The organism is Nostoc foliaceum FACHB-393 (genome assembly GCF_014698505.1).
Taxonomy (GTDB): Bacteria; Cyanobacteriota; Cyanobacteriia; order Cyanobacteriales; family Nostocaceae; genus Nostoc; species Nostoc foliaceum_A.
Map to the genome: position 1 here is coordinate 57672 of NZ_JACJTD010000024.1, position 57671 is coordinate 115342.

The 57671-nt window shown below is 40.5% G+C and carries 42 protein-coding genes (2 of these 42 cut by a window edge); 11 read left to right on the forward strand and 31 right to left on the reverse strand.

The genetic code is table 11. The annotated features are described in order from the left end of the window. The 19 genes from H6G92_RS20220 to ilvN all read right to left on the reverse strand — a co-directional run. Nucleotides 1-2036, reverse strand: partial view of a GumC family protein gene (locus tag H6G92_RS20220; protein WP_190895389.1) — the 5' portion only. The gene continues 145 nt to the left of window position 1, outside the view; 2036 of the gene's 2181 nt are visible here — the first part of the coding sequence; its start codon is at nucleotides 2034-2036; its stop codon lies off the left edge, out of view. A gap of 124 nt (nucleotides 2037-2160) precedes the next feature. Further along, a complete protein-coding gene (locus H6G92_RS20225; RefSeq protein WP_190895390.1) occupies nucleotides 2161-3234 on the reverse strand; it encodes a GNAT family N-acetyltransferase in 1074 nt (357 codons plus the stop codon). Between the two features lie 29 nt (nucleotides 3235-3263). Then, nucleotides 3264-4124: a hypothetical protein gene (locus tag H6G92_RS20230; protein WP_242059242.1), complete on the reverse strand. Its 861-nt coding sequence runs from the start codon at nucleotides 4122-4124 to the stop codon at nucleotides 3264-3266. A 40-nt stretch (nucleotides 4125-4164) separates the two neighbouring features. After that, nucleotides 4165-4821: a sugar transferase gene (locus H6G92_RS20235; protein ID WP_199344891.1), complete on the reverse strand. Its 657-nt coding sequence runs from the start codon at nucleotides 4819-4821 to the stop codon at nucleotides 4165-4167. Between the two features lie 80 nt (nucleotides 4822-4901). Further along, nucleotides 4902-6077 carry a glycosyltransferase family 4 protein gene (locus tag H6G92_RS20240; protein ID WP_190895391.1) on the reverse strand — a complete coding sequence of 392 codons (1176 nt, stop codon included), beginning with the start codon at nucleotides 6075-6077 and terminating at the stop codon, nucleotides 4902-4904. Then, entirely contained in the window at nucleotides 6077-7138 is a 1062-nt protein-coding gene (locus tag H6G92_RS20245; RefSeq protein ID WP_199344892.1) for an NAD-dependent epimerase, read from the reverse strand. Before H6G92_RS20245 ends, H6G92_RS20240 begins: the two co-directional genes overlap by 1 nt. A gap of 10 nt (nucleotides 7139-7148) precedes the next feature. Further along, nucleotides 7149-8429, reverse strand: a complete 1281-nt coding sequence (locus tag H6G92_RS20250; protein WP_190895392.1) for a nucleotide sugar dehydrogenase — start codon at nucleotides 8427-8429, stop codon at nucleotides 7149-7151. A 438-nt stretch (nucleotides 8430-8867) separates the two neighbouring features. Next, entirely contained in the window at nucleotides 8868-9095 is a 228-nt protein-coding gene (locus H6G92_RS20255; RefSeq protein WP_190895393.1) for a hypothetical protein, read from the reverse strand. Between the two features lie 291 nt (nucleotides 9096-9386). Then, entirely contained in the window at nucleotides 9387-10997 is a 1611-nt protein-coding gene (locus H6G92_RS20260; RefSeq protein ID WP_242059243.1) for a DUF4091 domain-containing protein, read from the reverse strand. Between the two features lie 296 nt (nucleotides 10998-11293). Then, nucleotides 11294-13243, reverse strand: coding sequence for an asparagine synthase (glutamine-hydrolyzing) (asnB, locus tag H6G92_RS20265; RefSeq protein ID WP_190895395.1), 1950 nt, complete (start codon nucleotides 13241-13243; stop codon nucleotides 11294-11296). A gap of 14 nt (nucleotides 13244-13257) precedes the next feature. Beyond that, nucleotides 13258-14397 (reverse strand): glycosyltransferase family 4 protein, encoded by a 1140-nt coding sequence (locus tag H6G92_RS20270; RefSeq protein WP_190895396.1) that lies wholly within the window; start codon nucleotides 14395-14397, stop codon nucleotides 13258-13260. Then, nucleotides 14394-15614 (reverse strand): O-antigen ligase family protein, encoded by a 1221-nt coding sequence (locus H6G92_RS20275; protein WP_190895397.1) that lies wholly within the window; start codon nucleotides 15612-15614, stop codon nucleotides 14394-14396. The genes H6G92_RS20270 and H6G92_RS20275 overlap by 4 nt, the downstream gene beginning before the upstream one ends. Continuing rightward, nucleotides 15595-16743, reverse strand: a complete 1149-nt coding sequence (locus tag H6G92_RS20280; RefSeq protein WP_190895398.1) for a glycosyltransferase — start codon at nucleotides 16741-16743, stop codon at nucleotides 15595-15597. The genes H6G92_RS20275 and H6G92_RS20280 overlap by 20 nt, the downstream gene beginning before the upstream one ends. Before the next feature lie 139 nt (nucleotides 16744-16882). Next, nucleotides 16883-18025, reverse strand: a complete 1143-nt coding sequence (locus tag H6G92_RS20285; protein WP_190895399.1) for a glycosyltransferase family 4 protein — start codon at nucleotides 18023-18025, stop codon at nucleotides 16883-16885. Between the two features lie 36 nt (nucleotides 18026-18061). Continuing rightward, nucleotides 18062-19423, reverse strand: coding sequence for a murein biosynthesis integral membrane protein MurJ (gene murJ, locus H6G92_RS20290; RefSeq protein ID WP_242059245.1), 1362 nt, complete (start codon nucleotides 19421-19423; stop codon nucleotides 18062-18064). 38 nt (nucleotides 19424-19461) lie between these two features. Continuing rightward, a complete protein-coding gene (locus H6G92_RS20295) occupies nucleotides 19462-20256 on the reverse strand; it encodes a hypothetical protein (RefSeq protein WP_190895401.1) in 795 nt (264 codons plus the stop codon). Between the two features lie 46 nt (nucleotides 20257-20302). Further along, nucleotides 20303-21337 carry a glucosamine inositolphosphorylceramide transferase family protein gene (locus H6G92_RS20300; RefSeq protein WP_190895402.1) on the reverse strand — a complete coding sequence of 345 codons (1035 nt, stop codon included), beginning with the start codon at nucleotides 21335-21337 and terminating at the stop codon, nucleotides 20303-20305. A gap of 65 nt (nucleotides 21338-21402) precedes the next feature. Beyond that, complete coding sequence (locus H6G92_RS20305; protein ID WP_190895403.1) at nucleotides 21403-23421, reverse strand: polysaccharide biosynthesis protein; 2019 nt, start codon at nucleotides 23419-23421, stop codon at nucleotides 21403-21405. A gap of 959 nt (nucleotides 23422-24380) precedes the next feature. After that, nucleotides 24381-24899 (reverse strand): acetolactate synthase small subunit, encoded by a 519-nt coding sequence (gene ilvN / locus H6G92_RS20310; protein ID WP_190895404.1) that lies wholly within the window; start codon nucleotides 24897-24899, stop codon nucleotides 24381-24383. Between the two features lie 343 nt (nucleotides 24900-25242). Between ilvN and H6G92_RS20315 the strand changes: the two genes are divergently transcribed. Further along, nucleotides 25243-25611 carry a BON domain-containing protein gene (locus H6G92_RS20315; RefSeq protein ID WP_190895405.1) on the forward strand — a complete coding sequence of 123 codons (369 nt, stop codon included), beginning with the start codon at nucleotides 25243-25245 and terminating at the stop codon, nucleotides 25609-25611. Between the two features lie 69 nt (nucleotides 25612-25680). Here H6G92_RS20315 and H6G92_RS20320 read toward each other — a convergent pair whose 3' ends face one another. Both H6G92_RS20320 and H6G92_RS39610 read right to left on the reverse strand, forming a co-directional pair. Beyond that, complete coding sequence (locus tag H6G92_RS20320; RefSeq protein WP_190895406.1) at nucleotides 25681-26634, reverse strand: alpha/beta fold hydrolase; 954 nt, start codon at nucleotides 26632-26634, stop codon at nucleotides 25681-25683. Nucleotides 26635-26805: 171 nt separating this feature from the next. Continuing rightward, nucleotides 26806-31485, reverse strand: coding sequence for a CHASE2 domain-containing protein (locus H6G92_RS39610; protein ID WP_242059246.1), 4680 nt, complete (start codon nucleotides 31483-31485; stop codon nucleotides 26806-26808). Nucleotides 31486-32043: 558 nt separating this feature from the next. Between H6G92_RS39610 and infC the strand changes: the two genes are divergently transcribed. The 4 genes from infC to H6G92_RS20350 all read left to right on the forward strand — a co-directional run bounded on the left by infC (nucleotide 32044) and on the right by H6G92_RS20350 (nucleotide 37421). After that, entirely contained in the window at nucleotides 32044-32577 is a 534-nt protein-coding gene (infC, locus tag H6G92_RS20335) for a translation initiation factor IF-3 (RefSeq protein WP_012412604.1), read from the forward strand. Nucleotides 32578-32927: 350 nt separating this feature from the next. Next, on the forward strand, nucleotides 32928-35933 hold the full coding sequence (locus tag H6G92_RS20340) for an MFS transporter (RefSeq protein WP_190895407.1): 3006 nt from the start codon (nucleotides 32928-32930) through the stop codon (nucleotides 35931-35933). Nucleotides 35934-36122: 189 nt separating this feature from the next. Continuing rightward, complete coding sequence (locus H6G92_RS20345; RefSeq protein WP_190895408.1) at nucleotides 36123-36800, forward strand: potassium channel family protein; 678 nt, start codon at nucleotides 36123-36125, stop codon at nucleotides 36798-36800. 75 nt (nucleotides 36801-36875) lie between these two features. Next, complete coding sequence (locus tag H6G92_RS20350; RefSeq protein WP_190895409.1) at nucleotides 36876-37421, forward strand: DUF3124 domain-containing protein; 546 nt, start codon at nucleotides 36876-36878, stop codon at nucleotides 37419-37421. Between the two features lie 33 nt (nucleotides 37422-37454). Here H6G92_RS20350 and H6G92_RS20355 read toward each other — a convergent pair whose 3' ends face one another. Beyond that, nucleotides 37455-39008: a cation:proton antiporter gene (locus H6G92_RS20355; protein ID WP_190895410.1), complete on the reverse strand. Its 1554-nt coding sequence runs from the start codon at nucleotides 39006-39008 to the stop codon at nucleotides 37455-37457. A 51-nt stretch (nucleotides 39009-39059) separates the two neighbouring features. Then, nucleotides 39060-40061, reverse strand: a complete 1002-nt coding sequence (locus H6G92_RS20360; RefSeq protein WP_190895411.1) for a DUF389 domain-containing protein — start codon at nucleotides 40059-40061, stop codon at nucleotides 39060-39062. Nucleotides 40062-40192: 131 nt separating this feature from the next. On the opposite strand from H6G92_RS20360, the gene H6G92_RS20365 reads away from it, so the two are divergent. After that, nucleotides 40193-41758, forward strand: a complete 1566-nt coding sequence (locus tag H6G92_RS20365; protein ID WP_190895412.1) for a cation:proton antiporter — start codon at nucleotides 40193-40195, stop codon at nucleotides 41756-41758. A gap of 534 nt (nucleotides 41759-42292) precedes the next feature. On the opposite strand, the gene H6G92_RS20370 is transcribed toward H6G92_RS20365, so the two are convergent. From H6G92_RS20370 to H6G92_RS20400, 7 genes are all read right to left on the reverse strand, one after another. Further along, nucleotides 42293-43342, reverse strand: coding sequence for a saccharopine dehydrogenase family protein (locus tag H6G92_RS20370; RefSeq protein ID WP_190895413.1), 1050 nt, complete (start codon nucleotides 43340-43342; stop codon nucleotides 42293-42295). A gap of 12 nt (nucleotides 43343-43354) precedes the next feature. After that, nucleotides 43355-43663 carry a putative quinol monooxygenase gene (locus H6G92_RS20375; RefSeq protein WP_190895414.1) on the reverse strand — a complete coding sequence of 103 codons (309 nt, stop codon included), beginning with the start codon at nucleotides 43661-43663 and terminating at the stop codon, nucleotides 43355-43357. A 47-nt stretch (nucleotides 43664-43710) separates the two neighbouring features. Continuing rightward, complete coding sequence (locus tag H6G92_RS20380) at nucleotides 43711-45351, reverse strand: lipoxygenase family protein (protein WP_190895415.1); 1641 nt, start codon at nucleotides 45349-45351, stop codon at nucleotides 43711-43713. Nucleotides 45352-45446: 95 nt separating this feature from the next. Next, nucleotides 45447-46880: a c-type cytochrome gene (locus tag H6G92_RS20385; protein ID WP_190895416.1), complete on the reverse strand. Its 1434-nt coding sequence runs from the start codon at nucleotides 46878-46880 to the stop codon at nucleotides 45447-45449. A gap of 75 nt (nucleotides 46881-46955) precedes the next feature. Further along, complete coding sequence (locus H6G92_RS20390) at nucleotides 46956-47381, reverse strand: hypothetical protein (RefSeq protein ID WP_190895417.1); 426 nt, start codon at nucleotides 47379-47381, stop codon at nucleotides 46956-46958. 10 nt (nucleotides 47382-47391) lie between these two features. Then, entirely contained in the window at nucleotides 47392-48867 is a 1476-nt protein-coding gene (locus H6G92_RS20395; protein WP_190895418.1) for a c-type cytochrome, read from the reverse strand. A gap of 66 nt (nucleotides 48868-48933) precedes the next feature. Beyond that, nucleotides 48934-50328 carry an NADH:flavin oxidoreductase gene (locus H6G92_RS20400; protein WP_190895419.1) on the reverse strand — a complete coding sequence of 465 codons (1395 nt, stop codon included), beginning with the start codon at nucleotides 50326-50328 and terminating at the stop codon, nucleotides 48934-48936. 661 nt (nucleotides 50329-50989) lie between these two features. Here H6G92_RS20400 and H6G92_RS20405 point away from each other — a divergent pair. From H6G92_RS20405 to H6G92_RS20415, 3 genes are all read left to right on the forward strand, one after another. Further along, nucleotides 50990-52999, forward strand: coding sequence for a hypothetical protein (locus H6G92_RS20405; RefSeq protein WP_190895420.1), 2010 nt, complete (start codon nucleotides 50990-50992; stop codon nucleotides 52997-52999). Nucleotides 53000-53094: 95 nt separating this feature from the next. Then, nucleotides 53095-54567: a PGAP1-like alpha/beta domain-containing protein gene (locus H6G92_RS20410; protein ID WP_190895421.1), complete on the forward strand. Its 1473-nt coding sequence runs from the start codon at nucleotides 53095-53097 to the stop codon at nucleotides 54565-54567. A 91-nt stretch (nucleotides 54568-54658) separates the two neighbouring features. Beyond that, nucleotides 54659-55450 carry an SDR family NAD(P)-dependent oxidoreductase gene (locus H6G92_RS20415; RefSeq protein ID WP_190895422.1) on the forward strand — a complete coding sequence of 264 codons (792 nt, stop codon included), beginning with the start codon at nucleotides 54659-54661 and terminating at the stop codon, nucleotides 55448-55450. Between the two features lie 101 nt (nucleotides 55451-55551). Here the strand turns inward: H6G92_RS20415 and radC are convergent, their stop codons facing one another. Next, complete coding sequence (gene radC, locus H6G92_RS20420; protein WP_190895423.1) at nucleotides 55552-56283, reverse strand: RadC family protein; 732 nt, start codon at nucleotides 56281-56283, stop codon at nucleotides 55552-55554. A gap of 477 nt (nucleotides 56284-56760) precedes the next feature. Between radC and H6G92_RS20425 the strand changes: the two genes are divergently transcribed. Both H6G92_RS20425 and H6G92_RS20430 read left to right on the forward strand, forming a co-directional pair. After that, nucleotides 56761-57138 carry a hypothetical protein gene (locus H6G92_RS20425; RefSeq protein ID WP_190895424.1) on the forward strand — a complete coding sequence of 126 codons (378 nt, stop codon included), beginning with the start codon at nucleotides 56761-56763 and terminating at the stop codon, nucleotides 57136-57138. Between the two features lie 12 nt (nucleotides 57139-57150). After that, nucleotides 57151-57671, forward strand: partial view of a caspase family protein gene (locus H6G92_RS20430; protein WP_190895425.1) — the beginning only. The gene runs 1120 nt beyond the window's last position; the window shows 521 of its 1641 coding nt (coding positions 1-521); its start codon is at nucleotides 57151-57153; its stop codon lies beyond the right edge, outside the window.

Consider the following 57671-nt stretch of genomic DNA (forward strand, 5'->3'; position numbering starts at 1 on the left):
GCAATACTGGCGCTAACAGAATCAACAACCCCTGGACGAACTACAAACAAAACACCATCAGCCATTTGACCTAGAGTAGCAGCATCAGCAGCAACGTTTAATGATGGAGCATCAATAATTACGAAGTCATAGTAGACAGATAAAGTTTGGATTAATACAGCCATTTTTTTCGAGTCCAGAAGAGAACCTGGATTAGGAGGTGTAACTCCAGAAGTCAGGACATACAAATTATCCATTACTTGTTTGATAGCTGTCCTAATTTCAGCTTGGCCAACAATCAAATTGCTTAAACCTTGATCATTAACCAGTTCCCAGATTTTATGCTGAACAGGACGACGCATATCTGCATCTATCAGTAAGACTTTTCGCTCCATTTGAGCCATTATTAGAGCTAAATTAGCTGCTACCGTTGATTTGCCTTCTTTGGGTACAGAACTAGTGACAACTATAACTTTTACCTCCTTATCAGCACTCAGAAACTTCAGATTTGCCCGTAACATTCGGTAAGCTTCATTAATGGGCGATCGCGGCATATCTCGAACTACAAGTCTTTTGCCATACAACTCTATATCTTCATTTCCATGAATCATTTTTTTTGAGTTATTAAATTCAGGAATAGTCCCTAATAAAGTAAATTTCAATAACTCCTTCGCTTGCTCAACATTCTTAACTGATTTATCTATTGTTTCCAAAATATACATAGTTGCCAAAGCTGCTAAACTTGCCAATATTCCTGTACTCAAGTACAAAAACATTGGGGAAGAAATTGACTCTTCCGGTACTTCGGCTTCGGATATCATGCTTGCATTACCTAAATTTTGATTTTCAGCTATTCGGCTTTCTTGCAGCTTTTGTAATAACAATGAATAGGTAGATTGCGCAGCTTGTACTTTACGTTCAAACTGGCGCTGTTGTTGTTCTAATCTCGGTAGATTATTCAAACGTTGTTTATAAGCAGCTTGTAAACCAGATAAAGTAGTAATTTGGCTTGCTAAACCCAGACGGTTTGACTCTAATTCTACAAGCCTTGCAGAAAGCTGCTGTTGTAACTCTCCCAGTTGAAAGTTTTGATTTAATTGTGCCTGAGTTGTTCCTACAACGTTTTTTATCCGTTCTTGTAGTAGCTCATTTAAAGACTGCAATTTGTATCCCAAATCGATTATTTGGGGATGATTGTCTTGTAAAACAGTGCGCCTAGCTGCCAGTTGTGATTCTAGCTGTTGAATTTCTTTCAGAATATCTTGTACCCCTGAAGTTTGGCTAAGAGAAGTCATAGCTACTGCTTGCTGGGAGTTCATACCTAATTGTTTACGAATTCCTTTAGTTTGTGCTTCAGCATCAGCAAATCTAGATTGAGCTTCACTAATTTGCTGTTGTAATGCTGTAATGATCTCCAGTGACTTCGTTGCTTCTTCTTGCAGAGAAACAATTTTGTACTTTTCTTTAAACCCTGCTAGTTCTGCTTCTGCTTGTCGAACAACTAATTCCGCATTTGGTAATTGTTTTTCTATAAACTTCCGAGCGGTGGTTGCTTGACTTCTATGAGCATGTATATTGTATTCTAAATAGACATCTATTAAAGTATTAACAACTTGTGCGGCTATTTTTGGATCTTTATCCTTATAAGAAATACTTAGAATGTCCGCCCCATTAATTTCTTTTACTGTGAGCATTTCCAAAAACTGGTTAATTTTTAAATTAACCTTTTTGTCGTCCTTCAGGTTCAGTTTTTTTATAGTACTTCTAACAACTGGGACAGAGCGGATAACTTCTGCTTCTGTATTAAGAGGATTATTTTTGTTGTCAACTAATGGTTCTAATTTACCCATCTCTGTTCCTAGTCCTGTTAGAGAAGAAACAGTATTTACTCTTTGGAACCTTAATTTCCCTTCTGCTAAGAAATAAGGCTTTTTGAAAAATGTAGCTACCTGCAAAGTTATGAATACACAAGCAAAAACACCTAAGCCAGGAATCCAACGGCGCTTCAGAATTTGTGCATATTTATCAAAGGTTCCAGAAGATTCTTTTATTGACATAATTGATTATTCTAAGATAATGGCTGTGTTTGAAGTGAAAATTAAGTTGCTAAGTAGAATTTTTTAGAAACCATGAGCACAGAACTCAAGATCAAAATTTTGCCTAAGTCTTAGTATTTTTCATTCACTTAAGAGAACGATAAGCAGGGAAAAAGTTTGACTTTAGTAGAGTTTCTGGTTCAGTCTTTAAAGATTTTGCTCGTAATTCAACTAAATAAACATATTTTTCTTCATCTGTAATTAAACGCGATGTAAAGAAGGAATATCTTTGTTTAGAAAAACCTGCTTTAAAATTGTAGAGACTATCTTTAGCTGCGCCAACACCACCGCCCAAATGCAAAAATTTATTTCCACGTTCTTTAGCCCAAAACCGAACGTAATCAAACATTAATTTGCTGGGGGCATGTTTTAGAAATTCGTTTTTTGTTCCTCCAAGGTGGTATTGAATTATTTCACCGCATTCAGTAAATATTCCAGCACAAGCAACTTGATTATTTAACTCTAAAATACACAAGTGGATATTTTCATTTAGATTGGCTAAAGAAGCAAAATATTTATAATCAAAATAAAAATATTTATTAGCTCCTACACGCTTCATTGTTTCAGTATATATATCAATAAAATTATCTATATAATCCAGATAATTAACCATTTTTGGAGTAAATCCATACCGCTTACATCTATTGATACAAGTCCGGTGTTCTGGTCGCGTTTGCTGCCATATTTCTGCTGTTGAAAGCCTTAAATCGATAGATATAGTTTCTCCTGATACTTGACAAAGTTGAGAAGCTAAAACTTCATTAGAATTTTGATTTAATATTGGATGCAGGCGTAAGAACGCTGAACACACCCTCTTGGACAAGAATACAGATTTTAGCTTTTCAAGTGCCAAATTTAAAAAATGAGGTGTGTTAGCTGCCGCTTCACTTAACAGAAATCCAGGGTAACCATAAGGCGAGACAACATCAAATACTTCTGGAATCGTTAGATTGCCATCAAATAAATCATCACAGCGGCGCAGTAAATAAGGTAAAAAAAATATTTTTTCACCATCGACTATCAAAATAGCCTCTGGTATTGATTGGGTTCTTTGCGACTCTAGATATACATATTCAGGCAAATGATAAACATCATAATTAAGCTTTTTCAGTGTTTGTAACCATGAAGGGTTAGCTAAATCAATTATTTGAATATCCATCTTTAAAATTAATTACGAATTACAAATTATTAGTCATGCCCAACAAGACGATAATATTTATGTGGATATCGCCAGTGGATAAATTGCTCAATAATGGGGTTTATTTGCACCTTTGCAGGGATATGCTTTACCTGAAAACCCATTCCTTCTTTGAAAATACAGAGTTTTTCATCTTCACGAGAATGCAAACCGTTGACAAGCTCACGAATTAACCCAGATCGGCGACAGACCTGTGCAAATTCAAATAGCAATCCCGTACCAATGTAAGTAGACAATGCCTCAGTGGCGATAATTACTTCATCGATGTAAGCAATACCGTTGACGGCGTATCCTGTAAGATAACCGCAAAGCTGTGTACCGTTAAGACCCGCAAGAATCAACCGCCGTTCGGAAGTGACATAATCAGCCAGTCCCGTCAAATAGTCGTTTTTTGAAGGTATTTGACGATAAGATGTTCGCTTTAATGCCGACGAAAAGACTTCATAACCCTGCTCCTGCAACAGCGTGAGTTCGTTTAACTGCACAATATTTACTCGTTTGTAACACCTTCGTAGATGATTTCGGCGATTTGCTGTCACACTTTGGAGATCATAGTTTTCTAGGTTTGGTAAGTAGTGAATTGGCATTGAGGCGTTAGCAATGCTAGCATCAACCTCACATAATGTTGTTTGGAATCCCCAAGATAAGGGCGTTGGACAAGTTGCTTCTTCAGAACTCAAGCGTGCTAACCAATGAAGCGGCTGATAGAAACCCCGAACTGTCTCTTTCCAGTAGCGATCGCAATGACGAATAACATGTGTTCCCTGTTTGCGATGCCAATCGGCGCATTCTTCTTCTGTCATTGAGTTTAACACCGCTGTGGATACATCTCGTATCTGTTGAAAACTCATGTTTCTTTACTTCTCGCACTTCTATTACTTGTAAAAATGCCTACAGTTCTTTAAGTTGACCTTTGAATTCTTCCGATGTAACATGACCTTCCTGGGTGATGCTCTTTCGTTGCATTACTTGCCATATAGTCATGAACAAAATTTTCAGGTCAAGCCACAAACTCCAATGATCGATATACCAAATATCCAACTCAAATTTTTTATTCCAAAATTGATCTAATGTGCGGCGACCATTAACTTGTGCCCAGCCAGTAATACCCGGTTTCACTTCATGGCGACGCGCTTGTTGAGGGGTATAGCGGTCAAGATACTTTACTAATAATGGGCGGGGCCCAACAAAACTCATATCTCCTTTCAAGACATTCCAAAGTTGAGGTAATTCATCAAGACTAGTTTCGCGTAGGAATTGACCAAAGGCTGTGAGGCGTTTTTCATCAGCAAGAAGATTGCCCTCATGATCACGTTCATTGGTCATGGTGCGGAATTTGTAAAATTTAAAAATCCGAGCATTTTGACCGGGGCGAAATTGGGTAAAAATCACTGGGCTACCCAGACGAGAATGAATAGCGATCGCTACACTCATCAGTAAAGGAAAAAGAAAAATTAAAGCGATCGCTGCCACAACTCTATCTAATAAAGATTTGATTACTCTGCGGTATATTTTTAAATTAATGCCCTGAAAATTATTACCATTCATAAACACACCCCTCAATCTTAAAGTATTTTTTCTCTCTTTTGCCTCTTGTTTGCGTCTCTAAGTGAGATTATTTTTCCACATTACTGTTCAAGACATAGTGAATAAACGCCTAAATCTTGATAGTAATTATTAAGTCGTTTAAAAACTAACTCTTCATCATATTGAACTTCGATCCGCTCACGGCTAGCCTTACCATAAGCTTGTCTCAATTCATAGTTAGATAATAGTATTTTCAAAGCCTCAGCTAACTTTCCACTATTTTTAGGTGGCACAATTAAACCAGTTTTTCCATGTACTACTGCTTCTCGACATCCTCGAATATCTGTAGTAACAACTGGTAAACCCATTGACATTGCTTCTACGATAGATCGGGGTAATCCTTCATGAGTAAATGTAGGTAGCACAAAGATATCTAACAGTCCTAAAAGTTCTGGTATATCTTGACGTTCGCCTGTCAGAGTAACATGTTGTTCAATTCCCAAAGAGTGAATTTTTTTGATCAATTCTGTGTGGAAAGGTTCAGGATCGCTACTGAGTTGAGAACCAATTATTAGAACTTGTAGATTAGGGTAGTGAGGGAGCAATTTGGCTGCGGCTTCAATCAAATATCCACTCCCTTTTTTATGGATTATACGTCCAATGGTGCCAATAATTAAGTCCCTACTATCAGGAATACCCAATGATTTTCGTAATAGTGTTTGATGAGTGGAATTGAGGCGATCGCGTTTAAAACGATCAATGTCTACACCGTTACCCAAATAACATACTTTTTCCGATGGACAAAGACCTAATTTTTTAGCTGTGGCTATATCTTCATAATTTTGGGTAAGGATTAGATCAGTTATAAAAGCAGCAAGTTTCTCAATAATAAAATAAAACTGGTATTGACTAGGTGAAGACTGATCATGAAATGGAAAACCGTGAGCAGTGTAGACAATTCGTTTAACACCAGCCAGTTTCGCTGCAATGCGACCTAATACAGCAGCAATTGGAGTATGTACATGAACAAGGTCATACCGATTCTTTTGAATTAATTGTGTCAGATGATAAATACTTCTCAAATTCAAAACAGGAGATATTTGACGATCAATTTGAATGGGATGCACTATATATCCTTGTTGTTGTAATTCTTCAACCTCTGAACCTGGAGAACAAGCTATTTCAACCGATAGATTATGAGACAAAAAGTAATCAATTTGAGGTCGTAAAAGCGCCTGAGCAGTACTTCCAACTGCACAGATATGCAGTATTTTCATTATTTACTACTCCCCGCCCTCAGCCAAGAATTTTGAGTTGATCGAGTACTCGTGTTCTGATAATAAGAACAATACCAAGCTACAAAACGTTCAATTCCTACCTCAATAGGCGTGCTAGGTTTAAAGCCTATATCCTTGACTAGATCATCAATATCCGCATAGGTAACGGGGACATCACCAGGTTGTAAAGGGAGCAAATTTTTTTGTGCTTTTATTCCCAAACAGTCTTCTAGCACTTCTATAAAGCGCATTAATTCAACTGGTTGATTGTTACCTATGTTGTAAATTTTATAAGCAGCCTTACTTGTACCTGGGTCGGGTGCATTTCCCGACCAGACGATATTTGGCTCAGGGATTTTATCCATCACTCGGATAATACCCTCTACAATGTCGTCAATATATGTAAAATCTCGGCACATCTTACCGTAATTAAACACATCAATCGGTTGCTTTGCCAAAATTGCTTTAGTAAACAAAAACAGCGCCATATCTGGACGACCCCACGGCCCATAGACAGTAAAGAAGCGGAGTCCAGTTGTTGGTAGACCGTATAAATGGCTATAACTATGAGCCATTAACTCGTTAGCTTTTTTCGTAGCAGCATATAAGCTAACTGGATGGTCTACGTTGTCATGAATAGAAAAGGGTGTTTTAGTATTAGCACCGTAGACAGAACTAGAAGAGGCAAATACCAAGTGCTGAACGCCTGAATGGCGACAACCTTCAAGGATATTAATAAAGCCCACTAAGTTACTGTCTATATACGCATGAGGGTTCTTGATGGAGTATCGGACACCAGCTTGTGCTGCTAAATTGACCACCACATCAAAGCGTTGTTCAGCAAAAAGTTGGCTTATAGCTGTTGAGTCTGCCAAATCCAGTCTATAAAAACTAAAACTTGGGTTTTCCTCTAGTTGAGCTAAACGGTCTTTTTTAAGGAGGACATCGTAGTAATCATTTAAGTTGTCTAGACCAACAACTTCATCACCTCTGGTTAATAGGCGTTGGCTAAGGTGAAAACCAATAAAACCAGCAGCACCAGTGACTAAAACCTTGACCATAATATTTTCCCTATAAGCTCCAGTAATGAATATGGGGTGGTAGTGTAGCTTGGCTAAAAATGGACTTGATATCCATTAGCACTCCACCTGGGCGCAAACAGTTGAAAAGTTGTTTGCAAGGCATATCTAAGTAAGCCTGATGACTGACTGCAAATATTACCCCGTCTAAATCAGATAGGTTATGCCAATCTACTAAATGAATGCCATATTCCTGGTATGCTTCATCAGGATCTACCAGAGGGTCGTGTAAGAGTGGTTCAATACCAAATTGCTGTAACTCTGCCACCATATCCGGTATGCGACTATTGCGGATGTCGGGTACGTTTTCCTTAAAGGTGAGACCGAGAATTCCTACCCGCGCTTCTTTAATCGATAGGTTAGCTTCAACTAAGAGTTTGATAAAACGCTGACCAAGATAAGTACCCATACTGTCGTTAATCCGACGACCAGCTAGGATGACCTCGGGATGGTATCCCAGTTCTTCTGCTTTGGTAGTTAGATAGTAGGGATCAACCCCAATGCAGTGACCACCAACAAGCCCTGGTGTGAATGGCAAAAAGTTCCATTTGGTATTTGCAGCTGCTAAAACGTCGTGGGTACGAATACCAATGCGATCGCATATTAGCGCCAGTTCGTTCATCAAAGCAATATTCAAGTCTCGCTGAGTGTTCTCAATTACTTTGGCAGCCTCAGCTACTTTAATTGAGGAGGTGCGATAGACACCCGCATCAATAATGGTCGTGTAGACACTTGCGACTCGTTCCAGAGTTTCGGCATCTTCCCCAGCTACCACTTTGACAATCTTTTCTAGTGTATGAGCCTTGTCACCCGGATTAATCCGTTCTGGAGAGTAGCCCAGTTTGAAATCAACACCCAGCTTTAAGCCTGATACCTTGGCCAAAGTCGCTCCGCAGATATCCTCTGTTACCCCTGGATACACAGTGGATTCGTATACCACGATCGCTCCAGGTTGTAGCACTTTAGCAACGAGTTCAGAGGCTTTAATCAGCAAAGTTAGGTCAGGGTTATGGTTGCGGTCAACTGGAGTTGGTACAGCAATCACAAAAAAGTTTGTATCTACTAGATCATAAAGGTCGGAAGTAATGATTAGGCTAGAGTTTTTTAACTCATCGGTGGAGACTTGACCTGTGCGATCGCGGCCTTGATTTAAACTTTTAACTTTTTCTAAATTGATATCAAATCCAATAGTATTGGGAAATTTTTTAGCAAATGCCAGGGCAACGGGTAGACCAACGTAGCCAAGACCAATAACTGCAATGCGGTTGCTCATGTCTTAACAGGAATATATTCAAAATATCCGAACTTTGACAATTGCCATTTTGAGAAGTGGCAATTTTTTGATAATTAAGATTAAGTCTCGTTTTTTAATTTTGGAATTTGAGGAAAGTTAATACAGCAATTATCGATAATATCTCACTTTTACAAATATGCTGGGCTATTATAAATCACGCTTAATTTTGCATACAAACGTAGTCAGACTAAGCAGACTCTAGGAATTCGAAACCAACGGAAGTGGGTTTTGTCTGTATAGCTGCGAATTCCATTTGCCAGGGCAGGCGTGTTTTTATAAAAGTGAGATGCTTCCGCAATCCTCTTCTTCTACGTCAATTTTGTAGTACTTTTTTATTTGAGTAACGCCAATTTGGCGAAGCTTCTACAAATAAAAAGACATAACCGCATCTATTTAATTGCCTGCCTGTATTTATTCTTACTTTGATGCTTTGTTTGGCAAGCGGGCAGTTTGAAATACGTAAGCATCATCTTTCAAATCTTGCTCTGCTAATTTATGCCCAATTTCTTGATCATTTATACTGAATTCATCAACTTTGAGCACTTGGTTGACAGAAAAATTATTACCGGAGTGAATGCCTTGCTGTTGAAAGTTCATCCTGTCTAAGAGGTTGTTTGAAAAGTGGTTGGCTGTGATGTTAGGCACTAACTGATCCCCCCTAGCCCCCCTTTTTAAGGGGGGGAACCGGAATCAAAATCCACCTTAAAAGGTGGATTTAGGGGGATCTAGAACGTTTTGTTACCGAGAAGAAAACTTTTCAAACATCCTCTAACTGACTAATAGATTTGTTTGGTTATTAAATCTAGGATTCCCTATCGTTTAAATAATGTAACATTCATCTTTCCCAAACCAAAAACTCTAGTTTTTAGCTTGTGTGACCAACATATCATCCTTTTTAATTGAGTTCTAAAAAGGGGACAAGTAATTGCAAATTTTTCAAGATGCTGATTCAGAAGAGAGCCTCTCTATTTCCTCACCCAACTGTCGGCGGACTGATTCCAGCAGATTTGTATCCCGCGTCCAGTTCTTCCAGTCAAGACCGACACTCCGAGCTAATCGAAGCCCCCACTCGTGGCGATGTCCACGACGGTCTACGCCTACGCCATTTTTGAGAATTTCGAGATATTCGTAATCTTCCACCCCTTCTCTGAGCCACTTAAGTCTCATGGAAGGGACAACTCCTGTCAAACCTACCTGTTTACCAGGATAAAACAACATCCCTTCACCAGGATAATAGTCTTTCTCGTGGGAATAAGTTTGAATATCCTTCCACGGATTTTTTGTCCATAGGTCAACTCGCCAGTATAAAATCCCTGTCAGTCCCAGGCTTTGGCTAATGAAGCCTGGGTGAATTCTGTAGTTGATTGGTTCAAAGTCTATTTGCCATTTAGGAGAGTAACCATCCTGTACCAAAGCGTTGTAAGACCAAACTTTGTCTCCTTTTTGCAGAACCTCAGATATGCGTTTTGGAGCCTCATCATAAGATTCTGGCAATACTACCCAGATATCAACAGCGGAACGTCCAGTTCCAGAACCATCATCATAAAGCGCGGGTGTGGGAGTCATGGCTAAGGCAGTTGCTATTCCAGCTTGGTGGAAATTTCGCGCCCATTCCTTTACTGGTTTAATTAGATTTGGACAGTTATCAATTTCATCAGCATATCTAGTGTAGAGAAATAGACTAGATTCATGTTTAGCAGCAGTAGTTTTAATCTTTTTAAGAGAAGGGGCTGGAGACATTTTGCAAGTACTAACGTTAGCCCCGCTCCAGAAAGGAAGACTCCGAGAACGGAGTCCCCAACGTTTCATTAACTCAGGTTCATCTGCTGGATCAAAATGCGCGTCAGGCATTAACTTATGTTTAAGAAGCTCAACCATGTCGCTTTTATCTCGATGTTCATAGAATGTAAATTCAGAATTGAGCGATGGTTTTATCGGTAACTCAAAATTCCAAACTTTCAGGTTGATTTTGCCTGCGATCGCTCCTTGGTCACTGCTAACAGTAAAAGTCCCGTGATATTGACCGGCTTGAGCGTCGCGGGGTACAAAGATGTCTACCCAAATAGGTTGGTTATTCCTAGCTTTGAGGTTGAATGGAACTGCATCCAATTCAGCACCTTTAATATCTGCTTGGTTTTCAGGATTAATAAACGGAATTAGTCCATCGGCATACCATCCAGTACCTAAAGGTGGATTGCTACTGCCCTTCTTGTTAGGGCTGGAATGAGTAACATGAACGTAATGTTCTCGGTAGAGTGTAATGTTCTTATTCGGAATTACCTGATTGTTTGGGCCAGACAAATCAGAGACTGAAACGTTGACGTTTGTCAATCCAGTATTGGGTGCCCGGATTCCGATTTGAAATGGTTCATATTCCCCACGAGCGGCATACAAATCAATGCTAGTTTTATTTTTTGGTAGGTCTTCTCGTTTTATCCTTTCTAAATTTGAAGTTACCCATACAAAGGGATGATCAGCGAAGGATGAGTTGTTAGCTAATAGGTCGATGCTTGAACAAGCAAATAAAGTAAATACTGTTCCTAGCATCCAAATGATAAGTTTGAATTTGTTAAACAGCCTTGTCTTTCTTTTAAAAATATGTGACATTTCAAGTTATCCTCATTTATTAAAATATGAATCTGCCTTTTTTACGAACCGCAAAGAGCGCAAAGGGCACAAAGTGTAAAAAGCTAATATTTCATAAATGATTGAGTATTGCTATAGTAGTGATGGCTAAAGTTGTCACTACAAACCTTTAATTATTTACGCCGCTCTACTTCTGTGGCTAAGTTTTTAGTTGGGGTCTAAATACCCTGATGTAACTGTTTTGAATTTTGAATTTTTTAATGGTTTTCTTCTAACCAAGCCTGAAACATCAACACATCCCACAAATCATTTTGCCAGTCTCGCTCAGATGAAAGATGTTCTGCCCATTTTTGGCGAATTGGTTGTGGGTTCAAAAATCCTTCTTGCTGTAGCCGACGTTCATCTAGGAGGGCTTCTGCCCAGTCTCGCAAAGGAACACGCAACCAACTATCAATTGGCATCCCAAACCCCATTTTGGGGCGCTCAATCAGGTTTTTAGGTACATACTTATCCAGAATTTGACGCAATAGCCACTTACCCTGACCATTACGGATTTTCATGGACAGTGGTATGCGCCAAGCTAATTCCACTACGCGGTGATCTAAAAATGGTATCCGACTTTCTAAGCTCACACCCATGCTGGCTCGATCAACTTTGACTAGGATATCGTCTGGGAGATAATTCACTGTGTCGTGGTACATCATCTGTGGGATGAAGTCGGTTAACTGCGTTAATTGTTGGCGATCGCAGTTGTTCATCAAAGGCTTTAAACTATTTACTACTAATGCTTCTCGCTCTTTCCAATGAGAAATCATGCCTGTGTACAAAGCTTTGGCATCAGAAACCGCCAAGATTTCTGCAATCCAGTGCAATTTATCCCCAGGAGTAGGTTGCTTGAGTTTAGCTGGTAGTAAGCTATGAAAGTTAACCAAACCACGATTCCAAGTTTGAGGCGATAAGCTAGACAGGGTGCGTGCAGCAGTCTGGCGCAAGGTTAGAGGTATCCAGCCAATCTTTTGCCAAGTGCTGTCACCCCAAAAATAGCGTTTGTATCCCGCAAAAAGTTCATCGCCGCCATCCCCGGAAAGGCTGACTGTTACATGCTGTTTAGCAAGCTGGGATATTAAGAAAGTCGGAATCTGGGAATCGTCGGCGAAGGGTTCATCATAAAGTGTCGGTAGTTTAGGAATGACAGCAAGTGCATCTTTTGGGGTTACATAAAGTTCTGTATGGTCTGTGCCTAAGTGCTGTGCCACTGCTTTGGCATAATGTGCTTCATTGTAGCTATCTTCATCAAAACCAATGGTAAATGTTTTCACCGGTTGGCTACTTTGAGCTTGCATTAGGGCTACTACTGTGGAGGAATCAATCCCTCCCGAAAGAAAAGCTCCTAGTGGCACATCTGCAACCATCCGTAGTCCGACAGCATCTTGTAATAATGCTTCCATCTGTGCAACAGCTTCCATTTCCGACCCGGTGAAGGGTTCATTAACACCCAACTCTGCGGCTTTTATCGCAGACCAGTAGGGAACAGGATTAGGATCAGTATCCACGCCATTCCAAGTGAGGACTGTTCCCGGTGGTAACTTATAGATGCCTTCGTAGATCGAATAGGGTGCAGGTACGTAGTTATTTCGGAGAAACACTGCTAAGGCATCACGGTTGATTTTTGCCTGGAAAGCGGGATGGACTTTCAGGGCTTTTAACTCGGAGCCGAATAGAAAAGTTTGACCCATCCAACCATAATAGAGAGGTTTTTCACCCAAGCGATCGCGCCCTAAATGCAAAATTCGCTCTTGACGATCCCACAAGGCAAACGCAAACATCCCATTGCAGCGCCCAATTGCTCTATGTAATCCCCACTCACTAAAGCTAGCCAGCATCACCTCAGTATCAGAACGTCCCCGAAATTGATGGCCTAGTGATTCAAGTTGACGCTTTAACTCTAAAAAGTTATAAATCTCGCCATTAAAAACAATTACATACCGACTATTCGCAGAGATCATCGGCTGATGTCCTTCTGGCGAAAGGTCTACAATCGCCAGTCGTCGATGCCCCAAGGCAATCCCTACCTCTGCATCGACCCAACTCCCGCCATTATCTGGCCCTCGATGTAACAGTGTGTCTGACATCTGCTGAACCACATAAGACAGTTCCTCAGAGTTGACTCGTCTAGAGATATTCCAAAAACCAGCAATGCCACACATTTAATGTTAGCCTTTCAATTTAGTTTTTTTGCAAGCACGTTGTCGTATAGCGCCTCATATTGAGCCACAACTGAGTCTAAAGAAAAGCATTCGATCACCCTTGCCCGTGCTGCTTTTCCTAAAGCTTCTCTGCCCTCCTTACCTATATTTATCAATGCTTTCCAAGCATCCGCTAATGCCTCTGGATCTTTTGGAGGGACAACTTTTCCTGTATCACTAACAATCCAAGCTGAGTCTCCCACATCTGTTACTACACAAGGAACACCACAAGACATAGCTTCGCCAATTACATTAGAAAAAGCTTCTCCAGAGGAAGAGGAAGAGGCAATATCGAAAGCAGCAGTTAGACGGGGCACATCATGACGTTCACCAAGTAGATGTATCTGTTTAATAAGCCCTAATTCATGGATTAGCTCAGATAAAATATGATTTTGCCAATCTACTTGATTGCCAGCAAGAACAAATTGGACATTGGGATACTTCTTAAGTAGTAATGCAGCAGCCTGAAGAAAATTAAAATGGTCTTTTATCGGATGATAACGACCAATCATACCAATCAGTAAAGCATTTTCAGGGGTATTTAATTCTGAACGAACACTGAGGCGAGCCTTAGCTGATGGTGTGAATTTATCTGTTTCAAACCCATTGGGGATTACGCAAGTTTTATCGATACAATAACCGCTTTTTTCATGTTGATTAGCACTGTTTTGAGAGTTATAAATAATTTTTTCAGGGAAATTAGAACATCTTCCACACAGTTTAATTACAGTAGTTGTTCCCGGCTTCTCTAAGTCTAAAGAATAAAGGGAATGACGCACATTCCATAAAACGAACACTTGTTTGAATATAAAAAGTCTGGCAAACTGTGCAGCTAAGTTTCCATGATACATCCAACCTTGAATTAAGTCAGGTTTGAGTTGACGTACTATGTTAATTATTCGCCAAATGTTAGCTATTGTAGGCTTTCCTTGTTTCATCCCAATGGTGTAAATAGGAATACCTAAAGTCGCAATGCGATCGCCCCATGTACCACGATCCATCAAAGAAATAACAACTGGACTAAAACGCTTTCGATCTATTCTGGAAAGAAGTTTATAAAGCATGACTTCAGCCCCGCCCGTGGAAAGTCCTGTAATGATATAAATTATTTTCATAATGGATTTTCTACTTTAAACCTTTGCTCTAACTGACTCGCCGCAGTCATAGCAGCCATTAATGAGAACATTATTAAAATGTAACGTTCCTCTAAAATATTATGGCTAAATAGTCCCCAGAGAAGAATAAAAGCAGCAAAAGCCAAGCCAATATATTTAGTTTCCCCATGTGCGTGTTGTGTAACTGCATATACTAAAACAGGTAGAATAAAAGCGCCTAAAATTCCATGATCGGTCATATAGTATAAATAAATATTGTGTGTAGATATTCCCATATTCCACGTTAAAGTTGAGCCAATTCCATTACCGAGAAATGGATGTTTGGTAAACATCTGCCAAGCTAACTGAGCCACTTCTAAACGAGAATCAGCAGAGTCTTCAGAATCAGAAGCTGAAATGTTTTGAAACCATGAAATTCTTTCCAGAGAATTTTTATTCAAGCTCAAGTTTTGTAATAGTTCTTCTGACCACTGTGAGCCTAAGCTAATAAATATCGTTCCTATTCCCAACACCCAATAAAGTAATTTATTCGGATGCAATATACGGGTTATGGTAAAAATAATAACTGTAACTAACCAGCCAAGAATAGCTCCTCTAGAAAATGTCAACAACACTCCAATACCAATGATAGATACGAAAGGTAAACGATATATTGGGTGCAATAGACTCACGCTAAAAATCATGCCAAGTACTAACGCTGCACCATCATTGTTAGGATTTAAATAAAATCCAGCAGACCGGCCACCAGTACCTAATGAATTAAATGCAATTGGGTTAAAAAATTCGTAACCGTTATTGAATACAGCCATTAAGACTGCGATAAAAATTGCCCATCTAGTCCAGATGTGAATATCGTTATTGCTGGAAAAAATTAGGGTCATGATTATAATAAATATTACTGACAAAATCCGCTTTCTTAATTCTTCAACAACAATTTCACCAGGTATCGATAATAATACGAACCATAATAAAGAGATAAATATAAAGCCAAGGCACCAAGTAATTACAGCGTGTGGAATGTATTTGGTTTTTGTAAAAATCAATGGAGTGGAGGCTAGAGCAAATAACATGACCCAAAATAAAGGAGGTTGAGAGAAGCTTCCTGATGTATATAAATAGGAACTAATTTCTGTAAAAAAAGTGAAAACAGCACCTACCGCGAGGGCACATTGATAATAAAATAGTAAATCGTATTTTTTATTTAGGGATGGATTCATGAGATATATCAAGTAAAGCAGCTTCGGTTTTAAGGACTAATTTAGCTACTGAGAAATTGTCAATAATTCGCTGTCGAATTTGAGTGCGATCGCACTCATTATTACCAAGCTTTTCTATCAAATTTTTCATAGCAGTTTTCAGTGCTTCTGGATTTTTAGGAGGTACTACTACATCCATATCACCAACAATCCAAGCAGAATCACCTACATCCGTGACTACACAAGGTACACCGCAGGACATCGCCTCTCCAATTACATTTGGGAATCCTTCTGTATAAGATGAAGAAACAACAATATCTAGAGCGTTGTAGATTGCAGATATATCTGCACGTGCTTTGATCCAGATAACTTGATTAGAGATGCTTAATTCATCAGCCATCTGACGTAGTTCTCGTACATAGTTTTCCGAGCCACTACCCACACAGACAAAACGCACATCCTGTCTATCTTTAAAGAGTAATGCTGCTGCTCTAAGAAATGTGGGATGGTCTTTCCTTATATCTAGTCGCCCCACCAAACCAAGCAAAATAGTGTCTTCAGGAATTCCCCACGATTTTCGTACTTTTATTCTAGCTCCTTGATCGGGTTTAAATAGTTCGATATCAATACCATTGTGAATTACCATCATTTTGTTAGAAGGAAATCCATGAGTCAGATAATATTCTCGACCAGCATAGGAATTGACAATAATCAGATCAGCAAAGCGGGCTAAAAGGCGCTCTAATTGAAAAAGCAAACGCCCTAACCAATTGTAAGAATTAGAATCTACATTAGATGAGCGTATTCCCCAAACCATGCGGGTTGAAGGAAAAAATGGCTTTAAGAAGATAGTGAATAAATTCGGTATCCCAATATATCCATGCAACACATCAGGATGTATACGTTGAAGATGCTGAACAAGATGTAAAAAGAAGCCAAATAAATGCCAACGTCCTTGTTTATCTAAACAGATAATTGGGATATTACTATCTTTTAAGTCTTTATCTAAAGATAATAATCCACTAGAGTAAAAGCATAAAATGGTTATATCAAAGCATTCTTTATCAAGAGCTTTTACCAGCGTCACTAATTGCCTTTCTGCTCCTCCATAGTTAAGGTCACGAATAAGGAATACAATTTTCTTTTTCATATATTTGAAAATAAAAATTTGCTATTAATTTTCAGGATTTCTCTTTAATAATTTTCTGGCTTTTGACGCTATCTGGAAAACCTCTCTCCTAAAAGGAGAGAGACTTTGAATTTTCCCACTTCCTGCGTCGGGAAGAGGGCTAGGGGGTTAGGTTTTTTGTGGGCTTTTTCACATGACATAAATTGTTGTTATTAATAATCTGAGCTAACAATTGTTCCCACATCCCCATTATTTTCTCTATGCTGAATCGTTCGATTATTTCTGGCGCACGAACAGCTAAAGACTTCCGTTCTTTTTCGTCAGACATTAATCGTTCCATTGCTGCGGCTAATGCTGACACATCTTCATTTAGAACTAAAATGCCATCTATGCCATCACGAATAATCTCTCGTGGCCCACTAGGACAATCTGTAGAGATGACTGGTAACCCACATACCATTGCTTCGCAAAGCGCATTAGGGAAACCCTCAAATCGGGAAGACATAATAAAAATCTCCGCTTGCTGCAAAAAACCATAATTATTTTTCACCATTCCAGGAAAATGAACGCGATCGCTCAATCCAAGTTGGTTACGCAAAGCTTCCAACTCTGGACGTAGTATGCCATCTCCTAAAATAGTCAATGTCCATTCTGGATAACGTTCCTTCAGTTGTGCAAAGGCTTGCAGCAACAGATCAAAGCCTTTCTCTGGGACAAAGCGTCCCATAGCAATCAGCGATCGCTCTCTTAAAACCTTGTCCGATAACTGTTTTTCTATAGGTGGTAATACAACCATATTAGGGATAATACAGCTATTACTTTGCAGCTTTAATGGAAAATAATCTCTTGCTCTTTTAGTTTGAAAAACAATCCGATCTGCAAATGGATAAGTTTGTTGTCGTAGTTGTTTCCAATTTCCACCTAAAGAACTTTTGCTCGGATTACTGCGTTCAGACACCACCACTGGTATATTCAAGTATCGTGTTGCGAGTAAAGTGATCACATTAGTTTTAGATGTGAAGCTAATCACAGCATCTGGGGCGCTGTTGATAATTGCATTTCGTAATGTTCTGATGCGATTCAAATTATTATAAATACCGATAATCGCATTGGAAGATTTGCTAGCAATGCCTAACGGAGTGTAAAAAACGCGATTGTCTAAATCAAATTGGGATATTTTATTATCATCAAATGTCAATATAGTAATTTGCCATTCCTTGGCTGCCCAGTAATTTGCCATGATTGACATGACACGTTCTGCACCACCATAAGTAAGTGAATAAATAATCAGTGTTATCCTCATTTTTTTAAAGTAAATATTTAACAAGTAATATTCCTTTTAATTTTCAGAAGCACTTATTAGTTTTCTGCTGACATAATACGTTAAAAAGCAGAATGAAAAAACATAAACACAAGTAGTAGATAAAGCAATACCTATAACACCAAACCATTCCATAAAAACATAATTTAGAAAAATATTGATAGTTAAGTTACAAGCAGAACCCCACATCAATATATGATTTAATTGCATTGCCGAAATTAACCTCACAGCCAAAATACCCGCTACATAAAAAGGTATTTGTAAGGCAAAGGAATTTTGGATCTGAGCTACTAAATAAGTATCATTAGCTGTAAATGAACCTCTTTGAAAGAGGATCTGAACTATAGGCTCGGAAAATATAAACAAGAATCCTGCCAGTAGAGTAGTTGTAACAAAAATGATTTGCATATATTGTTTAAGTGTGCGACGTGTACCTATCCAATCCTTGGAAGCTACCATTTTGGAAAAATAGGGAATTACAGCAGTACTTAATGCTGTGGTAGCTAAAGATATCGGGAAGGCAATGAGCTTGTTACCATAACTCAGTGCTGCTACGCTACCAGGTGACAGCATTGCTGCCATAGATTGATCTACTAGATTTGTACTACACATCAAAAAACCGCCCGCAATCATTGGTAAATACTGGCTAACAACCTGACGCAGGTGAGGATCAAACCCATACCATTTTGGAAGCCATGAAATGCCTTGTCGGTGCAGTGCTGCTCCTAAAAGAGTTATTTCTACTGCTGCACCGCAGACTAGCCCTGCGGCTAAAGCGAAAATACCCCAAGATTTAAGCATCAAGAGCAATAGGACACTAATAGTTGGAGTGATAATTGGTGATAAAGCTGCTAGGGCAAAACGCTCTCCTGCATTCAATACGGCACCCCAAATGATAATAATCCCACTTAAGAGAACAAAAGGTGCGATCGCATAGAGCAAACGAAAAGTCATATCTAACTTTTCGGGACTGAACCCAGCAGCAATGTGTGGTAAATACAGTGGTGCGCTAGCTACCATTAGTATCGTCGTGATTGCTAGCAGTCCCAAGCCGCTGATTGTGGCTCCACAGAAAAGCCTTTGAGCCGCCTTTATACCTTCCTGTTCTCGTACCTGCATATAAGTAGGTATAAGAGCAGTATTAAAAGAACCAGCGATTACATTGGTGATAAAAGAAGGAACTAACAAAGCAATTAAAAATGCATCTAAATCGTCCCCAGTACCAAACCTCTGAGCAACTACCAATTCTTTACCTACAGCCGCCACTTTAACCAATGCTGTCAATAAACCAACTATCATCGCTGCACCAAAAATTTGGCGATTGATAGAGCCGCTTGTCAGTTGCTTCCAGTAATCAACTAAGCTTTGCAAACGCCACATTTTCATACCGCAGTTGAAACGATTTAGAATTATTCAATCTAAAATTTAAAATTCGATAAACGTGGTAACGGTAATTGAGATAAACTCATATAAATTTTCAGTAGATGTAAATATAGTTTGCCCTTGATTGTGATGCCATTAATACAGTTAAAGTTCTTGACAATTTCTCCACCAAATTTTTCTTTAAACTGATTAATACCGAGTTTTTCCTGATCTGTATTTCCGGTATACCAGCCTCCAAAATCATAAATCGAAATTCCTAAATTTTTAAATCTTAATATATCCTGCCAGTGATGGTAACGATTTGCCCGCCCTAAAATCGATTGATAGGAAGTATCGTTACTATTTTTAAGTGATGCAGAATGCAAAAGACGAACTCTATTGTTACTACGATAATAAACATGCCAAACTAAAGATTCACCATTTTTTAGCTTGACATGTGAAATCTCAATTACCCCAGCATCTATACGATTTTTTAGCTGGGTTCGATTAATCTTGTTTAAACCTTTTTGGGTGGCGAATAAATCATAAAAATCTGAGAATTGATTGAAAGTATTTGAGTCAATATTCTCCCAGGTTTCATAAATAACTTCGTCTTTTTGCTCTGCTCTTCTAATTTTATACCTATCATTGCTACTGATACTTTCCCAGAGTTGATCATGACTTTTGGTTAAGTCAATTAACCTTGTGTAAAATTCATCAGACTGGCCACCTTTAATGGGGTGTATCCATTGCCTATAATGAAGTACATCCACATTACCTAATTCTTGCGGAGCTTCATCAAACCAGACTTCTCCTACTGAAAAGATAAATTTCTTTGTGACAATCAACATGTTTTTTCTCACTTTGCGTTTCAAATTAAACTCATTAATGCAATAACTATAAATTCATAATTTTGAAACAGGAAGTTAATCCTTTTCGCAAAAATGCTCGGATTGAATATGGGTCAATCACAAATCGATAATGCTTCCCGTCCACACATGCTATCCATTTATTTTCGTCAATTTCGTGAGGATCAATATGGTGCATACCGATTTGATTCCAACCTAACCCACTTGCTTTGAGAACTGGATTCTCTTTAACTTGTTTTTCTTGATAATTTGTTATTGTCAGATCAGTTATTTCAAGAGCTAGAACTTTATTCCCATAAATTCGCTCACAATCCTGGGTATATCTAATAATTTTGTCATCAGTTACTACAACTCTACCGGCTGGTCTTGCTATATTTTTATTCCCCTCTATAACAGGACTTTTAGGATGCTCAATCCAGGAATCCGTCAAGTTTTTAGAATAATAAAGACGGAGAGTATCTCTAGCTTCTGATGTTGCGGTCAATAGCCACCACAGATTATTGTATTGAAAAATACTAGGGTCTACAAAATCACTTTGATCGAGTAAGGTTTTTATAAATGTCCATTTTGTAGGAAAACTAGTTGCTTTATATAAACGAATAGAACCAGCTTCAGAAGTTTCTGGAATCATATAATATTCGTTTTGGAATTTGAATACGTATGGATAAGACAAATGGAACGGCTCATCAAGTACAATTTGTTGGTAATTCCATTTATATGCATCATTGCTAGTTGCTAATCCTATTACTCCTTTATTCTGAAGACTATTCAGTACTTCAAAGAACATATACCAAATACCGTCCTCACAGACCATAAATGGATCAGCAACAAAGTTGGCTGGAACATCTGTGATATCTTTAGCAGTCAAAACTGGATTACTAATTTTTTCTGGAGAAACAAAATCAAAAAGAGATTCGCCTAGATAAATTCCAATTGACCATTCACTTCTTCTTTTAACAAAAGTCTTGGCTATATTTTTCATTCCAGTCAAATATCTATCTTTAAGCCTAAATACTCTATTGGATACCTGTGAATTACTGTTGAGCTTATAGGTTTTGTACATATTTATTCTGCCGAGTCAAGTAGATTTTATTGATATTTACGACCAACAGTCTTAAGTTATTCTCCTTACGGTTTCATCTGTGCCAATATTCTGACAGAAGTATTATTGGAAATAGTTGCTGCTGTATAACTTTCTAAGTGTTTGGGTTTATATCCTGGTACTAGTTGTTGAAGGAGAAACAGGATAAAATTCGTATCGTTTTTAGCTGCTGCTTGACATAAAGTTTCTACAGTAATAGACAGATTTTCTGGAATCATCCTACTAGCATTTTGGGCTACTAATAGTTTTTCGTGTTGAGTTGGTTCATATTCTTCTCCTGGAAGAAATAATTCCTCAAATAACTTTTCACCTGGGCGTAGACCAGTAAATACAATTTCAATATCTTGGTTTATTTCGTATCCTGAAAGGCGAATTAATTCTTTGGCTAAGTCAACAATTTTCACAGGTTTACCCATGTTCAACATTAAGACTTCACCACCACGACCAAGTACAGTAGCCTGCAAAACGAGTTGAACTGCCTCTGGAATAGTCATGAAATAACGACAAATATCTGGATGAGTAACGGTTACTGGCCCGCCTGCTGCAATTTGTTTTTTAAAGGTTGGAACTACACTACCTCTACTGCCTAAAACATTACCAAAACGCACAGTTACATAAGGCTTACCGCTTTCTTTTGCGGCTTGTAGTACCAACATTTCGGCGACTCTTTTACTAGCACCCATAACATTGGTAGGATTAACTGCCTTATCTGTAGAAATCATCACGAAATGTTTCACATTATATTGCAGTGACAGTTCTAGTAAATTTTTTGTCCCCATTACATTGTTGGTGATTGCTTCTACTGGATTTAATTCCATTAGTGGGACGTGCTTATGAGCCGCAGCGTGGAAAATTACATCAGGTTTGAATAGCTCGAATGCATGTTCTAATCGAGACTTAAAGCGGATATCAGCAATGAAGGTAGAAAGACGAGGAGTGTTTCTTGGTAATTTGCCCTCATTTTCGAGAACTTGAACAAGTTGTTCTAGTTCTTGTTGGATATTGAACACAGAATTTTCTCCATGTCCCATAAGGATCATTTCAGCAGGATTGCATTTAAAAATTTGACGGCAAAGTTCGCTACCAATTGATCCACCTGAGCCTGTGATTAGTACTGTTTTACCTTTAAGGAATTGAGCAACTTGCTCAATATCAATTTGTACAGGTTCTCGTCTGAGTAAATCTTCAATACGTACATCCCGAATGCTGTCAACTCGGACACGACCATTGAGGATTTCATGTATGCCTGGTAAAGTGCTAGTTTGAGTTCCAGTTGCTTTGCAAATATTTAGGATTTCCCGAATGACTCCACCTGTAACTGTAGGCATAGCAATGATAACTTTATGGATTTTGAGAGATTTTAAAACATCAGGAATTTGATAGCGATCGCCTACTACAGGAATCCCGCGGATGTATGCACGGAATTTGCGCGGATCGTCGTCAATAAAAGCAACAGGATGAAACCCCAGTTGAGGATTTCTTTGCATTTCTTGCACAAGAGAAATGCCAGCATTACCAGCACCAACTATCAACACGCGGTCTTGTGGCTTAAATACTGCACGTTGCTGACTGATTCTTTCTACAATCCGAATACTAAAACGTACTCCACCAATAAAAATACACGAAAGTAATCCGTCGATTAATGGTAATGATTGTGGCAGTGTATTCAATGTTAAGTATGGTATAAATCGCATCACTTCAAAGAATACTGCTTGAATTACTACCGCAATACCCATTAGCATCGTTATATATAAAAGCTCCTCAATACTTGCATAGCGCCAGTAAAGTCTATAAAAACCAAAATTCCACAATACAGTTAGTTTGATTGCTAAAAAAAGTATTGTTGCAATTCCTAATTCCGCTTTATACTCTTGGATGTGAAAGTCACCATTTAAACATAGATTTAGAGCTATAAAAGCGGTAAATGAAAAAACAATAGTATCAAAAATAAACAAGTGCTTATTTTTTAAATTTAGCAATTTGATCAATAAGCTGCTAATTAATTTTTGAGGTAGCCAGTGAGAAACAAATAATAAGCAATCCATGTATGTAAAAGCCTCTAGGATAATCTATCTTTAGTAGAAATATTCCAAGTTTATTAAGACAAGAAAATCTAGTCAAATGAGCAAAGATAAAGAATGTTTGCAATGTGAAACTACCCTAGAAGAATAATCCATCCTTTTAGGAGATTTAAAATGACAGCAAGTGTTGAAACTGATAGTGGAGCTTTAATGCCTATATATCAATATATTTCTGTTATAACTAGAATTGCATCTCTTTATTTAGAATTGCTTAATTACATACCTTCCTTAGGAGATATCAGGATTTAAACAAATCCTATTTATTTATAAATAAGATTGTTGACCACAAAGCAAAATTTGCCGCCCCTAAAGTATTTGGTATTTACAAAACTGTTGAAGAGGATTTTTACTAGGCTTATTAACTTTGTAGCAGTTTCTTATCATTTGCGTCATGCCAAATTGGCGTAGCTTGTGCATATAAAAAGACATAACCGCATATGCTTAATTGTATTTTAGTAGTTATTATTACTTCTTAAATCAGGAAACCTGCTCAACTCATCGGTTTATTGGTACGTGTCGATGGAATAGATCAATGTGACTTTTCACTGTATCTGGAAAACCTCTCTCTAAATCTCTCTCCTTTTAGGAGAGAGACTTTGAATTTTACCCCTTCCCGACACGGGAAGGGGGTTAGATTTTCGTGAGCTTTTCCACATGATGTGAAAAGCCAGATTTATCAATATAGTTTAGTTAGCGTCAAAAACCATAAACTGGGTAGGTTGGTTTCTACCTTGCTTGTCTAGTAGAGATACGAAGTGAAACCAACAAATCTCCGAAAATGTTGGGTTACCTTGCGGGAAGCCGCTTGGTCTCTACATTCCTTAACCCAAGCCTATTGGTTTATGGATGCAACATACTTTGGGGGCGCACAGATGTTCGCCCCCACAAGTTGATTATTTAGAAGTCTTTATTTAAGTTCCCAACTAAACTTTTGCTTCCAAAGACTTGAGTAACTCGGTATTCACACCCGATTCACGAGTCAGGGCAATTTTGCCAGTGCGCGCGATTTCTCTCAAACCAAATTTTTGCAACACCTGCACGATCGCTACCATTTTACCTGGATCTCCCACAACTTCTAAGGTGAGAGAATCTTCCGCCACGTCCACGACTCGCGCCCGGAAAATCTGAGATAGTTCGATCACTTCTGAGCGATTGCTGGTACTAGCATTCACCTTCAAAAGCATCAATTCCCGCTCTACGCAAGGAGTTTCGGTAATATCCTGTACCTTTAGGACATTGACTAACTTGTATAGCTGTTTGGTAAGTTGCTCGATAACGCGATCGTCACCAGGTACAATCATCGTAATTCGGGAAACTCCTCCCTGTTCAGCAGGGCCAACAGCAAGGCTTTCAATATTAAAACCACGACGAGCAAATAAACCAGAAATGCGGGAAAGAACACCCGCCTCATCTTCTACGAGAACTGAAAGGGTATGTTTCATCTTCGCCAACAGAGGCTAGAACAGGATTTGAGTAAGGCAGACACTAGTACTGCTTTGCAGAATTCACTCATTCAAAATTCAAAATTCCTTGAGTTTTAAACTCTTGACATTTTGTCAAATGTATGTTTCCTTCTGTTGTGGCGTACTACTGCACTAATTGTAAGTGCGACCTTTTATTGTAAACTCAATAGCTGCACTCATCGCACTCTCAAGATAAATTGAGCAGAAATCATACTGCAAGGAGGAATTTTATTGAATGCATCTCTTTTCATTGGCAGATGCGGCATTTTTGTAAAGCTTTTATACTCAGATTTAATGAACCTCTAATAGGAGAAAAATTTTTATGAGTTGGTTAAAAAGACTATTTGGAATGGAAAAACCTCAAAATGCAGAAGTAAATCCTACTCCGCAGTCAATAGCGCAAGCTCCTAGTGCTAACGTTGCGCCTACTGCTACTCAATCGATACCCCCAGAACGTGTGGGATTAAGCGGCGAATATGATCAAAGTGGATTGGCAAAGCGGGTAGCGTTGGCATTTGATCAAGATCCCCAACTCGATGATGTTAATACCCTTTGGGTTGCTCAAACGGGTAGCACTGTAGTATTAAAAGGTAAAGTTCCCAGTCAAGAAATTCTCAACAAGATGATTTCTGTAGCCCGTTCTGTGCATGGCACTACAAATGTTGACACTAACCAAGCCACGATTGGCTAGGTGTTAAGGAATTAAAAATTCAATAGTGGCGATCGCACTGCTTACCCCATCGCTTCCATTGCATAATATTTAGGGAGTAACCAATGGTTGGCGATGCCTGCGGCGGGCTTCGCCTACGCTAACCCACCTTTCAATCCTATCTAAAATAGCTTGGTTGACTTGTTCAGGACATTCATCATGGGGACAATGCCCTACATCCTCCAAATTCAGTACTTCCAACTTTTCGTTGTACTGGGCGAATTGGCTAGCCAGGGCTGGGGGAACAAACCGATCCTTTTGTCCCCAAATTAACAACATGGGAATTGTTAAGGTTGGCAACACTGTCTTGACACTAGGACTAAAGTTAATTCCGATCGCAGCTTTGAACAAAGCACTAAAAGCTCTGGCGGAGCCTCTATCTTGGGGAGGCCCTGCTAAAATTTCTATGAGTTCATCGGTAATCGCCTCTGGGTTAGCGTAGGCAAGACTAGCCCAGCGACGCAACACCCCAGGACGGCGCACGAAGTTAAATACAGGTTTCAGAATCAACGGCGAAGCGACAATATTTTTAATTGCTCTAACAACTGGTTGCAGCACAGGAGGAATTGCTTCTTGCTCTAGTGAAGGGTCTGGTAAACTCATCATCACCATACCCAGCACCATATCGGGGTGAGTGGCGGCGGCGGCCATCGAAATCAGTGAACCGTTGGAATTACCTATTAATATTGCTGGTTCACGGATAAATGTTTTCCAAAAATCGTAAACCTGCTCAACCCAGAGTTCGATACTGTAATTAGCTGCGGCTTTTTCGGAAGCGCCAAAACCCAGCATATCGATGGCATAAACTGTGTGATGCTCACCCAACACTTCTAAATTATGTCGCCAATGACCAATGGAAGCGCCAAAGCCATGTAGCAATATCAGGGGTGTTGTTTTCTGGTGATTTTGGCTAGGGCGAATGTAAGTGTAGCGGGTTTGCCAGCCGCGCCAAACCCAATCCCTTTGATTACCAACCCGTTCTTGCCAGTGTAGGGCAGTGGTCACACTTACCTCCGATTTATCAGCGTGAAATTCTATTATAAAAAAAATGCCTGAAAACCCCGTTACTTCAGTACCGAACGACTGGAAGTCGTGGCTAGATAAACAAAGCCTGCCTCTGTAAGTTACTAAACCCTTGGTTTTCCGTAGTCTGCGTAGACAGAAAGTAGCGTTGATCTAGTTAAGCAGTATCTTTAGCCAGCTTTTAGCAATACCTATAAAATTTGCGGATTGATGACGGGTGTCTCTTCCTACCAAGTTTTCCCACAGATCATGCAAGGCAGTTATCGAAGCTTCAAGCAACTCAGGTTGATGATACAGTGAACTAGTATCTAAAGACGTCCTCACACTTCGACTAATCTCCAAGAATTGGTAAAGCTCAGGGCGAAGAACTTTGAACCGGGAAGAGGGAAGCCAAGCTAGTTTATCAGCAATAGCAGCAATATCACCTGGGGTTTTACAACTGTTCAAAGCCGACATAGCGATACTATTCAATGTTTGAGCAGCAAATTCTTTTAGGTTAGTTGAGGTGATGAGGTATTCAATGGCTAGGCGACTGGCAGCAGGATAGTGACGACAGACCTCTAAAATTAAATCCAGAGTTCGGTGGAGCCGGAGTTTTTCTAACTGATTATTAGTAAATACTGTAGTCATAATTGCAGACCCGAAGAGTACAAGCGCGGAAGGAACTAGCGGTAACCACCAACCATAGAAGAAAGCTAAGTAACAACTACCGATGAGGCTAGATACTAGAAGAATAAAACTAAAGACAGACCAACCAAGAAAACGAGATCGCCAAAAGAAAATACTTCCGAAACCTGACCAAACAAAAATCCACAAGTTTTCTACTGGATCTGACCAGACGTTGAGTAAAGGTCGTCCTTGGAGAGCAGATGAGATTAACTCACTGATAAAATAAGCTTGCAATTGAATACCAGGTACAGGCTTTGCCGTACCTATTAGATTGCTGGAGTAGGGAATGAATACAAAATCCTGGAGACTGGGTGCGGTGGAACCAATGAGTATAACCCGATCTTTGATTAAGTTTTCTTTGACTTTACCAGCCAGTACATCTCTCATCGATACTTGGCGAAAACTACACAATTCTCCAGATAAACTTTGACATTTGGGTTTGGGAAAATTGGTCAAAATTTGGTAGCCTCTAGAATCAGCTCCCACATAAGCACCATCATTAGCTTCAAATTGAGAAAACACTGCCTTACCCAATTGCAAATACTCAGGATTGCTTTTTGCTTTGGTAGGAGTAATTCCCTTTGACTTTAAATACAATAAAGCCAACTTCAGGGCAAAACTTTCGTGTACCTGACTTTTAACGTGCCAGTACAACAAGCTGCGACGCACTTTACCATCAAGATCATACAGCACGTTGTTAAAGCCCACTTGATCCTGATTCAGTTCCGGTGGAGGCGAAACATTAATGTTTTTATTTTTGTCATTTGCCAGTAGTTCAATACCAATCAAGTTGGGCATTGACTTATAAGCATTACGCAGTTCTTGATTACCAGGCTCTACTGGCAAATTTCTGTAGATATCTAAGCCAATAGCACGGGGTTTGTGGACGTTTAATTTTTGCAACAACTGAGCAATTTTTGTATCTGGAATTGGCCACGAACCAACTTCGTCTAAATAGGCTTCATCAATCACTACGATAGTAATACGCTCTTCTGATGGTTCATTTGGACGTAAGCGAAAAAATTGATCCAAGGCTCCCAATTCTAAGAACTGTAATAACCCAACAGATCGTAGAATTACAACCCAGCTTGTAAAGCTCATGGCTGCAATAAATGCTTCCCATCCAGGCAAAATTGATCGAGGCGATGGTTCTTGCTTTGCTATTTCTTGAGCTTCAGCCAGTATCTGGTTAGCCTGTTCAACAAGACTTAGCTTTTCTTCACTGAGTTTTCTTTGCTCTCTTTCTTTTGCCAGTTCTGCTATCAACTCTTTTAACTTCGGTTCCTGTTGCTGGCGAATAAACAAAGCTATGTAGTCATGCACCAGTTGATAACGGTCAAAAGGATTCTCTGGTAACAAAACCACCAAACCAGATTTGACAAAAATCTCCAACACCAAATCTAATTTATTGCTATTTGTGGTTGCATCTGCGACTAATGCTTGCAAATCTCGTTCCAACTCAGCGCGAGTCTTGAGTGGGCGAGTTCCTTTTTTATCAGTGAGCAAATACAGTAATAATTCCGCCACCTGCTGATTTTCAACACCGCAATCATTAACAACTTCATCCAAATAGCGCTTAACCAGTTCTTCTTTAGTGCCACGCTGCTGATATTCTGCCAGAGTTGTAATATTCTCCGTTTGCAGTTGCGCCCCCACTACCTGCAACTCAATGGGACGCACTTCACCTAATTCCCCGGCTAAATCTTGCACTAGTTGTTCAACTAAAGCAGGTTGTAAGTGAAAATTAGCTTTCTCTGTTAAACGCTGGATAATTAACTTCGCATCATTAGGCGAGAAGTTCCCCAACTTGTAAAGCACATTATTACTGAGAATGTCATTGCCAATAATCTTCAGGCTAGGCAAATCATTGCACTCTAGCAAGTAATGGATATAATCTACCCGCAGCGATAAGATAACCTTCAGCGATAGAACATTCAAACATTCTCCCAGAAACTCAAAGAATTGCTTCCTTTGGGCTGGTTCGGTGTAAACAAAGAAAAATTCTTCAAATTGATCAAAAATTAGCACTGTGCGGAGGTTGTGCTGTTCGTTTTCGCGGAGTTGGGAGAGGAGGGAGTGGGGAGTGGGGAGAGACGCGATTAATCGCGTCTGTACAAAGTGGGGATTTTGAGTATTTGAGGTCGAAGTTCCGAGTTCAGAGGTCGGAGTTCCGAGTTCCGAGGTCGGAGTTCCGAGTTCCGAGGTCGAAGTTCCGAGTTCCGAGGTCGGAGTTCCGAGTTCCGAGGTCGAAGTTCCAAGTTCAGAGGTCGGAGTTCCGAGTTCCGAGGCTGAAGTTCCGAGTTCCGAGGCTGAAGTTCCGAGTTCAAAGGTCGAAGTTCCGAGTTCAAAGGTCGAACGTTGAGGTTTTGAACTCAAAACTTGAAATTCTAACTCTCCCTTGTCCCCTTGTCCCCTTGTCCCATTGTCTCCCTCATCCCCCTCATCTCCCTCATCTCCCAAAAGCCGCCCCAATTCTTCCACCCAGTTGGTGTAAACGCGCATTACCACCGGCAAATAATCTTGAGTACCGATTGCTTTATTCTTTAAAGCTGGTACAAGTCCCGCATTCACCAGGGAACTTTTGCCAACACCTGATTCTCCACAAATTACTATCAACTTTTTGTCCGGGCGACCCATGCGTTCAATTAAGCGTTCTACATCTAATTGACGACCAGATGCGGCAATTTCTGGGGCGATGCTATCTTTATTGTCAATCCTTAAAGTTACAAGACCTTGTGCCCCTAACTCTTTTGTCGCTTGCAACCTACCAGCACCGATAAACGCCCGCAAACCAAATTGCTGCTCAACGGAACGCTGCTGCTGCTTCATTTCATAAGCTTGGAGATATGCTTTTTGCTGAAAGTAAAACTTTTGCAAATAACTAAGAATCTTCAGATAAAGTCTTAAATCTGTCAGTGGATTGCCGATATCTTTTGCAGCTTCTAAGTTACGAATTGCCTCTTGGTACTCACCTAAATGATCTTGAGAACGAGCCAAAATAAACCGATAGAGACTCAAATCATTGGAGACAACAACCTTTTGTGCTGGTAGGATTGCAACGCTGGACGCTCCTACATTCAAGGCTTGCTGTGCAAATTTATTTGCTTGTAACCAGCGTTCTTCAGCTAAAGCTACCTCAGCTAAAAAACCATAATCTTTTGCTAATTCTATGGGTTTATTATTAGCTTTATGTATTTCTAATGCTTGTCCAGCCAGATTTTTTAAATGTTGCCACTCTTGTAAATCACGCAGTACAACCCCAAATTTGAATATGGAATCAGCAATTAAATCTGGACGTTCAGCCTGACTCAAAAAGCTAATATATTCAAGAATATAATGCCGGGTAGCTTGCCAATCTGGATGAGTAATATCTTCATGTTGAAGAGCTTTGAGATAATAGCAAAAAGCAGTATCACCGAGGGTTTTACCCCATCGTTCTATATTGTTAAGCTGCTGCCAAAGCGCCAAAGCTAGTTGATAATGTTCCAGCGCCAGATTGATTTTATTATTAACCTGTGTTGCCAAACCCAACAATGATGCTAAATTAGCTTTTACCTCTTGAGAAACCTGTGCATCATCTAGTAATTCTCTCTGGGCTGCTGTTAATTCTGCTTCTAAGACGAAATAAGCATCTAGATTCAGGGTTAGAGTATTGCTAAAATATTGCTTGGCCAGTTGTTGGAGTAAAGTTATTAAATCATCTTTAGCGATCGCAAAATTCTTCGTAATCGCCCAACTCTCTAAATCAGGAGCCACCTGTATCAGTTGCTTGTAGATTTCATCATCTATCCACAACACCAAAGGAAAAGCAAAATTCTTGCGAAATTCCTCCCGCACCTGATTAGCAGAAGTTAACATCACTGCCAAATTCTGCACTGTCTCCAAACCCACAACCATCACACAAGCTGGTACGTCCTCCCCAAATTCCTCCCGAATCGCAGTATAAAGAGTCCTGCGAGATTCCTGCACCACCAACAGCCGGATTTCGACTTGACAAATTTCACATAATCTTGCTATTAGGCGATCACGCAAGCTGGCATAATTACACCGTGCCAAAATCAGCTTAAACTGCCCCACACTCCCCTCAATCCCCCAAGCCAATTGTTGCAGCGAGCGAGCGTTGTTTACAAGGTTATCTTTAAGTGGGTGCGGTGAATCGGTCATAGATAGGTTAATGTGACATACTCGTACAATGACTAATGACTAGGGACTCATGACTAAATCGGCGGGCGGCTATCTCCTTTCCACCCTTTGAAGAAATGGGATCACCGCCGATTTTTTTGAGTTTTGCCCGTAGTGTTGGGCTAAGTAAATTGATCGGCGGTTTTTGACTAGCAATACTACTAGACTTACTGTATGTAAGGTAATATGTTACATTACTTTTGCTAGATGTCCTGCATATGTGATTTTGGTATTCTAGGGATATGATGTTGCTCGATGCGATCACCTACGGTGGGCGGTTACGCCATCGCAAAAAGTACTGCTAAATAATTGTAATAATATTTAACATGAGTCTAGGTTGTGTAATTTAGATTAACTATTGCAGAGAAATTCTCAGAGAGTTAGTAGAATGACAAATACAAGGAGGCAACTATTTTATGGATTAGTTACTCTAGAACTGTAGACTATGTTTTCAGTCCTGAGTTATTTCCGTATTTTGCCTCTGAGGCATACCAATCAAGACCACACCAAATCATTCATTAAGAGCTCCCACAAATCATAATGCCTGTGATTGAGAAGAAAAGAACTCGCGATCTGCCCCAAATTAACGAACGAATTCGCTTCCCGAAAATTCGGGTAATTGACACTGACGGTGCCCAACTGGGAATTATGCCCCCACAGGAAGCACTACAACTAGCAGAAGAGAAAGAGTTAGATTTGGTGCTAATCAGTGACAAAGCTGACCCGCCAGTTTGTCGGATTATGGACTACGGGAAATATAAGTTTGAGCAGGAGAAAAAGGCGCGGGAAGCCCGGAAAAAGCAGCACACAGCTGATGTCAAAGAAGTTAAAATGCGCTACAAAATAGAAGAACACGACTACAACGTGCGTGTTAAGCAAGCAGAGCGCTTTTTGAAAGATGGTGATAAAGTCAAAGCAACTGTGATGTTCCGGGGTCGAGAAATTCAACACAGCGACCTAGCAGAAGATTTGCTAAAGCGAATGGCAACGGATTTGGAGCCATTTGGTGAGCTTCAACAAGCGCCTAAAAAAGAAGGGCGAAACATGATGATGCTCATCTCCCCCAAAAAATAATCTTCTAACTGTATTAATAGACCAAGTTTGAAAATCCCCTCGCTTTTAGCGAGGGGATTTTTTGATGTTTAGTTAGGATGCAACATGCGCCCAAAGCCCTGAGGTTGTTTAAATTTATCTAAAATCGATAGTCCTGAAGGTTGAGTGGGAAACATAATACTCAGTTGCTCAGGACTTTTGCTATTTCCAGGAGACGAGGGATGAGGGAGACAAGGAGGACAAGGAGACGAGGGAGACAAGGAGGACAAGGAGGACAAGGAGGACAAGGAAGTATTTTCTTCCCCTGCTCTCCCTGCTCCCTGCCCCCCCGCTCCCAATTACGCGGTGACACTACCAGAAACTAAAACTGCATGGAACTGAAAAATCACTGGTTGGCTGCAAATAAAGGTGCTCTAACACGACTACTACAGTGGGTGAATCTCCGGCCAGAAGAGAGCGAACGAACTCAGTTAATGTTTGTTTTTTACACTACTGTATCTGTAGGATTACGGTGGGCAGAGGACAGTACGGTGGCACTGTTTTTGGATGAATACGGGACAAACCTACTGCCGTGGATGTATATTGCCAGTGCCATTATGAGTGCAGGACTGGTTTTTTTATACTCTTGGCTACAAAAGATTTTTCCCTTACGCAGAGTGATTGTGGCGATCGCACCTTGCATGTTGATGCCATTGGTTTTATTAGTTTTCTTGCGTTGGGGATCGCATTTTTCCTACCTGGCAGTCATTTCAGTATTTCTGCTACGGCTATGGGTCGATGCCCTTTATGTGGTCAATGACCTCAACACCTCCATCGTCGCTAACCAACTATTTAACATTCGGGAGATTAAGCGCACTTACCCACTGGTGAGTAGTGGACTTTTGGTAGCGGATGTGATCAGTGGCTTTAGTTTGCCTTGGCTAGTGCAATACGCCTCGCTAAATAAGATCATCCTCATCGCTTGTATAGTGATTTTATTAGGGTCGGGAATTCTATTCTATTTAACTCATCACTATCGAGCAGCGTTTCCTGAAACCCCACAAAGACTAATTCCTGAAGAACAAGCTTCACGACAGCGTTTCATTAAAAGTCCGCTGAAGCGCTATGTTTGGCAATTGTTTGCCTTTGTGGGTTTGTTGCAAGTCATTGGGTTGTTAATAGATTTTCAGTATCTGCGCGAACTCCAATCCAATTTGGGCGACCGAGAACTCGCTAGCTTCTTAGGTCTTTTTGGTGGAATGTTGGGACTGTGTGAGTTGTTGTTGCAGTGGTTTATTTCCAGCCGACTCATCGAACGGATGGGGGTATTTTTCACAGCTACACTTTTACCAATCACCGTAGGCTTTTTATTACCAGGTGTGCTGGTATTCTTCCATTTAATTCCCGCCATCCAATCGCAAAGCTTTTTCTGGGGTCTGATAATTGTCAAATTTTTCGATGAACTGCTGCGCTACACCTTTGTCATGAGTAGTGGCCCCATCTTGTACCAACCGATTCCAGAAGCAATTCGTAGCCGGATGCAGACTTTATCAGGCGGAACCGCCGAAGCGATCGCTACAGGTTTGACAGGAGCGTTAATTTTTGCAACTCTATTGTTTTGTGGGCGGTTTGTACCTGTACCACTGCAAAAGTGGGTGTTAGTAGCAGAAACAATGCTGATAGCTGGCACCTGTTTAAAAGTAGTTTGGGAATTGCGATCGCGCTATGTTGAACTGTTAGTCTTAAGTGTGGCACGAGGTCACCTGAGTGCAACCAATGTAGGCTTAAAATTCTTCAAGCAAGGAGTAGTCAAAGCTTTAGCAGAAAAAGGCAGCGAGGCTGATAAACGTTCTTGTATTGAACTTTTAGCCCAAATTGACTCTCAAGGAGCGGCAGAAGTTTTAGCACCTCTACTAGTCAAGTTAACCCCAGATTTGCAGCGCCAAAGTTTGGAAGTAATGCTGATAGGAGGTGTAAATCCTGCTTATCTACCCGCCATCCGTCCTTTGTTAGAAGAATCCCAAGAAACTAACCCCGAAGTTTTTGCCTTGGCGCTGCGCTACGCTTGGCTGGCTGAACCAAATCCCAACTTAAGCCTGCTAGAAGGATACCTGAACCCCCGGCAAAACTCACTCATCCGTGCTACCGCCGCCGCTTTAGTCTTACGCCAAGGAACGCCTATGCAAAAAGTAGCAGCTACCCAAACTATGCGCCGGATGCTAACTCATAAGCAAGAACGGGAACGGGTAAATGGAGTCAGAGCACTCAGAGAAGCAGTTTATTTGCAGGCGTTGCGGATTCACATCCCGAATTTATTACAAGATGAGTCTTTACGGGTGCGCTGTGCCGTATTGGAAATGATTGCAGCAACCCATTTAGAAGAGTACTATTCCGCACTGATTGCAGCACTTTATTACAAATCAACCCGCAGTACAGCAATGTCAGCCCTAGTAAAATTGGAGAATGAAGCTGTAGAAATGCTATTGCGGTTGGCTACCAATACTTACAAACCAGAAGTAGTGCGGATGTACGCGTGGCGTACCATTGCTCAAATTGGCACCCAGGAAGCATTGGAGACTTTATGGGAAAACCTAGAAACATCTTGGGGTACTACTAGGGATCATATTCTTCGCAGCTTACTAAAAATACATAAACAACCAGGAATTACAGGTTTAGTGGATCGATTTTATGAAAGTCGGGTAGAAAATTTAATTGGGCAGGAATTAAAATTTTTAGGCGAGATTTATGCCGCATATATTGACTTCAAAACACTAGACGAGAAAGAAAATTATCAATCTAGTGAGAGAATTGTGATCGTCTCTGAGTTATTGCAACGTGCCCTTTTAGAATTAGAATTGGATGTCAAAGAGCGGCTGCTACTGCTATTGAAACTGCTTTACTCACCAGAAAAGATGCAGGCAGCAGCATTTAATCTGCGATCGCTCTCAGTGGTAAACTTAGCGCGGGGGTTAGAAATCTTAGAGCATACCGTAACTTTGTCTTCAAAGTCTTTATTGCTGAATATTTTAGATAACCGATCGCAGCCAGAAAAATTGCAACATCTTGTAGAAGCCAAGATCGTAGAGTATGAGAATATGGTAGTTAGCGATCGCCTCCACAGATTGCTGATGTTGGGTAACTTCCTTTCTGACTGGTGTTTAGCTTGCTGTTTTCATTTTGCTCAAGTGACTCGCATCCGGCTGACAAGTTCCGAGATTTTAGTGAGTTTGCGTCATCCAACAGGCTTTGTTAGGGAAGCTGCGATCGCATACTTACATATGGTTTCACATCGCGTTCTCCTGCAAATCCTCCCCCAATTGCAAAAAGATCCACATCCTTTGGTCGCCGCTCAAGTTAAAGAGTTGCTCGAAAAATATCAGTTTAAAAATTACAGTTGAAAATACCTCCGCTCAAATAATTTTGTTTATTTCTATTGTTGCTAAGACATTTAAAATTAAAAAACATCCAATTGCTGTAGAAGCAGGGCAAGCCGAGGGAGCAGAATTCATAACAAATGCTCAATCACTAATGACTATTTTGTTAACCTATAAAGTGAAGTAAAAATTCAAAGAATATTAGGAAGATCCATGTACGTACTCATAGGTGGAGCCGGTTTAGTGGGCTTAAGTTTAGCGCAGAAACTAGTAGAACTAGGACATACTGTTGCCGTAATTGACATTGACCCTACCGCTTGCCGCTACGCCCGTGAACAAGTGGGAGCAATGGCTTTTGAAGGTAGTGCTGTGAGTACAGAAGTATTGTTAGAAGCTGGAATTCGCAAAGCCGGCTCCTTGGCAGCTGTTCTCAGAAGTGATGCCTTAAACTTGGCAATGGTAACTCTTGCTAAACACTACGGTGTCCCCCATATTTTGAGCCGGATGCGCCACCCCGATTTTGCCGAACCGCTACGTATAGCTGGAGCTAACCACATTATCAGTACTGTTGAATTATCAGTTTCCACAATGGTGAATGCCATTGAGTATCCGCAAGTAGAATCAATGATGCATTTTGAGCAGGGACAGATTGAGGTTCTGAAACTTTCCATCCCCAACAATTGCTATGTTGCTGGTCGTAGCGTTGCCGAAATTGCTCAGGATTCTCGATTTCCTAGTGGTTCGCTAATTATTGGCTATCAACCCCATCCCCACGAAGATTTGATGATTCCTAACGGCAGTACAATACTTGAACCTCATTCAACTGTGCTAATTGTGACTAAACCAGGATGTTTACATCAAGTCATTGATTTTATTGAACAAAGATGTTGAGCGCAGTTCCTATCTAAACACTTTATTAAGTGTGGTTAGTTACACATATATAAACAATTTGCGTAAATAGTTTTGATGAAGCAGTATCCACATCTTTATTTAGCGATCGCTGTTATTTTCCTTGCATCTTGTAAATCAACAAATATTCCACCCAAGTCACAACCCGATGCAATTCAAGCAACCCCATCTCAAAAAATAGTAACACTGGATCAGAATTTTAAGATAGCAAGCAGTCAAACTGTTTATGTTCCTGTCTATTCACATATTTATCATCACAATCGCCAGGAAATTTTCGAGTTAGCAGTTACGCTCAGTATTCGGAATACAGACTTAACCAATCCTATTATTATTACTTCTGTGCGCTACCATAACTCCGATGGGAAATTAGTTAAACAGTATTTGGAACGTCCTATTCAACTTGATGCACTAGCTTCTACAGCTTTTTTTGTAAATAGAAATGACACCAGCGGAGGTTTAGGAGCAAACTTTATTGTAGAGTGGGTATCCCAAACAGAAATATCCGAACCTATAGTGGAGGCAGTCATGATTGGTACTGACTTTCAACAGGGAATTTCTTTCATCAGTCCTGGTAGGGTAATTAAAAAAATTCGTAATCCGTAATTACGAATTACGAATTACGAATTACGAATTATTTTAATCATCTTCTAACTTCAGCAATTGTTCATCAAGAGTTTGTATCCGCCCGCGCACAATTTCTTCTGAGAGAATTCGCTTCCGCATTGCCTCATTGAGCGCTCCTTTTTCTGCCAGCAGTAAACGGCGGCGAATGGCATCAAGTTTAGTGCTGTTGCCACTTTTGCCTTCCAACTCATCAGGACGACGATTATAAAGTTCCCGGAGTGTCTTTTCTGCACCGGCAATTCGTACCTGATAAGCTGAACGCATCTCTTCATAAACAGCTTTTGGTAACACCCCTGATTTCAACAAGCTATCTAATTCATCTTGCGCTGCCTTACCCGTCATCAACTGGGCTTGCAATTCTTCAACCTGTTGTTGAGCTTCTGAAAATTTAGATAATTTTAAGCGTTTTACCACCCAAGGCAAACTTAAACCTTGTCCAACTAACGACACCAGCACACTACCAAAAACTAAAGCGATGAGGATATCTCGCCCCGGTAATGTGGTGGGTAAACTCAACGCCAGAGCCATTGAGAGCGAACCTTTGATGTTACCTAAAAAGAGTAGATGTTGCCAGCGCAATGGAATTGGACGGTCAATCAAACGAATCCCTGCTAGTAGAGGATAGACTGTAAGAACTCGCCCGATTTGATAAGCCAAAACTGCAAATAGAATTGCAGGTAAAGTTCTCCAAAGCGTTACTAGGTCTATTTCTACACCAATTAGCAGAAAAATAAAGGTGTTGACGGTAAAACTGGCATATTCCCAGAAACTCAACAAGGTGATGCGACTAGAAGCAGAAGTATTGCGAGAAAGGCCTAAATTCCCGAAAATTAGTCCCGCTACAACTACGGCTACAGCACCCGATACACCGAGAAATTGCCCAACCTGAAAAGTTCCTAATGCAACTGCGACTGTCAGTAAAAGACTGCCAAGAGCATCATCTAAACGAGCGAATATGGGTATACTCAAGTAGCCCAAGACTAAGCCTACAACGCACCCTCCTAGAGAGATAAATAGCAGTTGTTGGATTCCCTCTATAAATGTGAGTGAGCCTGTTGAATATACTTGCAAAATCAGGTTGAAGGAAACTAGGGCGGCAGCATCGTTAAATAGGGTTTCTCCTTCAACGATGGTGGAAAGCCGAGAGGGTACTGGTATTTCCTTAAAAACGGCAATCATGGAAACAGTATCAGTGTTTGCCAGAATTACTCCTACAAATAAGGCAGGTATCCAACTCAGCCCCAGCCCAAATTTCAACAGGGCGGCAATAATAGCTCCAGAAAGCACAGCCCCTGGCCCAGCCAGCAGGGCAATTGGTTTAAAGGTGCTGCGTAGGCGGCTGACATCTGTATTAATACCAGCTTCAAAGATAAGAATTGGCAGGAAAAGATTCAAAACAAGGGTTGGATTTAAACCAATCGGCCGAGACAATAACTCAGTGATTGGCAAACCTGCTAATACTAAACCTGTAACATAAGGGATTCGTAACCGCCGGGATAGTAGAGCTACACCTGTAGCAAGGAGTAAGAGAATAATTGAAACTTTGACTAATTGAGTTACATCCACTATTACGTTCTTAAAAGTTATCTTGACTTTACTGATGCTACATTAGCAACTTCAAGGTGTGGGTTCGGAACGTCGGATTTCTTCCACTTGACCAACTTCAAAAATTAGAGTGAATGGTTGCCCCATCTCTCGCTCAATAAATTCTTCTAATAACTCTACTTGGCGAGGTGTGACAGGCTCTCTTGCTCGGACACTCAAACGGACTTCTGGGGGATTTGTCAACCAGTTGGTATTACTGTTAAGCAACTGCAATCGTCCAAAGGTGACAGTTCGATTCAATAATGCCCGTCGTAAGCTGGTTTCTAGTTGCGCTTGTCTTACAAGTCGGGCAAAGCTGACTCCCAAGGGAATTAACAGGATAGCTGTCAAAGCCATAGTCCAAATTAGGGGTTGACGCGCCCGCGCCATTGAGGTGTAACCCGCTATTAAGAATGTCACCATACAAGAGAGGGCAATACCTAACAAGTTGGTGAGATAAAGTAGGGTTGCTCCGAAACTGAGTGACCAGTTTCCTTGCGCCAAGCCTAAGCCAATCACACAGATGGGGGGCATAAGAGCAACAGCGATCGCAGTTCCTGCTAAACTAGCAGAGATTTTCGTCTCAACTTTTGCGTAGCCACTGATACCACCAGCCGCTACCGCAATCCCCAAATCTAACAATGTTGGTCTCGAACGAGCCAGAATCTCGCTACCATATCTCGGTAATCCCACCAGCCAACCTAGAGTAAAGGCGATCGCTACCGCTAATATAGTGCCTAGTGCTACAGCAATTACGCCCTTGCGAAACAAAGTAATATCTGCCTGTAAAGCACCAAAAGCTAAACCGCGAATCGGCAACATCAGAGGGGCAATGATCATCGCGCCAATAATCACGGCCGCACTGTTGGACAATAAACCTAAAGTAGCGATCGCACAGGAGCTAACAATCAAAATTATGTAAGCTGAGTCTAGGGTTGATTCTGCCAGCAAGTCTGTTTGTAGCTGTTGGAGTTGTTCCGGTTGCGAACCCTGGCGGCGGAAATTTTTAAATCGGTCTCGAATGTTATTACCCAAGACCTTCCTCCTAAATACTCGGTTAACTGTCAAATCTTCATTCTTTGCTAATTTAAAGTCTTACATTGATCTGGTGTCATCTGAAAATAATCAGATGCGGATAAAGGCAAAATTATACCAGGAATTTTCTTATGGTGCTTGAATCAGCGATCGCTGAAGAAGTCATTACAAACAATCTCAAGCAGTTTTTGCTAGTACTTTCGGTGTCTCTAGGTGTAGCGACACTACCGCAGATATTTAGCTGGTTTCGCCATATACCTTACACCTTGCTACTGGTGATTGTCGGGTTAGGTTTGGCGTTAGTCGATGTCCGTTTAGTAACCCTTTCCCCGGAATTAATTTTGTTCATTTTTTTACCACCGCTGCTATTTGAAGCCGCATGGAATTTGAAATGGTCAGAACTGAAGCGGGATTTAGTGCCAATTTGCTTGTATGCAGTGTTCGGGGTGGTAATAGCGATCGCAGGGGTAGCGATCGCTCTCAATCAACTCGTTGGTATTTCCCTAACTACAGCTTTACTCATTGCAGCCAGCCTATCTGCCACTGACCCTGTTTCTGTCACCGCTTTGTTTCGTGAACTGGGTGTAGATAGTCGTCTTGTCACCTTAATGGAAGGCGAAAGCTTGTTCAATGATGGCATGGCTGTAGTTGCCTTTGGCTTTTTGGTGGCGTTATCTTTGGGAACTGTAGAATTGGAATTCCAGCCAATTTTATTGCAGTTATTTACAGTTGTTGGCGTCGGTGTAGCGGTGGGAGCTTTTATCGGATTTGGTATTTCCTACCTCACCCAGCGCTTCGATTTGCCCTTGGTGGAACAATCCTTAACTCTAGTTTCCGCTTATGGTACTTACCTGATCATTGAAGATTTAGGCGGTTCTGGGGTAATTGGAGTTGTGACCACAGGTTTGATTTTAGGCAACTTTGGCTCTCGTATCGGTATGAATCCCCGCACCCGGATTATTGTTTCCGAATTTTGGGAATTTCTGGCGTTCTTTGTCAACTCCATTGTCTTCTTGCTAATTGGCGACCAAATACGCTTTGCTAGTTTAGGCGAAAACCTGCAAATCATAATGGTGACAGTGGCAGCAATGATTGTGATGCGGGCAGTTGGTATTTATATTCTCAGCAAATTGAGTACTAGCATCACCAAATCGGACATTTCTTTACCAGAACAAACTATCCTATGGTGGGGTGGGTTACGCGGTTCCGTCTCCATTGCCCTGGCATTGAGTGTATCGACGATACTTCCAGAGCGAGAAAAAATCATTGCTACGGTATTTGGAGTAGTTTTATTTACTCTACTTGTTCAGGGATTGACCATCAAACCTTTGCTGGAAAAACTCAATTTGCTAGGTGATGCACCCTTGCGTGAGCAATATTTAGAATTCGTTGCCCGTCATGTAGCTTTAGAACGCGTTCTAGAACATCTCCAGGCAGACCAACGCCCCGGTATTGACCCAGAATTTCGCCGTTATCAAGAGACACTAATCAAAGGCGAACTTGCAGATTTACGGATAGAAATTGACAAATTACAGGGTGAATATCCCAATCTTCAGAGTTTTACAACTGAACAGTTCCGAGGAGAACTGTTGGCAATTGAGGCAGATACTTATGCAGAATTTGTCAGGTCTGGTCGGTTAAATAAAGAATTAGCATCTATGCTTGAGGATGTTTTGCAGAATAATCAATCTCATTGAAGAAGAATTCAGAAGCCAGAATTCAGCAATCTTAAGCGTGGAGTCTTGAAGGACTATATCTTATAGTAATAGGACTTACGCACGAGTTACGGAATCATGTAGACGCAAAGCGGCTTGCCGCAGGCTACCGCAGAGGGCACGGATAAATGAGAGTTTGATATCATGTCCGCTTAATTAGTTATTATTCAGGGCATCTATGCAAAAATCTTAAAACTCTCTTTCCCCCTGCTCCCTGCCCCCAGCGAGAAATGCGGTCTTAATGATAAGTCTTTTACCGGACATGATATGAGAGATATTTTGCGTAAGTCCTAACCAATTGTCTGCAAACTTGCACTTAATGATTGCTCCTTCTCCCTTCTCTACGAGACGCTGCGCAATGGCGTACTTGGCGGTTCGTTTAATAAATATTAAGTGCATCTTCGTAGCAAAATGGTATTAACCAAACCGCATTTATACTATTTTCCCAATTCCACAAAAAAAGCCGGGTTTTTTAAGTTTGATAGCGAAAAAACCCGGCTTTCTGTTATATCCTTACTAGAACCCGATAACTCCCGGAATCTCAAGGACAAAATCTGCCCCATATACAGATGCAGGAGTCTGGAATCCTACCTTAACTTCGCCTTTAATTACCCGTTTGATAACTGCTACAGCCGCCAATGCCGTAAAATCGTATGCTTCCGGCCCCAAGAGCTTTGCAGTTACTTGTTGACCAGTTTCATCTTCAGCAATACCAATTACTCTAACTTGACCTTTGGCTCGTTCTGCCGCCGTTGGCCCAGTGGGTAGAGTTTTAATTAGACTTGCTAAAGCACTTTGGAATAAAGACGAGTTAAATAACCATCCCAAATACTGGCTCGACTCCATCAGGAAGCGCACAGGATTAGGAAATACGGTATAAACCTCAATATTGGGAATACCCGTAGTCTGAAACGCAGTAATAATATCAGCACGCCAAGGGTTTGTTACTGCTGTTACCGGCCCATAACCAAAATCAATTTTACGCTTTTTCCATGCTGGTCTAGATGGGATGAGCTTACCTGCTTCTCGAATTACCCCCATGTGATGTAAAGTTGGCAGTACAGTATTTGCCGTTCCTTGAGATACACCCCCTACTGTTTCATAGACTAAAATCAGTCGTGTTGCCATCGCTAACTTATCTTTGAGATAAGCAGCTACACAATCAGTAGGGACAACCCCAAATCCCACACCAGGGAGAAGCATTATCCCTGCACTTTTAGCCTTAGTATCTCGTGCTTGTAGCACCTGAAATTCAGGTACTTCGCCAGCTATGTCTAAATAATGAGTTTTAGTTTGGAGACAGGCATCGACAAGTGGCTTTGAGGTTTTGGAGAAAGGCCCAGAGCAGTTGATGACAGCGATTATATCCTCAAGAGAGCGAGCGATCGCCTGCGGATCATCTAAGCCAAAAACCCGAAAGTCCAAACTTAATTCATTGGCTACTGCTGCCAGTAAACTTTGATTACGTCCAGCCAAAATTAATTCCAGTCCGTTATTTTTAGCTGATGTAGCAATCAGTTTTCCAGCATAGCCAGTTGCACCATACAATAACACCCTTGATGTCATTATTATCACCAGCTAGGAATTGTTCACAATCTGCTGCCATAACCTGACATCAGGTGGTTCAACCAAAAATTGTCCTGACTTTTCCCCCAAAGCTTTAATATACGGCTGCTCTAGGTGTTGAGCTAAAATTTCCTGGCTAACCCAGTTTTCATGCAACAGAAACAAAGATGGATCTTCAACAGATTGATGTAAATCGTAATTAATACAACCTTCTTCTGTAAGGGTAAGAGCTATTACGGGTTGGAATTCCTGCTTGAATTTATCCTCTAAACCCGGCTTCACTTTTAGTCGAGCGGTGACGGTTACTTGCTGATTTGACATTGTTATTCCTCTTTTCTGGAAAACTAACTTAAGTCTGGAAAACTAACTTAAGTATTGATGCTGTTAATAATTTGCGAAGGCTTAAGGTAGTTATAAGGTATGGGACGAGTTTGATTTCTGATGTCTATCTGCCGTTCTATTTCATGCAAATTATGTTGGAATTGCACCACAATTTCCTGCGCCAATGGATCAGCAAACTCCTCATCATAAAAACCTAATTTGTCATAATGAAACGATGTTAAAATCTCAGTCCACATCACCTGATCGGCAGCTTGTTTAAAGGGAGGAAGTATCTTCAAGATAGTTTCCAAGTCCACACCCTTAGTTTCTGGAATTGGGTGGTAGGCTGCATAGGGCATATTGGGTACGAAAGCCATATATTCGTACTGAGAAAAATTCAAAGCAGAGTGTAGAGGAGCGCAAGTGAAGACTACTACACTAATGATTTCAATTAGTTGTTCTAGAGTCTCAATCTTGGCTGGCATTCCTTTGACCCTACCACCATCTTGGGCAACTAATTCCCTAGCCCAATTTTGCAATTCATAGTCATCACTGAGATCCTGTGAATTTTTGTAATAGAGTTGCAAGTATTCAGCCACAAACTTTTCGACGGCATTCCAGATTAATATGCCATCGTCCCGGAAAGGAAAGTGCGGTAAAATTGCTGGGTCATCTGTTTGACGACTTTTTATTAACCGAGGAAAGGTAAACTTTTCTACACTCCATTCTTCATAAGCCTTCGCCACAAATCCAACAGATTCTGCCAATGAACCTGCCATAAACTCATCAACCGGCCCACCAGGCTGTAAAAACTGAGTGCGTCCCAAATCGTTATCAAATAGCATGAAACGGAAATGGGGTTTTAACAGTAAAGCGATGGGATGATTTTCTGCTAGTTGCCGCGCAGTGACAATCGCGAACGGAGCCATAACTGCATGGGTATAAGCGAAATGACTACCCAATTCTTGATGGTTGCCATCAGCAATTTGGACGCAGGTTTTTGCCAAAAACCAATCTAAATGGGGGTCATCTGGTGTATAAATCAGGCTATTTGTGCCAGAGTCATGATTAATCTGGATAGCAACAGGCACTAGAGAACAGCCATTATGACTATCATTACTTTGCCAGTAAAATAGAGCCTGCGGTTTGGGAAGGTACTTTTTAATATTATTGTAGACACCACCTTGAATATCAGAGAGCAAAGGGTAATCTAAGAAATACAGCTTACCTTCCTTGAGTGCCTTTTCTAAAGTAAATTCTGTACCTGCAACCTTCTGAAAATGGTAATCAGTTACAGCAAAATTATCAGGCAATACATCAATTCTTCGGATAGCTAATGGGTTTGCTCCAGAGAGTCGTTGTTCAGCAAAACACGAGTCTGTTTTGTAATTCTTTATGACATCGGGTTTTGATAGTAGTGGCAAAAGGTCTTCATATTCTTCCAATTCATCCAGCGGATCTAGGAAGTTTCTGGTTTTGGCAGCCAACATATTTGGTACCAAAGTTGCCATACTTGCCAAGCGTTTAGCAGTATATTCCGCTGAAAATATTTCCTTGTGAGGCACTTTATCGATTACTGGAATAGGAGCCAGATAATCATAATTAAAATTGTACTCTTCTCGATTTTTATCGAGCGAACTTGTTCGATAACTACTATTTGGATCGTTCTGCGGTAAGTAGGGTTTCATAATTATCTCCAATTCAGGTATTTATGATTTGGTAGTAAATCATTAACATCAGAACGTTGCTAAATCATTTTCTTATGATTTATTCCCCAGTTTAATTACAGGGTTTTAAGATATTCAATCAAAGCTTTTTTATCTTCACCAGATAAATCAGTTCCATAAACATGCCCTTGATTGGAATTAGCAGTTACGGTTGTATCGTATTTAAAACCTACAGCCTTGGCCTCATCTCCCTCAGTAATAAAGCCAACTTTTTTTGGATCGTAGACATCATATCCTCGATAAAAAACCTGAGGACGATTTTCTGGTTTTTCTAACAAATCTTGTAGAGATGGGACTGAACCATTATGTAAATATGGCGCTCTTAACCACAAACCATCTAGGGAAACAGATACATACCCATTAGTTTTGCGTAAGTTTTTAAAGTCCCAAGGGTAGCCATCACCAAAATGATTGTAAGTATCTGCTCCTTCCTGTGTCCACATATCTAACCGATGGCGGTCAGTTCCCACTTCTTCCACAGGGATGACAGTACCTGTTCTTTCTCCACCAAAAGCGTGACAAGATGCACAAGTATTAGCAAAAATTTGGCTTCCTTTTGTAGCCACTTGCTCATCAATAGCAAATGGATATTTGGGAGGTGGTAGTTCTTGAATAAAATCTTCTACCCGCTGTAAATCAGCTACAGGAAGTGATTTTTTGGTAGCACCGTCACCAATTGCTCCAGTTTGAACAGTTTCTGTTAGTGAAGTTTCTAAACCATCCCAATGGAGAGCAAACCCTTTGTGCATCTTTTGATTCCAAAGAGGCATCATATCAGAGTTGCCGATAGTGTTATCTTTGGGCAACTTTAAAGTATTGAATTTAACCGGGTTAAAAGGGTCAATTCGACCAGGGCCCCAGTTAGGACGGGAATCTGTCCAACTATAGTCTTCTTTTTGTTGCAGCAGCGCTTTCTTAGTTTGAGGAATTAGCACATAGCGATAAAGTAAATTTTCTAACCAAGAAAGCCGATAGTTATATTTGATTTCATCAAGGATATAATCTGCCGTAAATCTGGAATCACCAGCACTTGCACTCAAAAATCGTAAATAGCCTTGTGAATCAAACTTATTAGCAGGGGCTGCGGCGACAATTGTGGGTTTATCTTTCTCTGTTTTTCTATAGGTGGCGGTATGGCAAACAGCACAAGTTATACCGACACGAGGGAAGCCGATGGTTTTTTTTGTAAAGCCAACTGGCATTTCTTTACCCTCTTCCCATGTGATTCCCAAGGAAGTATAACCACCTGGTCCTGGTAACTTATCAGGGAATATTCGTGGTAGTACCATCCAAATCCAATAGGGAACACCTTGTGCTTCTTCTGTGCCAATAGAACCATATTTAAAGTGTTCTTCAGGGGATTCATAATAAGTGGGAACCTCTCGAAAAAGGTTATACCATCCCACATACCCTACTACACCAACTAAAAGGATCACAACTAAAACAATGCTTGTGATTACCCTACCTATTTTATCTTTGAGTATTGTCATGGCACTCTCTTGCTCCTTTGCAGAAGAATCTATTTGTAGTGCAGGCAATATACCCACACTAGGCTAGAGATAAAATTAGGAAAATTGCTTTACTGGAGTTGTAGCAATGGCGTTTTGATTACGCATTGCTAGTGTCAGAAAAATTAATTCGGCTAATCCAAAAAACAGGTCTACAAAGGCAATGGATAAAAAGCCTTTATCTTGACCAAATAAAAATACTGCACAAATAAAAAACGTTGATCCAAAAGCTCTTGAAGGAAATATTGATATCCATGCTGTTGCCTGATATCGATATGGATCAATTGCTCCAGGGATATAAAATGCACTAATAATAAATAACAGCATTCCCGCAGCACGCACCCAGATAATTGGCACAGGTATCTGCATGTGGAGGAACGTCAGCATTAGCTCTGGAAAGAAGCAAGAGGGAATGACAAAAAACATATTAACAATAATACCGAGCCAAGTAATGCGACTAAACCATTTCGCGTAAGTATTCATTTTTCTCCTTTTAAAGCTTCTTCATATACTCAACTAGTGCATCTTTATCTTCTGTGGGAAGATCAGTGCCGTATAAGTGGCCACTGTTACTATTTCCAGCCTTTGTTGTATCGAACTTAAAGTATTTTTTACCGTTTTCTCCACCTACATCAGACACAAAGCCAACTTTTTCTCTATCGATCACGTCATAGCCACGATAGAATTCTTTAGGTCTATTTTCTGGTGTTTCTAGCAAATCCCGTAAGGTGGGGACTGAGCCATTGTGCAGATAAGGGCCACGTAACCAAACACCATCAAGAGGCATATTTGCATAACCATTCGTCTTGCGGAAATTTGTAAATCGCCACGGATAGCCTGTATACAGCGTATTTTGGTTAGACATCGTTTCGTAGGTATATGAATCGAGACGATGGGGGTCTGTCCCAATTTCTTGAATTGGTACAACTTTGCCTGTATGAGCGCCACCAAAAGCATGACAACTAGCGCAATTACTTTCAAAAAGCTGTTCTCCCTTCGCTGCTATAGTTTCGTTAACTTCGTAGGGATATTTTGGTGGTGGTAGTTCCCAAAGCCAATCGGCAACTCGCTGAATCCGAGGTAAATCAATTGTTGTGGGTGTGACTCCGGTGCCTAAAGCTGCACTCTTATTACGTTCATCAACGGAAGTATTATTACCATCCCAATGTAATTGCAATCCCTCGCGCGGTTTTTGGTTCCAAACTGAGGGGAAATCAGAAGTACCAATAAGTTCATCCTGACGCAATTTATCCATTGGGAAATGGAATTGAATTGCTTTATAAGGATTAAAAGTATCTACTCTTCCTGGCCCCCAATCTGGTTGTTCTTCAACAAACTTAAGCCGAGATGCCTGATTAATTAGCGCATCTCTAGTTTGAGGAATTGCAATGAAGCGATAAAGTAATTTTTCAACGGGATTTAGACCACCACTAATTTTTTCTATTTCTGGCAACATCCGATTAGCAGTAAAGCGTTCATCCACACCAACTGCTGATAAGAATTTGATATATCCCTGCAAATTAAGCACATTAGCAGGCATCGTGGTGATGACTTGATGTTCGCTATTGGGGGTATCTCGTAGCGTCCCTGTATGACATACAGCACAATTCAACCCAACTCGATCAATAAAGACTCTCCGTTGCGAAAAACCTATAGGTAAATCTTTGTCAGGTTCTTTGATAAATCCCAGAGAAGTATAACCTTTTCCAGGTAATTTATCTGGAAATAACTCTGGTAAAACTTTCCAAACCCAGTAAGGGATGCCATTGATGGGTTCGCTGCCGATTGAACCATATTTAAAGTGGTTTTCAATGTCAGCATAATCTACTGGGGAGTTAGATAAAACAGGCCACAATAAAAAGACTGCTACTGCTACAACGCCCACAATCACAACCCAAATCCGCTTGAAGATACTCTTTATTCCCTTGAGTGGGATAGAAAGTAGGGTAGGGTTAGTTTGTTCAGTCATAAAACACTCCCTATATTGCCGAAATTATCTGTAAGCGAAATTGTCAATCTGATACCCATCGCTTTTTTACTTAGATGAATTTGCAAACTGAGTTGGATGAAAGACTGACATTACTTCTTCCATCATTTCTTCATAGCTATTGAAACGATCCTGCTCGTAACAACCTAAGGGGTTTTCAATTACATTTAACAGACATTTATTACAATAAGTACACGGTTTATCTGCAAGGTCTTTACCTTCTTTAAAGGATTTAACTAAGTCATTGTTAGCAATGAGGGTACGAGCCATTGTAACGCCATCGCAATATTTATCATTAATTGCTTGACGAATATAAGAAGCCTGCTGTAAACCACCTGTGCATAATACGGGAATATTAACGTGCTTTTTAATTTCTCTGGAATCTAGCAAGTTTCTGCCTTGGTTCTCTGCCAGTAACTGCTTGATTTTCGGGTCTTTTATATCATCACCACTAAATGCCTGGGGAGGCAATTGCTTTTTCACGCGGTTCCATAAACAATTGAAAAGTGGGTGTAAAAATGATTTGCGAAATAAAATGTAGTTGCGTGTGGTTTCAACGCCACTCGACAACATAGCGTCATAAGTTTTAGAAATAATATCAAAATTAAAATCACCAATGGGATTGAGTGGATGAGGAAATAAGCTACCAGTTGATACATGCACCCCATCAGCCCCAGCTTCTTCTGCCCATTTACAAACTTGGATAGAATCTTCTATGGTATTACCTGGCTTTTCCCAAAAGGTGACGGCGTTGTTATAGTCAACGGCACTAATTTTAAATTGCAAATGAAAGTCGTTGCCTACTTCTTTACGGATTGCTTTAATTACATCTAGCAAAAACCGCGCTCGATTCTCTAACGAACCACCGTATTCATCTTGACGGTCGTTGATTCCAGAACTGAGAAATTGGTTAAAAAGATATCCATTTGCACTGTGCAATTCTACTCCATCTAAACCTGCTTCACGGGCACGTCTAGCACCATCGGCAAAGTATTGAATTGTTTCTTTAATTTCTGCTAGTGTCATTGCTTGACACAAAAAGCCGTGGAATGGCTCAGTTTGGCTGGTAGAACTTAACGCTTTTTTTCCTAAGTTTTCTATACCGCCAATGTCTTGCTGTCGCCCAGAATGACTTAATTGCAAGATAAATTTACAGTCATATTCATGGACTTTTTCGCCTACTTTTCGCCAGAAAGGAATGCGCTCATCACAGTCAATGGTCGCGTAATTAGGCATAATTCGTCCCCGGATAGTGACTGGGACAAAGGAACTAATAATAGCCCCTACACCACCACGAGCAAACTTTTCTTCCCAGTTGATTCGGGCTTGGGTACCTGAACCATCATAGTTATCCCATCTTCCAGAAATACTAGAGCGAAAAATCCGATTTTTGACTGTGAGGTTACGGAATTTCAATGGCTCGAAAATAATATCACTTTCCATGTGTTCCTCTGTTTTTATTTTGTTGTATCGCCAATAAAATTAATTAGGTATGAGAATTTTCCTAGCACTAATAACCTCTCCAGAAGACTGCTATTTCCAATGTCTCTAGGATGGTAATTGTTTATGTCTACAAATCCACAGTGCAGGTTTTCGGATGCGAACGCCAAATATTAAGTTTTTGTTACTTAGATTTGGCTACCAAATTTCAGCATGGAAGTTTATCCTTATTGGTTTTTACAGTTATATAAAGTCTTTTGCCGTTTGTAAACCTACAGCATTAACCAACAAAATCTTAAAAAAAGTGAAAATTTTCGCCTTTTATTTCTCTTGAAAGGTTAAGGCAATCTTAAAATTAGCTTCTAACAATTTGTTACAAACTCAACCCACTATGCAGGGAATCGTTATAACCATAGCAAATTGGTTATTCAACACCATTGTTAGTTTACAATTTTTTAAATTTTTGATTTATAAATGTATAAAAGTTTATTGATGACGTTTTGCAAATTTGTGTAGTAACTTCATATATAACGAGCCTCAGTCAGGTACATTTTAAATCATCAAAAGTATCCCAATGCTAAATCCGGAAAATGGGAAATCAATGATGGAGCATTAGTGTACCTCTGTAAACTGAGGTGCAGTGAAAAAGGTTTAAGAGAGTTTTATGAAAAAGACAAGTCTAATTTTTAAGGGCTGTCTGCTCCTGCTATTCGTGACTATGTTTATAGTCTGCGGCTTTTATGGAACGCCTACAGCTCTAGCCGACGAGTATAGCGAAACACCTGCGCCACTAAGTAATAGTTATCCTAATACGGGTGTATCTGAATACCCTGATAACTGTGAAGGTATCGGTTATCTCCCAGAATACAGAACGGAGAATTTGACAGATGCCGAGAAACGGGGTCGTTGCACCTGGTACTTATGGACTGGCGGTAACGCCAAGTACTATCGTGATTTAGCGAAGCGAACACATGGTGGTGTTGACTTACTAAAGCTAATTGACTCGCGTGTGCATGACGAGCGATTCCAACGCTATGGCGCAATTAACGATCCTGGATGTGAAAAAGCAACAACACCAGATGAATACGGTTTGTGGCTAGATAAGTGTAAAGACCCACTTTCAACCGGCGTTATTGGGTTGCGTAAGTTCCAAAACCCCAACTTCGACTCGGCAAAATGGAACCCTGTTGAATATGCCAAAACTTCACAAGTTGAGCCTCCCTACGTGATTGGGCAGTCTTGCGCCATCTGTCATGTAGCATTAGATCCTCTCAACCCACCGAAAGACAAGGAACATCCGAAATGGGAAAACCTCGTAGCAGCATTGGGTAATCAGTACATCAAAGAAAACAAATTATTTGCATCCAGCGTTAGGGACAATAGTTTTGTTAAGCAAGTACTTGACTCTCAGAGACCGGGTACCTCTGATACTTCTCGGATTGGTAACGATCACATCAATAATCCGAATGCGATCAATGCCATTTTTAATTTAGGCGATCGCCCCACATATCCAGAGGTAATGAACGATGGTTCAACTCAGGATGTTAATCATATTCTCAAAGATGGCGCGGACTCTACAGGAGTGGCAAATGCCTCACTACGCGTCTACGTCAACATTGGGATGTGTGGCGATTACTGGACAACTCTCCATGAGCCTTTATTAGGCAGAACTCCCCAAAAACCTTTTGATATCGAAAAGGCGCGGAAGGAGTGCGAAGGGTGGAGACAAACAGAAGCACGCATGGCTGATGCGGAAGCATTCTTAAAAACCATCAAGCCGATGCACCTAAAAGATGCACCAGGTGGTGAAGAGTTCTTGACTAAAGATGAGGAAGTTCTCAAACGTGGCAAACTGGTTTTTGCTAGCACTTGTGCTGGTTGCCATTCCAGCAAAAAGCCATCGGCTGCGATCGCTGTTGACCCCGAACAGGCTCAGAAATGGTATGAAGAGTCTGTACTCAGTAGTAATTTTTTAGACCACAACTTCTTGTCTGATGACCAGCGTTATCCAGTGACACTAATTGGCACTAATGCGGCGCGATCGCTGGGAACAAATGCCACTAAGGGGCATATTTGGGATCAGTTCTCGTCGAAGACCTACAAAGAACTGCCATCACCAGGAACATTGACTCTGTACAACCCTTTCGATGAGAAAAAACCCATCGAATTTAAGATACCAGACGGCGGTTTGGGATATTACCGCACACCTTCGCTAGTTAGTATTTGGGCAACAGCACCACTTCTGCACAACAATACACTAGGACTTTACAATGAAGATCCTTCAGTAAAAGGGCGTGTAGAAGCCTATACGGATGCTATGGAAAAGCTGTTGTGGCCTGAAAAGCGTGAAGGAATTATCAGCAGAACAACTAAAGATACCAAATTAGAGCTTCCCCCAGGAGATCCGAATCCTAGATTTAGGATTCCTATTCCTAAAGGTACACCTGTGAATTTGCTAGCAAGTATCAATATTAGAGAGGCGATTACATCTCTTAATATCAGCAACCTTTTTCAGGACTTGAAACCCAAGGATGGAATTAAGGGTAAGTTGGCACGCGTGCTTTTAAGAGCTAACAAATCTCCTGACTTCGTTGAAGATGAGGGTCATTATTTTGGCTCCAATCTACCAGATCAAGACAAGAAAGCCCTAATTGAGTTCGTGAAAACTTTCTAAGACAAGTTGTCTAGATGTTCTGCATTGCAAGTACTCGTTCCCAGATTAAACTTGGGAACGAGCAAAAATATTTATTAAATAGCGAGGATATATTTATGCAGTATTTACCAATCATCTTCGTTCGTGGATATGCAGGTACACAAAAAGACGTTGAACAAACGGTCAATGATCCATTTTATGGATTCAATAGTGGTTCAACCCATATTCGAGTAGATGAGAAAGAAAATCCCCAGAAGTTTTTTTTCGAGAGTCCATTGCTGCGGCTAATGACCGATCATGGTTATCAACCAATTGTTGACAATCAGAATATAAGCAATCAAATTAAGAGATTGTCTAATCAACTTCATAAAACTATTTGGATCTATCGATTTTATGATATAACTACACGCAGTTTTGGTTCTAAGACTGAAGTCAGACAGGAAATGGAGGAAATAGCCAAGGGTTTAAGAGACCTAATCCAAACTGTCAAAAAAACTACAGGTGCAGGCAAAGTCTATCTTGTCGCCCATTCGATGGGAGGCCTTGTTTGTCGCAGCTTGATTCAAAAGATTTATCCAGAACAACGCGAACAAGCTGTCAATCACATTGATAAATTATTTACCTACGCCACACCTCATGGTGGCATTTATTTTGAGGTCGGGAGTGGTTTACTTGAAGAATTGAGGGACAGGTTTCAATTAAATAATTCTGATGACTTTGGTCCCCAGAGGATGTATCAGTATTTAACACCTTATATCAAGTCAACAGCTAAGTTACCCAATGACTTTAAGCTAGAAAAACTACAAAGCCTAGAAAATGCATTTTCGCCAAACCGCGTTTTTTCTCTGATTGGCACTAATGCACATGATTATGAAGAAGCTTTTGGTCTTTCACGCACGACTGTGGGGGTGAAAAGTGATGGTCTAGTTCAGATTGATAAAGCTTACATCACCGGATCTCATCGTGCCTATATTCATCGCTCTCATGGTGGGCGTTATGGCATATTGAACTCGGAAGAAGGTTATCAAAACCTGCAACGCTTTCTGTTTGGTGATATCCAGGTGAAACTGTCTCTAAGCAATGTCCAGTTGAAAGACCTGGACAAGAATTTTTATCAACTGGAAACTAGGGTTGCTTTGCGTGGTCTTCCTATCCCTATATATGAGCAAGCGATCGCTCATTATTGCCCAATCACACAAGAGTTAACAAGAAAAGATAAACCCATTCCCTTGTTTACAGCCTTTTTAATCCCAAAAAACTCAGCCAGTGATGATAACGTCTGTAGATATGCCCTGCGTTTAGCACTGCATTCCTTCACAAAACAAGAGACGAATTGGTTGCGTGACAGTCATCTCGACCAAGTACCCCTGTGGTCTGACTATCTAATTACTGATGTTGCCGCAACAGATGGCACATATGACGCTAAATACAGTTGGAATTCCGATGAGAAAGAGCCAGTAACAAACTTAAATCCCACTTCAGAATCCAGTTCAAGTATATATGTTGCATATGTTCCCCTACCTGACCGTGGGCAAAAAGTTTTAGGAACAAACGCGGCAGTTCGCTTGGAAATTTCTCGATGGCAATAAAGGAGGCAGGGGGAGAAGAATTAATAACCAATGCCCAATGCCCAATAACTAATGATTCTTTTTTTTTCAAGCAGTTAAGAGAGGAAAATTTATGCAGAGTAATCGCAGACAAACGGCTCTTATTACTGGTGCATCTGGCGGCATCGGTTATGAATTTGTTAAGTTATTTGCTCAGGATGGTTACAACCTTGTGTTGGTAGCTAGAAGCGTGGAAAAGCTGAATAAAATTGCCGATGAATTTAAAAATAAATTTGGCATTGGTGTCAAAGTTATTTCCAAGGATTTATCTAACCCAGCAGCCCCAGAAGAAATTTTTAATGAGTTAGAACAAGCATCTATAAAAGTTGATGTGCTGGTGAACAATGCGGGGTTTGCTACCTACGGATTATTTAATGAAATTGACCTGAATGCTGAACTGCAATTGTTACAGGTTAATATTTTATGTCTCACACATTTGACCAAGTTATTCCTCAAGGGTATGGTTAAACGGGGGTCTGGAAAAATATTAAATGTGGCCTCCACTGCTGCTTTTCAACCAGGGCCGCTGATGGCAGTATACTACGCTAGTAAAGCCTATGTCTTATCATTCACAGAAGCGATCGCTAATGAATTAGAAGATACAGGTGTCTCTGTGACGGCGCTTTGTCCAGGGCCTACAGAATCTGGTTTTCAAGAAAGAGCCGCGATGGAAGACTCAAAGCTGGTAAGCGGTCGAAAAATTATGACTGCGGAAACAGTAGCCCAGATCGGCTATCGTGGTCTATTGGAAAACAAAACTGTTGTCGTTCCTGGAATTAAAAATAAGCTTCTCGCTGAATCTGTAAGATTTACTCCCAGAAAGCTAGTAACTAAACTAGTCAGAAACATGCAAGAAAGCAAATAAGTTGTAACTCTAGGGCAGGTGCCAAGAAAGAAGAGGCAGGGAGGGAGAGACGCAGAGATGCGGTAAAATAATTCTTCGTATCCCATCTTCCTGTTCATTAATTAATCCCCTTGCGGATGTTCATTCCACAAGGTTGTAAGTTCCCGTAAACTCTGATGATTGCCATTGCCCAAAATCAGATGATCTAATACCGGAATGCCTAAAAGCTGCGCCCCTGCTAACAACTGACGCGTCAATTCTATATCTTCCTGGCTGGGTTCAAGGTTCCCAGAAGGATGGTTGTGGGCAACTATTACCCGCGTTGCACCTTGACGAATAACTTCTCGAAAAATATCACGGGGAGAAGCTAAGGTTTCGGTTGCTGTGCCAATGGTAATCACTTGCGTACCCAATAAGCGATTTTTAACATCTAACAGCACCACTGCAAAACGTTCTTGTGTCTGCCACATCAAATCTTGACTGAGGGTAGCAGCAGCAGCAAGTGGGCTATCGATTAATGTGCCGTCATTGGGACGAGATTGAAAGGCGCGTTTACCCAATTCAATTGCTGCTAAGATACTTGTCGCCTTCGCCGGGCCAACACCAGGAATTTGCATCAATTCGGCAGGGCTAACTTCTCGCAGAACTGCCAAAGGATCACGTTGGTGTTTGCCTAATTCGCTCAAGATATATTGTCCCAAACCCACAGCAGAGAGTTTCCCTGGGCCTTGACCGGTGCCTAGTAGAATTGCAATTAACTCCGCTGTGGCTAAAATTTTGGCACCATGCGTCATTAATCGCTCACGCGGACGCTCATTTGTAGGTAAGTCGGCAATTCTGAGGCAATAGGTCATAAACTAAGAAAATCGTCACCACAGATCAAACTATCCTTAGTTATCCCTTGTTTGCTACCCAAATCATCTTTATTTGAGAAAATCTTTAATTTTGGTAAGTTTTCTCTATTTCTGCCCATCTTGTTCCCAAAGGATTAAAGGTTAATAGTTAGACCTAAGTTCTTCTGTTGGGCACAAAGTATCGTAAAATTAAGGGTTTTACCTCAATTTAATTTTGGTGTTGGACTTTGCTATTGCTGTAGGCATCGCCTCTACTAAAAGGTTTACATCTCAAGCATCGTGTGAGTCAACGTTTAACTAACCTAGTAGTTGAAAGTTACTTGCTCCTAATCTCGCTTTCTGTAGTAGACTAAATTACAACACAAAAAAGTTCAAATTTTATCTTTCTTAAAACTACAAAGACTTGTGAAGACACATAAATAAGAATACGTTTATCGACCAGTTAACTGTTAATAGTTATAAGAGGATGGGGTGGACATGACAAACAAATCGGACATCAGACTGATAATTAACTTTAACGATCCAGACCTGACTTCAGAAGAACGAGATAAGCAGGTTCAGAGGCTACTGTCAGAACTAAAACAAATGGATGAAGTTGAAGCAGTTGATTGTGTCCTCGATCCAGATCCACCCAAAGGCAACAAAGCATTGGGTGGATTTCTTGTTGGGCTACTGGCAGCAGAGGTGAACGCAAAGAACGCCAAGCGGTTGTTTGGATTCTTGGGCGATCGTCTTTCTGGAAAACAAATTGAACTTGAGGTAGAAGCCAACGGTAAGAAACTGAAAGTCAAAGCGCATAGTAATGAAGAACTACAGGCAGCGATAAAATTAGCCCAAGATTTTTTAGCATCATAAAAGGAGGCGAATATGGCAAAGATTGCATTGCTGATTGGAGTTAGTGATTACGAACCAGCACTGAATCCGCTACCTGCGGCGATTAAGGATGTAGATAGTATGCATCGGGTTTTACAATCTGCCGAAATGGGCGGATTTGACGAGGTAAAAATCTTAAAAAACCCTGATCCTCAAACGATGCAATATGAGATTGAAACTTTGTTCGCAGGTCGTAGCAAAGATGATCTTTTACTGCTGTTCTTTTCAGGACATGGTATCAAGGATGATAGTAATAATTTGTACTTTGCTACTCCTATTACCCGCAAAACTGTAAAGGGAGAACTGATACGCTCAACAGCAGTACCTAGTCGCTTTGTTCATGATGTGATGAATAATAGCCGTGCCAAACGTCAAGCACTTATTTTGGACTGTTGCTTTAGTGGAGCTTTTGACCCATCCTTACAAACAAAAGATGACGGTTCGGTTGATCTACAAGGACAGTTGGGAGCAGAAGGGCGAGTTGTTTTAACTTCTTCTAGCTCAACTCAATATTC

Excerpts from the sequence above, each read along its gene's own strand:
- H6G92_RS20225 (WP_190895390.1), bottom strand. The coding sequence starts at position 3,234 with ATGGATATTCAAATAATTGATTTAGCTAACCCTTCATGGTTACAAACA.
- H6G92_RS20230 (WP_242059242.1), bottom strand. The coding sequence starts at position 4,124 with ATGAGTTTTCAACAGATACGAGATGTATCCACAGCGGTGTTAAACTCA.
- H6G92_RS20235 (WP_199344891.1), bottom strand. The coding sequence starts at position 4,821 with ATGAATGGTAATAATTTTCAGGGCATTAATTTAAAAATATACCGCAGA.
- H6G92_RS20240 (WP_190895391.1), bottom strand. The coding sequence starts at position 6,077 with ATGAAAATACTGCATATCTGTGCAGTTGGAAGTACTGCTCAGGCGCTT.
- H6G92_RS20245 (WP_199344892.1), bottom strand. The coding sequence starts at position 7,138 with ATGGTCAAGGTTTTAGTCACTGGTGCTGCTGGTTTTATTGGTTTTCAC.
- H6G92_RS20250 (WP_190895392.1), bottom strand. The coding sequence starts at position 8,429 with ATGAGCAACCGCATTGCAGTTATTGGTCTTGGCTACGTTGGTCTACCC.
- H6G92_RS20260 (WP_242059243.1), bottom strand. The coding sequence starts at position 10,997 with ATGCTAGGAACAGTATTTACTTTATTTGCTTGTTCAAGCATCGACCTA.
- asnB (WP_190895395.1), bottom strand. The coding sequence starts at position 13,243 with ATGTGTGGCATTGCTGGTTTTTGGAATATCTCTAGACGAGTCAACTCT.
- H6G92_RS20270 (WP_190895396.1), bottom strand. The coding sequence starts at position 14,397 with ATGAAAATAATTTATATCATTACAGGACTTTCCACGGGCGGGGCTGAA.
- H6G92_RS20275 (WP_190895397.1), bottom strand. The coding sequence starts at position 15,614 with ATGAATCCATCCCTAAATAAAAAATACGATTTACTATTTTATTATCAA.
- H6G92_RS20280 (WP_190895398.1), bottom strand. The coding sequence starts at position 16,743 with ATGAAAAAGAAAATTGTATTCCTTATTCGTGACCTTAACTATGGAGGA.
- H6G92_RS20285 (WP_190895399.1), bottom strand. The coding sequence starts at position 18,025 with ATGAGGATAACACTGATTATTTATTCACTTACTTATGGTGGTGCAGAA.
- murJ (WP_242059245.1), bottom strand. The coding sequence starts at position 19,423 with ATGTGGCGTTTGCAAAGCTTAGTTGATTACTGGAAGCAACTGACAAGC.
- H6G92_RS20295 (WP_190895401.1), bottom strand. The coding sequence starts at position 20,256 with ATGTTGATTGTCACAAAGAAATTTATCTTTTCAGTAGGAGAAGTCTGG.
- H6G92_RS20300 (WP_190895402.1), bottom strand. The coding sequence starts at position 21,337 with ATGTACAAAACCTATAAGCTCAACAGTAATTCACAGGTATCCAATAGA.
- H6G92_RS20305 (WP_190895403.1), bottom strand. The coding sequence starts at position 23,421 with ATGGATTGCTTATTATTTGTTTCTCACTGGCTACCTCAAAAATTAATT.
- ilvN (WP_190895404.1), bottom strand. The coding sequence starts at position 24,899 with ATGAAACATACCCTTTCAGTTCTCGTAGAAGATGAGGCGGGTGTTCTT.
- H6G92_RS20315 (WP_190895405.1), top strand. The coding sequence starts at position 25,243 with ATGAGTTGGTTAAAAAGACTATTTGGAATGGAAAAACCTCAAAATGCA.
- H6G92_RS39610 (WP_242059246.1), bottom strand. The coding sequence starts at position 31,485 with ATGACCGATTCACCGCACCCACTTAAAGATAACCTTGTAAACAACGCT.
- infC (WP_012412604.1), top strand. The coding sequence starts at position 32,044 with ATGCCTGTGATTGAGAAGAAAAGAACTCGCGATCTGCCCCAAATTAAC.
- H6G92_RS20340 (WP_190895407.1), top strand. The coding sequence starts at position 32,928 with ATGGAACTGAAAAATCACTGGTTGGCTGCAAATAAAGGTGCTCTAACA.
- H6G92_RS20345 (WP_190895408.1), top strand. The coding sequence starts at position 36,123 with ATGTACGTACTCATAGGTGGAGCCGGTTTAGTGGGCTTAAGTTTAGCG.
- H6G92_RS20350 (WP_190895409.1), top strand. The coding sequence starts at position 36,876 with ATGAAGCAGTATCCACATCTTTATTTAGCGATCGCTGTTATTTTCCTT.
- H6G92_RS20365 (WP_190895412.1), top strand. The coding sequence starts at position 40,193 with ATGGTGCTTGAATCAGCGATCGCTGAAGAAGTCATTACAAACAATCTC.
- H6G92_RS20370 (WP_190895413.1), bottom strand. The coding sequence starts at position 43,342 with ATGACATCAAGGGTGTTATTGTATGGTGCAACTGGCTATGCTGGAAAA.
- H6G92_RS20375 (WP_190895414.1), bottom strand. The coding sequence starts at position 43,663 with ATGTCAAATCAGCAAGTAACCGTCACCGCTCGACTAAAAGTGAAGCCG.
- H6G92_RS20380 (WP_190895415.1), bottom strand. The coding sequence starts at position 45,351 with ATGAAACCCTACTTACCGCAGAACGATCCAAATAGTAGTTATCGAACA.
- H6G92_RS20385 (WP_190895416.1), bottom strand. The coding sequence starts at position 46,880 with ATGACAATACTCAAAGATAAAATAGGTAGGGTAATCACAAGCATTGTT.
- H6G92_RS20390 (WP_190895417.1), bottom strand. The coding sequence starts at position 47,381 with ATGAATACTTACGCGAAATGGTTTAGTCGCATTACTTGGCTCGGTATT.
- H6G92_RS20395 (WP_190895418.1), bottom strand. The coding sequence starts at position 48,867 with ATGACTGAACAAACTAACCCTACCCTACTTTCTATCCCACTCAAGGGA.
- H6G92_RS20400 (WP_190895419.1), bottom strand. The coding sequence starts at position 50,328 with ATGGAAAGTGATATTATTTTCGAGCCATTGAAATTCCGTAACCTCACA.
- H6G92_RS20405 (WP_190895420.1), top strand. The coding sequence starts at position 50,990 with ATGAAAAAGACAAGTCTAATTTTTAAGGGCTGTCTGCTCCTGCTATTC.
- H6G92_RS20410 (WP_190895421.1), top strand. The coding sequence starts at position 53,095 with ATGCAGTATTTACCAATCATCTTCGTTCGTGGATATGCAGGTACACAA.
- H6G92_RS20415 (WP_190895422.1), top strand. The coding sequence starts at position 54,659 with ATGCAGAGTAATCGCAGACAAACGGCTCTTATTACTGGTGCATCTGGC.
- radC (WP_190895423.1), bottom strand. The coding sequence starts at position 56,283 with ATGACCTATTGCCTCAGAATTGCCGACTTACCTACAAATGAGCGTCCG.
- H6G92_RS20425 (WP_190895424.1), top strand. The coding sequence starts at position 56,761 with ATGACAAACAAATCGGACATCAGACTGATAATTAACTTTAACGATCCA.